The sequence below is a fragment of the Serratia sp. Ag1 genome (assembly GCF_000743355.1).
Lineage (GTDB): Bacteria > Pseudomonadota > Gammaproteobacteria > Enterobacterales > Enterobacteriaceae > Chania.
Map to the genome: position 1 here is coordinate 1 of NZ_JQEI01000033.1, position 57671 is coordinate 57671.

Consider the following 57671-nt stretch of genomic DNA (forward strand, 5'->3'; position numbering starts at 1 on the left):
TGCTTCGCCAAGCTTAAAGAATATCGCCGAATCGCTACCCGCTCGGAAAAGACAGCTAGAAATTACCTGAGCATGCTTAAATTAGGTGCCATTCGGTTGTTTTTAAAGCGATTGTCAAATTAAGGGACACAGCCTAATCAGAGGATTTTTATTCTGGGGTACTTGGGATTGGGGTCAGATTAGAACGAAGGAGGTTAACGCTCCAAATTGAAAACTGTCTGTGCCACCGCCAGAATTGCTGATATCACCCGAAAGTTATTATACGCCACTGGCCAAGTCTGTTTTGGCCAGTGGCGGCAAGTCATTTACGTTCTATAGAGGCAACAGTAACAGGGGACCCTTCCAAGGGATATGTCCAATTTACGTTGGTGTCACCATTGACAACATACGGAGCCGCCTCCCATTTAAGCAACACCGCCTTGGTATCCGTTGACCCTTCCGTAAAAGCAAGTTGTGTCCAAATAAAGTTTCCAGAAACAAACGCTGATCTCTCAATCTCTGCAGGCATAGTGTTATTTACCGGTACGGGAATATCGGCAACGCGCTCACCCGTTATTGGATCCAAATAAAGCATATGTACTTTAAACTGACACATGTATTGAATACCAAGGTAATTCCCTATGGGTTTGGCACCTTCATGAGCATCAAGAAAACCGGAGTCAACAATATTTTTTGCAAGGTCATACCGGCCAGTCCACGCAGAGACTTGTTTCAATACCCAACCATTTCCTGTGGCTGAGTTACTGGGCCGGGCTGTGAATAATTGCGTGGTTTTTTCATTGTTTTGTACTGTATCTTTGAAAAACGAGACGACAACTTTACCCTTAGTATCGAAACCGAGAGCTATGCCATTGTTATTCAGTATCCCCCCACCCATTGGAACAGGATCGACAACGGTGCGGGTGTCTCCGTACATAAAAGCGATGTTTGATACAACATCGCCTTTAACGTTCCGCCAAACATGCATATCGTCACTCACAACATAGTGGACCTCAGAGTTTGAGTCAGCCCCTTCACCACCACGCCAAGTCCAAATCATATGATAGCGGCCATCCGGCCCTTTTTTCGGCACGCTGGGGTAGGCGCTTTTAGACGGATTGGTGTACCAGCCACCAAAAACCTTTGCCAACCCCTGATATTCAGTCTTCGGATCCCGTAACTCCCAAGCACGTGTCATTGCGTTAAACTGATAAATATTGGTATAGGCACCTCCAGGCAGACCATGTTGATAACGGAAGAATAACTGTCCGTTCACCCCAGTGTAGAAGGCTGGGTAACTTACCCATGTTTCAAAAGGGGCCGTCATATTCTGATCCTTCCACAGCGGTAACATACCGGCTCGAGTGAGCGTCGATAGTTCACCGGGGGTGGTTGTCACCCAATAATTCAGCTTGTCGGAAAAACGCAAGCGGGCTACAACATGCAGGTTACCATTCGTATCTACCGCCATCGCAACGTTGGAATGTGAATCATGTTCAAGCTTTTCCCCCATCGGTATGATCGTCCAACTCACCTCGTGAGCGGCACGTTTAGCGACGGTAAATTCCTTATTTTCATCAAAATAACCGATATATTTAGTATCACCGTATTCAACAATCGAAGGATTGGTTGCATATCCAGCCCACATTTTAGCTTGCTGACCAGACTCATCGGCAACCGTTTCAATAGCTGTCACAACCCATGGCTTTTGGGGTTGAATACCGAAAGTCTCCTGATTTTCAAATGCGCATGAAATATTACTGCGTGTTTTCTCCATCTCTTCAGCTAAAACGGTACCACTCCAAATTATTGCTACCAAGGCTATTCCCAGCATCTTGGAACTGTATATGGTGTTTTGTTTTCTTTTGGATACTTCAAACGAACTCAGCGTCATTTTATTCATATTAATTCCTTTCCTTTTTTCCTGTTATATTATTCGTCTAAATATGCAGGGATATTGACAGACCAATATCTTAATTGAAGCCGCAGAGAGTAATGTGAAATTTTGACTATTTAAAATGATTGCCTAGCGGCGTTTACTGTTCCGTTGCACCTCAAACCTCTGGCTCTTGGCGTAAACTCTCTGCTGGCTGCCTGAAAAACAGGCAGCACAACTTTTGCTAATTTGTCATTGTTAATGCGGCGAAAAACCTTTTCCTGTTTTGGCATGTATCATTTATAAACAACGTTATACTCGACCGTTGCGTTAGCGTCTCCAGCACCAACATCGCCACCAAGTGCTTTATAAGCTGCATTATAAGTCACGCTGAAATCGCCAGCCTGTTGGACTACTCTGTAACCATTCCATTGATAGTTCGGTTTTACAACAGTATCCCAGTCAGTAGTGATTTGTAGCCCTACATTTTTTGCTGTAGAAAGCAGATCCGGGTTTTCTAATGCAAACACCGAGTCATCACTTGCGGCTGCAGTGCCCATGAACGAAATATCTACCCCGGTCGTTGTCGCGCAATCAGTAAACTTAAGAGTAAAGGGGACTTTTGTCGAGATTGTGCCGACAGTTTTAAGCTCTGCCCGCTGAACATTGCCCAACTGAACGGTCATGTTTTTTGAATCAGCATGCACATTACAGGTAGGTACAAAGAACTCAGCAGTCACTGTTATCGTACCGTCGGCAGCCTGAGCATTGACACTCACTCCAGCAAACGAAAGTAACAAAACTCCATATATATATTTTTTCATCATGACTTCCTCAACGTATTGATTGGTAACGTGGTTGTATAACGTGATTAAATAATTGCTTCATCGACACCAATGCAAACATAATCAAGGGTAAACTACGCTAAACTGTACGTTGCCCACTGCGTTTCCAGGTGTTCTCAGAGCAACGCGATCTGTATTCAGATATCCGACACTGAATGTTAACTGGTTCGCCGCCCCAGCACCTGTATTCAAGTCATAGGCTCTGCTTGCACCGTTAACTGAAATCAGATTAGTAAAATCGCCATCACTAATAATAAAACCAACGTTCCCCGCAGCACCAGGTTGCCCTGTATTACTAAAGGAAAATATTTTGTCAATACTATAACTTGTACCGACTGCCTGAGTTCCTTCAAATCGTATATATGCCTTGTTACTGCTCATGGGGCAATTGTTGAGTTTGATAATAAGATTACCATGCGGCATCGAACCACCGATTCCGGCATATGTAGACTGTCTACCTAGAGCAACAGTCTGATTCTTCGATCCCGCATCCAGCACACAGGTGTTTTCCGTCAGTTTTCCGCTGAACTTCATCGTGCCATCGGCGGCCCAGAGTGGTGGAGCTAATAATGTGGTGGTGAGTATTACCAGAGGTATCATATGTCTTTTCATTTTTCATCCTGAACCAATATAATTGGTAGTAGCGCAGTACAAATAAGAATTCATAGATTCAAATGCGCAACCATGACTCTATTTACATGACCGAAATGTGTAAATATTCTGCCAGTTAGTTTTTTACACATATGTGACAATATATTCTACGAGCACATTAGCCTCGCCAGGTGTAACATTGTCACTCAGTGCAATATAATTAGCCTTGTAGCTTAGGCTGAGATCGCTGTTGTAATTGGCTACAGCCCATGAGCCAACCTTATTTGGATATTTAGCATTGCCCCATTGGTCGTGAATTTGTAACCCTACATTTTTAGCTGTAGAAGTTCCGTCGGGATTATCCAGAACGAATACCGTTTCGTTGCTAGCTGCGGCTGTCCCCATAAACTTAACCTGTACCCCTGTTTTTAGAGCACAGTCAGTAAAATTGAGTGAGAATGGAACCTCAGTGGAGGTTGCTCCTGCTGTTTTAAGTGTTGAACGCTGAACATCACCTAGTGAAACAGTCATACTTTTTGAACTGGCTTGTATATTACAAGTAGGAATAAAGAACTCACCAGTAATGGCCACGTTACCATCGGCCGCAAACGCACTAAAACTCATACCAGTAGCAGTGAGTAGCAGTGCGCTGCATAAATTCTTTTTCATAATAATATCCTTAAAGTATTGGTGGGGCATCATCATCTGATGAGATTGGGTTAAGGGTAATCCACGCTAAATTGCACATTTCCTACCACGTTTCCTGCTGTGATAGGGCCGGCGCCAATTGTCGACGTTCCAACGTAGAAGCTAAAATCATTGGCACCAGCTTGCAAGTCATAAGATATACTCTCTCCATTAGCCAATTCCTGCGGAGTAAAATAAGGAGGGTTCGTTAAATAATTGATTGTAAAACCGACGTTTCCGGCCGCTCCCAACTGCCCTGTATTACTGAAGGCAAATAAGGTTCCGTTACCAAAAGTATTTTTTCCAGTGTCTATTCCCTCAAACCGGATACGCACCTGATTGCTACTGGCTGGGCAATTATTAATTTTAATCGTTAATTCATCGGCACTAGAAACAACGCTGCCAGAGGAATAACTAGATTTCCTCCCTAGAGCCACCATCTGATTCTTCGACCCCGCATCCAGCACACAGGTGTTTTCCGTCAGTTTTCCGCTGAACTTCATCGTGCCATCGGCGGCCCAGAGCGGCGGGGCCAGCAGCGTGGCGGCGATAATGGCCAAGGGAGTCATACGTTTAATCATGTTGAATATCCTTATTGGTAGGTCAGATTAAATGTTGCCACGGCGTTCACTTCGCCAGAGGCTACCTGGGGTTGCGTTTGGTAGTAACGCACGGTAAACGGGTAGCTACGCAGGCCCGCCGGGGCGGTTTCCAGCAACAACCGTTCACCCAGTTTCAACGGCGTCTGGTTGTACAGCAGTTGCACACCAATGCCACGTGCCACGCCGGGCTGGCCTTGATCCACCAGCGCCAGCACCCCCGGTGTACCGCTGGCGTCTGCTTCGCCGTCAAACTGAATGTTCACCTGCGCCCCGGCGTCACAGGTCAACGCCAGTTGAAAGGTTTGTTCGCCCTGTGAGCTGCCTGGGCCGCTAAAACCGCTGCGCAGCACCGCAGGCAGCGGCACCACTCGGTCGCGGCTGTCGTTCATTTCACATGCCTGGCGGGTGATAACTATCGGGGAAGAGAGCATCAACTGTTCTACCACCTGCCTGTTCACGGTTTTGCGGGCATATTCACCACTGTTGATGATCCCGGAGGAGATTGGCCCAGTGGCCACCAGACGCAGGCTGAAATAAGCCATTGGGCTGGGAGGAAGGCCCTCATGATAATTGTCTGGCCAACCGTCGTTAAACATTGGGGTACTGGAGACCGCATATCCAACACCCGCGATGCCGGTGCTGTAAATCTGGCTTTGCCCGCTGAGCATGCCGCTGTCCTGCCCCACCAGGTTACTGCGCAATGTGTTAGCCGTTTCACATTCCCCGGTCAGTATTGGCTGATTGGCCTCTGCGGTTTGCTGCCAGATCACACTGCCCACCGGCAGATCGCGCTGCACCATTAAAGGGGGAATGGTTACTGTCATTTTTGCTGCAGGGCCATCCAGCGCACAGGGATCGGCATAGGCATATCCACTGAACCCGGCCAACAGACACACTCCTGTTATCAGCTGTTTCATCTGTGCTCCTTAAAGACACTGTCCGTTGATCATGGGGATACCGGGTTCTGCCGTTGGCGGTGGCAGGCGGTAATTCACCGTACATTGCTGATCTGGCTGTGCCCCCCACTGCACATGCAGTGCGCCGCTTTCTGGCATCCCCGTCAGATAAACCTGACCACCGTCACCGACAATATCGCTGTTCATTTCCGTCGTGCCCTGCAAGGCGGCCTGAGCCCCAAAGGGCACCGGCTTACCGTTTGCTCGCAGCAGCGTCATCATCAACCTGCTGCCCACTTTGGTCTGGTAATCAGCCAGCACCACCGCCCCTTGTGTTGGCACCACCGTTTTACTGGTCAGCATCAGCTCGACATCATCGGCCAGCGTGGTGGGATCAAGCACAATGGTGTTTTCACGGTATGGCGTGGCATAGGGCACCACGGCATAACCGCGCCGATCGGTTTTCACTCCCGCGTTATTGAGCACGTTGACCCCTCGGGCCCCTGGCGCTTTCACCAGCACGACCGTGTCGTTCAGCGCTTGAGACAGCGTGACGCCGTCGGTATGAATCAGCACCCCGCCTTGCGCGCCATAGCTCAGGCGCTGCTGGTTGGTGTCATGGCTGAAGCTGCCGCTGAACTGCGCCTGCGGGGCGCGATAGGCCAGGCTGAGGTTGCCGCTTTCCCCCTGGCCCTGATTGGTGTACCCCTGGATCATCCCCCAATCGAGGGTATTGTTGGCGGCAGTGCCGTTCAGCCCGAGGGTATTGGTGGTCTGGCCACCATTGCTATGATTCATGCCGTAGCTCGCCCAGGCGGGTTGCGACCAAAGATTGAGGGGCACGCTGAGGCTGAGGGCGATCATCCGATCGGTGCTGCCGGTGCTGTTGGCGGCACTGTTCTTGTTCTGGCTGTAGTTGAGGTTGTAGCTCACTCCTTTGACGCTGCCGTTGTACCCCAGGTTGATCGACTGCCGTTTGCCGATGTTCCCTCTGAACTGCTCTGATATCAGGTTCAGGGATAGCGAGCCGTTAAGCACGCCAAGCCCTTGCTGAATGGTTAACTCCTGTCGGCTGCGGGTCTGTGCACCAAGGTTGGAAAAATCAGTTGAACTGTCCGTGCCGCTGTTCAGCGTGCGCTGTAAGGTAGAAAAGCCTTGGCTGGCGTATTGATACCCGGCCAGCGTCAGCCGCGTACCCGTGGCGTCAAAGCTTTTGCCGTAGCGCAATCGCCACATCTGGCCCTGACTGTTCCGTTCTGGTTGGCCAGATTCATGGAGCTGACTCCAACCCTGTGTCACATCTAGCGACAATGCTCCAGCGTTACCCATATTTTTGCCGAAACCGGCGGCCAAAGCGCGGTAGCGGCTGGCTAATTGCGTTCCGCCATACACGGTTATGCCCCATGGCAGGCCATAAATCAGCGTTGCCTGGAAGAAATCTGCGTTGACGCCGCTACTCTGGTTCGGGCGGTACTGCCCCGCAGTGACGCTGTGGCTCAGGCGGCCTTCCCGTTGCAATACCGGTAGTGAAGCAAAGGGGACAATCAGCAATTGCTGGCTGCCATCGCTCTCTGCGATTGTCACATTAAAATCACCACTACCGGAAACGCCATACAAATCAGTGATCTCAAACTCACCCGGAGGAACGTAACGCTGATCGATCACCTGGCCGTTCTGGCGCACCGTCACCTGCGCATTGCTACGCGCGATCCCTCTGACCACTGGGGAGTATCCTTGCAAGCTGTCTGGATACATCATGTCGACCGAGGCCAATTGCACGCCGCGAAATGGCAGGCTGTCAAAAATATCACTGGGCGTTGTGGTGTCCCCCAACGTCAGTTGGCTCTTCAGCCGCACGATGTCGCGCTGTAGATAGGTATTCGCAGCATTAAAATGCGTGCCGTTCTGGTTGCCGCGGTTCCAGATGCTGTAGTTTCTGAGGCGCCATGCTCCCAGGTTGACACCATTACGCAGGCTAAGAAAATAGCTGCTGTCCTGTTGCCCTCCGTTACGGCTACGATTCTGCGCCCCGTTGAAACTGTAATTGCTGAACAACGCTGGCACGCCGTTATCCCAGCGCTCCGGCGGCACATAACCCCGTGCCTGATTTTTCAGGGCGATCTGCGGGATACTGAGTTTGAGTTGCTGATTATTGAACAGAAACTCGGCGCTGGCATGGGGGATATCGTGCGCCAGATCGACGCATTTAGCCTGTGCATTCAGCGCGGGAAACACGCTGGTATCGACGCCAAGTGCGACCAGATCGGCCACGCTCAGACAAGGTTGCAGAGAGGTTTTACCCTGAGCGTCTTTTTGCAATGAAAAAGCAAGCATGCGGGTATCGATACGCTTCTCATTGAGAAAGAGATCAACCCGGTATTCACCTGGTGGTGCCTGGGTGCTCTGGTTGGAAAATACCGACAGATCAACGTCTGTTTTCGGTGTATCACCTATCTGCAGCAGGTTAGGGCTGAACACATACTCGGCCTTGGCCACCGATCCCCACAATAGCAGCAGGCAGCCTATCTGCCATGCTAGCGGTGCTAATCTTGGAGCGCTGCCTGGGGGAAGCGTTATGGTCGTCATTCACTCACGATCCTTGTTCTGTCATTTTCCATGGGTAATGCGTGGTTGTATTACCGGCGTGAGCGAGAGGATTTACAGCGTGCGCTGATAAACCTCACTGATACCGCCAAAGTCGTTAATAATCTGCCAACTGACGAGATTACCTTGCGTACCAGCAGGCAGCGTGTAGCTGAGTGAATCGCCTGGGGCGACCATCTGGGGTTCTTTGATTTTTTCGTTCGCCAGCGAAACGGCGTAGAAACTCAGGTAATAGGGTGAATCGTTAATGGCTTGCAGGCTGTTGCCGCTACGCTGCCAACGCAACGCTTTGGCTGCATCGTCCAGCGTACCTTTCAGGCCTGTGGGACGGTAGATCAGCTTGATGCGGGTTCTGACGGCAATCTGCAGCTGGTTGCCTTTCCCTTCTGAAGGAGGAACGGATTTGACGCTCAACCAGAACAGGGATTCTTTATCTTCAGGTAATTGCCCGGCGACACGCACCACGCGCAACGTATTTTCCTGTTTACCATCCAGACGAAACAAGGGCGGCGTAATCAGGAACGGCGCTTTCTCTGCTCCCTCAATGGTGGTATTGGCCCAGGACTGCACCAGATAGGGAATATCGTCTGGGTTTTTTACCGTGATGGTGGCTTCTTTCTGGGCACCGTTATAAACCAGACGAGTACCACCGATAATGACCCCTGCCTGAGCACTGAAGTGGCTTAATGCCGCCACCAGTAGAATAAATACTGCTTTCATTGTTAATTACCTGGTAATTGGAAAGAAGGTTTTATTGCTATAACCTCCATACTTCCAGTTGCTTGGGTGTTGGCTGCGTTACTCGGCCCTTACTGGGCCTCGCCCCTTCGGGGCCGCTGCAAAGCAGCGTTCAAATCTGCTTTCGCAGATTTGTCACTCACCCCAGTCACTTACTTGAGTAAGCTCCTGGGGCTTCGTTCAGTTGCCGCCTACAAGCAACTCGAATTATTTTGGGTCTAGTGAATATGAATGCTTTGCAGAAATACTCAGGTGTTAATTATAAAGAACGCTGAACTGTACCGAGACATTGGCATCACCGGCAGCAACTGCATCGCTCGTTCTTTTATAGGCGGCTTTAAAAGGCAGTGTATTAATGCCAGTGACGGTATTCAATGGCACAGATGGCGTTGTTCCACCAGGCACAACAACCGTCCCCGTTTCACTTAGGATTTCCAGCCCGACACCGCTGGCAACCCCTGTTTGACCGACGTTGTCCAGTTGAAAGAGTTCAAGATCGCTGGGGTTAGCGGTACCATCAAGTTGTACTTTTGCCGTAAGGAGGCTGGCAGGGCAGTCGGTTAATACCAGTGAGAAATCTTTTTGGCTAGCTCTATTGCCTATAGTACCAAGAGTATCAATAGAAACATTATCCATGGTGATATTGAGAGTTGGGCTGACATTACAAACGTTATCCGTTACCTTGCCGGTAAAACGAATAACCCCATCAGCCGCAAAAGCGGTGCTGGAGAGTACCATACCCGTTATTAAGGCGGTGGTAATTAGAGACTTCTTCATCACAAAATCCTTATCAGTGAACACCAAAGGGATAACGCTTTGTCTGAGCGTTATCGTTTCCTGCTGACAATATCCTTAGAGGCAAATAACCCCATAAGACAACGTGCAAGGGGAAATAAACCAGAGGATGAGTTTCATCCCTTAAACACTTGGTGTTACATATTGATGTGGTCCTATATAACACTAAAGGTGTATTGGCTTTGAATGTTTAGATTGATCAATTTTTATCCTAACCATGCCTTTTTGTAAAGTTATGAAATATATCGACATACAATTCAGAGTTAACATTTTTTTATAATTTATATTCAACCGTTTTTACCTAAAAAAACATTTTGGCGACATATTGTTTTTATGATTCTGGGGTGAGTCAGTTCTGCTGTGTTAATGCGTCGTCGGATAACATGCTGTTTTTTTGATGTTACCTTCCTACACCCTTGATCCGAAATGTCCCCTCCTGACAACTCTCTGATAAAGTGAGAAAGCCGTGCAGTTTGTCAGTTCCATGACGGAGTTCAAAGCGACATACTGGGCCAGACTCAACCTGGGAGGCGGCTGCCCGAGCTGTATTTCTACCAGCATCAGTGACACCATTTCAGCTAAGGGCGAAACAGCTTGTGTTCTGTATGAGGTGGAGCCATTTAAAGGGGAAGGTTGTTATTCTCTGGGGAGGGCCGTTAGCCCCAGCGACAAGAGCTCAAGGTTCGCCTGCTCATGTAACCGGAATTGACAGCTACAGGTATTGTTATGCGCGATGCAACCAGTAATTTTATACAAAAAGCATGTTCTTTGAATAAAGTCGTCAGAATGTGAACTTTAACCCTAACCAGAATATATCTGAGCATCTCATTGACGCTATTAGCACCGAGCAAGCCACCAACTCTGCTTACCATCAAGACGAGCACTTAATAAGGCTTATTTCTTAGAATCCTGCATCGTTCTTCAAGATCTTTCTCCCCATTATTCAACCCCGCATACACCTCACAGGGCATAGTCAGGTCTTTATCCTCAAGATACCAATACGGGGGTTCTGGTGAGCAAATATCCATCACCTTCACATGCCACTGGCTGCTGGATTTATTGAGTACTACCCAAAGCATTTTATCTAAATCAGCCTCGCAGTCCTTAGCCAACCTCCAGTTAAGATCACCACCGTCGGTTGCCAACAGTTGCCCCACCAGCACGGCCCATTCGTTACTCACATTCAACCTGTCCACCTTAATACGCACCTCTTGCCCTGCTTTACTGGCAGCCACCGGCCGAATGGCATCAAGAATCGGCTTCCGTTCAGTTTTGACGGGCTCCGGCGTATTGTCGTTAATATAAGGTGTGGGAACACCTGACAGTTCTAATAACAAAGCCGTATTATGATGCCCAGTATGCGCATGGCTGAGATTGCCACTGGCGGTAACGTGTTGGCCTGCGAAACTCGATAGATTGATGGAACCAGTAGGAATTAAAGTGACTTCGATCTGATCTTTTTCAGCCTCATTGAAATCCCCACCTAGAGTGCAAATTGGCTTATCCAGAAAAAGAACGCCTTGAATATCTCGTTTATCAGTTTCTGGGTTTTCACCAAAATTAGGTGAACCAAAAAACACACGTATTTCAACAATGCCGCTAAGGTTGAGAGGTTTATCATAATTCAAACACCCCTTTACTGCCGACACTGCACTGGCATGTAGCGCGAACAGAGTCAAAGGCACAGCAACCCATTGATGAAGACAGGCAAATCGTTTATTTTTAGGTATCATTTCAGGGCTCTTTTACACTCTCATCGTTACAAACTTTCACGCTATTTGCCAAAGTTACTGCAAACTCCAGCATCGAACCTGCTAAATCTCCACCGGCATCTGGACCTATTGAGCTGGCAACGTATTCAGCAATAACACCTCGGTCTTATTGATAAACTCAGCGGTATCAGGGGCTGAAGTGGTTTCAATAATCCTTACATATCCTGGTTTCGCTGGATCAGGTGTCACCAATGCCCCAACAACCTGTTCTATTTCACTGATGTTGGTGCTCACGGTACGAATAGCCGGTGTCCATTGTAAACGCTGGATATCGTAAAGATGGACTGCCGCCCACCCCCCTTGCCAGCGTTGATCGATGAGTTGCAGACGGTCACGCCCGCTGCCGTCGAGCCCCGAGACCACATCGAGTGAGGCATTAATACACTGAGGGATGATGACCGGTTTAACTTCTGCCTGTGACGTCCAGAGATAGCAATTACAATCATCACCATTATGACAATCGCCACCGGTTTGGGCATTGCGGCTATTGACCCAAGCATATTGCCGCTGAAGACCGTCGAATTTTCCTTTCACCACCTGACGGCTATCATCATCAAAACCCAGATTAGCATCCGTAATACCATCGGACTCAGCGATAATCTGCCATTGCCCGGCAGCATTCGGTTTAATATACAAACTGGCAGGGTAATTTTGCGTTTTCCCGCCCACATTTACCTGTTTTATAAACTCGGCGCGCATGCTGTCGTCTAATCCGCCATCATCGGTATTATTTCCGTCTGCATGCACAGTTATTGTGCTGACAATTGATTGTGACAAGAACTTCTTTTTCTCTGAATTGAAAAATGCGGCCTTATCTGCCATGACTTTTTCACGCGTCATCGTTTTATGAAAATAATCAATTTTATCCGCATAAAGTGCTGTCAATTCGTTTAGATCTTTATTCTGGTAGGCAAGCTGCCAGCGCTCAACCATCAGCAGAGCCTGCCGTTCATAAGCCACGTTATCTAACATATCCTCTTCTGCCACACAGACAGCGCTGGCGAAGAATACCCCCAGAAACAACAGAACTCTCACTATCACCCTCATTTTCCAAGCATCCAAAAGATAATACATACCGACGACGTAATTATCGCTCTAACCACTGCTGCTGTTTCAGGTGGCGGACCAGGATTTTACCTTCCGGCGTGAAAGTGGTGCCAAAGGCGATCCGCCCTATTCCTTTCAGTTCAGCCTCCAGTTCATATTCCAGTTCCCCAGGCATCTTTTGTGGCAGTAGCGTAATGTTGACGCCTGCAATGCGTGGTTCATATTTCATCAGTACATGCTGCAGAGTGGCCATCAGGCTATGAGCCGAACCGGGCATCCCTTGCAGGATTTCACTCATGTCCGGCAAACCATAATCCGGCAGATGCGCCAACTGACCAGCACGGCTGTTAAGGATGCGCTGTAAATTATCCAACACCGACAAAATAAGCTGGTCGTCTTCGTTAACCTGCTGCAACGGCAACCCACCGCTGAAGTTTTGCGTCAATATCTCGTACAGCGAAGGAGTTTTGGGGTGAATCATTCGTCAGTCCTTGTTAGACGGCTGCGGCATCAGCCGATTATTATTGAGTCCACGTTTGTCCAGCATTACGCCAAATTCAGGCCAAGCATAGCACTATTGAGATTGATGATGGGCGTGCTCATCTTGGTGTTCCTTATCCGTGAAAGTCAGGCTGATGCCATCAACGTCGTTGTAACCCAACGTGAGACTGTGGGCCGGTTGTGCTGCCGCCTGACGTTGCAGCAGTTGGCTGCTGAGTGCGGGCAAAATCTGTTGATTGAGCAGGCTGTCGATATTACGTGCCCCGCTGTCTGGCAATTGGCAAACCTCTACCAGGGCGTCGGTCAAACACTCGTCAATGGTGCAACGCAGGCCGTAATGCTGCTGCAACCGTTGAGTCAGTTGTGCCAGCTTGATGCTCACAATGCGTTTAAGCTCCACCGCACCGAGTGGGCGGTAAATCAGCGTCTGAAAGCGCGCCAGCAGCGCCGGTTGGAAATGGTCGCGCAGCAACGGGTACAGTTGCTCGTGTAATTCGCTGTCGGGAGCCTCGGGGTGCTGGTTCAGATAGGCCATCAGCGCATCGCTGCCGAGGTTGGAGGTCATCACTATTACCGTGTTACGGAAATCAATCTCGCGCCCTTCGCCGTCGCGCATAACGCCCCGGTCAAACACCTGATAGAACAGGTTGAGCACGTCGCGGTGAGCCTTTTCCACCTCATCCAGCAATACCACGCTGTACGGGCGTTGGCGCACCGCTTCGGTCAGCATACCGCCCTGACCATAGCCCACATAACCCGGCGGTGAGCCTTTGAGCTGGCTGACCGTGTGTGCTTCCTGATATTCGGAGAGATTGACGGTAATCAGTGAAGCTTCGCCGCCAAACAGGCTGTCTGCCAGCGCCAGCGCAGTTTCGGTTTTGCCCACCCCGCTCGGGCCGACCAGCAGGAACACACCCTGCGGGCCGTTGTCCGGCGTCAATCCGGCACGGGTGGCGCGTAGCCGCTGCGCCAGGTCACTCAAGGCTGCCTCCTGCCCGACCACCCGTTTCGCCAACCGGCGCTCAAGCTGCAGCAGTTCACTCTGTTCGTCTTTCAACAGGCTGCCTAGCGGCACGCCGGTCCAGTCAGCAATCACCGTCGCCACCGCGCGTGCATCCACATCCAGCCACAGCAGTGGGTTGCAGCGCTGAATATCGTGCAACTGCGCCCGCAGGGCATCACATTCTTCACGACGACTGTGGCCGTCCTGACGAGCAGTAAGCAATTGTTCAGTCAGCGCCCGCTCGGCCTCGTATTGTGCCGCCAGCCGCACGTCATGCTTCTGTAATGCCTGCAGCCGGTCGCTGATATCCGCCAGCCGGGCCGGGTCAACCTCTGGGTCAACAGACTCATCCTGCTCAAGCATCTGTTGCTCAAGGGTCAGTGCCGCCAGTTCAGTGCGCAGGTGCACCATTTGCTGCGGTTCACTGTCCAGCCCCATGCGCACCCGCGCGCTGGCAGTATCCAGCAGGTCGACGGCTTTGTCTGGTAGCTGCCTGCCAGTCAGGTAACGGCGCGATAAAGTAATCGCCGCTTTCACCGCCGAATCGCGGATATGCACCCCGTGATAGGCGGCATAGCGCGCCTTCAGGCCACGCAACATCAGGCAAGCACTGGCATCATCCGGCTCTTCGACCAAGACCCGTTGGAAGCGCCGCTCCAGCGCCGCGTCACGCTCAAAATACTGTTTGTACTCTGCCCAGGTGGTGGCTGCGATGGTGCGCAATTCCCCGCGTGCCAGCGCCGGTTTCAGCAGGTTGGCCGCATCGGCCCCACCCGCCTGATTACCCGCCCCGATCAGGGTGTGCGCTTCATCGATAAACAACAGGATGGGGGTGGGTGATTGCTGAACAGCGGCGATAACGTTCTTCAGGCGTTGTTCAAACTCGCCCTTAACCCCGGCACCAGCCTGCAACAACCCCAAATCCAGCGTGCGCACGCTGACGTCTTTCAGGCTGGCCGGGACATCGCCCTCGGCCAGACGCAGCGCCAGGCCCTCCACCAAAGCAGTCTTTCCCACACCGGGCTCCCCCACCAAAATCGGGTTGTTCTTGCGGCGGCGGGAGAGAATGTCCACCATCTGGCGGATTTCATTGTCGCGCCCCAACACCGGGTCAATCTGATCGGCGCGCGCTTTGGCGGTTAAATCCTGGGTATAGTTATCCAGCTCGGCCTGCAAAGCCTGATCCGGTTCAACGGTGGGGGGTAATGTGGTCTGAACAGGCACATCAATCGGCCATTCAAGGCGTGGGGGCTTGCCCGGGCGTTCTGCCGATTGTGCGTCCAACAGCGGCAGTAGATGGGCTAATTGTGTGGCATTGAGGCTGAGCAATGGCCAAGTGGCGTTCTGAGTGATGAGAGAGGGAGATGCAACCAGAGCCATCAGCACATGCAGCGAACGCACCGCCTCCGTATTGACCTGGGCAGAGGCCTCCAGCCAGGCGTTTTGTATCAGTTGTTGTAATGGAGCCGACAGTTGCGGTTTGCCCTGACTCTGATGGGGTAAAGGCTCCAAATGGGCCAGCAATCCGTGCCATAGCGCATCCAGATCCCAGCCATAACGCTGGGCGATCATCGAGATATCCCCGTCGCCCTGTTCCAACAGTTTGAGCAACCAGTGCTCCACGGTGATCTCTCCGTGGCCACGGCTCTGGCAGAGGGTCGCTGCTGCGGCCAACGCCTGCGCACAGTAAGGATTTAGCCGATGTAATAGACGTGCTGCGTGATTGCTCATGCCTCTTCCCTGTTCTCTTTCCAGCCCATCATGATCTTGTGCAAATACGCCACCGCCTATAGCCATTAACGGCGGCTGGTAAAGTCATTGATGTCATGTGAATGTTTTTGGCTCAATACCGGCGCGGCGAAACTCAACCAAAAACACAGCAACTGGCTAATACTGAACGATAAAGATTAAACCCGCACACTCTCTTTAGGGTAAGAAACAGCCGCGACCACAGCGTTCGGCAGTGGCAGAGCCCATATTACACGGTAACACGCATCATCTGCAGGCCAAATGTAGGAGTAACGCAGCCACGGCAGCATGGCGCTATATATTTTAGAGCAAAGCCTGAAATATTGTTCCCCAGACAGATAAACATAATAGCAGCGCTGGAGGATTAGCAAAGTAATTGAAAGGAAAATATTTCTTAAACCCAGTGGCGACGATAACCACTAGATTAGAAAACCTATCCCATTGATCATAATGACAATATTTAAAAATCTTCCGTTAAAACACAAGAAAAAAAGGCATCTGGACACGATCTGGCGGCTATCGCCAATCTGACTACAAACGTATTGATTGGCGGCAGGTAGCGCCCAAACCCTGCCTACCGTTCACATCATTTAGAATGTACTTTACTTTTGGCTAACCACTCTATGCCACGTAACATGCCCGACCAATAGAAATGCGGCAAGAACCATGCCTTCAGCCACCAGGCAATGCGACTGGGCCGCGTTAAATCAAGTGGAAAGGTCGGTAAAAGTTTATTGTCATAGCCAAATTCTGCCAGAACAACTTTTCCTCGTTCTACCGTCAGTGGGCAAGAACCATAGCCGTCATAGTGGCTGTTGAGCTCTTTCTGATACAAGATATTCACCAGATTCTCAGCCACCACCACCACTTGTTTTCGCGCTGCGGCGATGGTTTTGGAATTAGGAGTAGAACAACAATCACCGAGTGAAAAAATAGTCGGCCAACGTTTATGCTGCAGAGTAAATTTATCCACATCGCACCAACCATTTTCATCCCCTAATTCACTGTTAGCGATAAAAATAGGCGGAGCCTGTGGCGGTACAACATGGAGCATATCGAAAGGAATAACGATCTCATCCATCTCATTATCTTTATTGATAACAGCAAAGGTTGCCAGCTTTTGCTCACCATCGACACGAATCAGGTTATAGCCATAATTTATCTTCGCCCTATACTTGGCTAAATAGGCTTTAAGATGAGGAACAAATTCTGGCACGCCAAATACCGCCTGCCCCGCCAGACAGAAATCTACGTTAATATTATTCAAACGTTCCTGCTGCTGCCAGTAATCACAGGAAAGATATAATGCCTTTTGCGGTGCACCGGCACATTTAATCGGCATCGGTGGCTGGCAAAAAATAACTTTACCCTGTTTTAAATTCTTTACCAGTTCCCAAGTATAACTTGCCAAATCAAAATGGTAATTCGAGGTAACGCCATTACGGCCAAGCGTTTCTTCAAGCCCTGCGATTTTATCCCAACGCAACATCAAGCCGCAGGCGACAATCAAATAGTCATAGGAAATTCTCTCACCGGAGGCCGTTTCAACAAATTGTTCGGAAGGAGACACTTGAATAACGCTATCTTTCACCCAGGTAACATCTTTAGGAATCACCTGTTGCATAGGGCGGTGGGTTTTTTCAATATCAAAAAGACCACCGCCCACTAATGTCCAAGCGGGTTGATAGAAATGCTGTTGGCGCGGCTCAATCAAGGTGATTGACAGATTTTTAATTCTTTTCCGGATGCTGGCAATCACTCCGATCCCAGCAGAGCCACCACCGATGACGAGTAAACGTTGCGATGGAATATTATTTCTGCTTGTCATTACTTTCTCCTTTTATTAAAAAGTAGCCTAGGAAATATGACAAGAACAGCAAAAACTTAGATTTAAATGTTATAACAATATTTCATTATAACTTTTTGCTATATAAGAGTAACAAAACGTTATATAGCATTGACAAATATTTTTAATTTTCAGTAAAATATCGCAAATTACCGCCCTATTATTTATTCCCCTTTCTACCCTTTTAACAGAGAAAGATAATAGGCATCTAACAAATATGGGAGTAAAAAATGAAGATTAGACACGCGAACGAACAGCTTTCTTTTGCCGATGCCCTTAATGAAAATGAATTCTTGCAGCTCCATGAACAGGGCTATGAAATAGTGGTCAACAACCGGCCAGATGAAGAAATCGGCGATTATCTGCTCCACACTCAGGAAAAGGTCTTGGCACAGCAGCAGGGGATAGAATACATCTATATGCCTTTTACCTACGCATCGTTAACGTGGGAAATGGTCTATGCATTCAACACGCTGCTAAAAGAAGGTAAAAAAATATTAGCCCATTGCCGCACCGGTTCACGCTCTGCCACACTCTATTTGCTGCACGATCTCCGCGCTGGTCTGATTGATGAACACCAGTTTCGGGAATACTGTCGCCAATATGAGGCTGATGCCGATCGCGCATTAGCCTGGTATGCCGACAATATCAACAATCATTCATAGTTCACCACCAAACGGGGCACGGTTTGCGCCCCGCTGGATTTTACCCATGCTGATTACAGACGATTTAACGGAATTTTCAAATAGTGGGTTCCATTGTCTTCTGCGGGTGGAAATTCGCCAGCTCGCACATTGACCTGAATAGCAGGTAACAGGAGCACGGGTGCTGCCAACGTTTTATCACGTGCTTGCCGTAGCGCCACAAATGCCGCCAGCTCATTGCCGTCGTGAACATGAATATTGTGTAGCCGTTGTTCAGCCACGGTTGTTTGCCATTGTGCCTCGCGGCTGGCAGGCGGGTAATCATGGCACACGTATAGGCGGGTTTCGCCAGGGAAACTGAGCAATTTACGGATAGAATGATAAAGCTGTTGCGCATCGCCACCGGGGAAGTCACAACGTGCAGTGCCCACATCCGGCATAAACAGTGTGTCACCAAGGAAGATCGCGTCAGCAACCTTAAATGCCATATCTGCTGGCGTATGGCCTGGCACGTGTAACGTCTGTATGGTCAAGTCTCCCAATGCGAGCTTTTCACCATCGGCCAGCAGGCGATCAAACTGTGAACCGTCCAATGCAAATGAAGGCTCAAAGTTAAAAACATTCCTGAATACCCGTTGAACCTCTACAATTTTTTCACTGATGGCGATTTTGCCACCGAGCTTCTCACGCAAGTAGTGAGCGGCGGAGAGATGATCCGCATGAGCGTGCGTTTCCAATAGCCAAGTAACGTTCAACCGCTGTTGTTTCACATAGTCAATCAATCGATCGGCAGACGCCGTTTCGGTGCGGCCAGACTTTGGATCATAGTCCATGACCGGGTCAATAATGGCCGCCAGCCCACCAACCCGATCGGCTAGCACATAACTGACGGTACCGGTAACCGGATCATAAAAACCCTCGATAAGTGGCATCATGGCGTACTCCTCATCTGTAAACTTGGCTGGTTCGCTTTCGGTGACTCTTGCATTTATTATACAATATTATATTATATAAAAATGTAAAATGTTTTATGTATTTTATCAAGATGTCAGGAGCCGCCAATGGGTAATGAACTCATTGATCAGAAAAAAATGCGTGATGCAGCAAGTTCGGCTGTCACGGTATTACGCGCATTAGCCAACGATGACCGGCTTCTGCTTCTGTGCCATCTCAGCCAGGGAGAAGCCTCCGTGGGGCAAATGGAAAGCATTCTGGGGATCGGCCAACCCACGCTCTCACAGCAACTCGGGGTAATGCGGCGTATGCAGTTGGTTGCCACGCGCCGTGAAGGGAAGCAGATTTTCTACCGTATTGATGATCCCAATGTATTGATATTGCTCAATACGTTATACCAACTTTATTGCCCGAAAGATGACGCAGAAGGTGTTAATCATGACCATTAATCTGACACAATTCACCCCTTTCCTGAGTTTTTCCGGGGGGCTGTTAATCGGCTGTGCGGCTTGGGTATTAATCCTTTTTTGTGGGCGTATTGCCGGGATCAGCGGCATTCTCGGCGGGCTACTTTCTTCAGGCATCCCCGATCGCGGCTGGCGCCTGGCCTTTCTCATCGGCCTGATCATTTCGCCTGCTTTGTACAGCCTCATTCACCCACTCCCTACCAGTGAGATTTCTGCTTCCTGGCCTATCGTGATCGTCGCCGGGTTACTGGTTGGCATCGGCACCCGTTACGGTTCAGGTTGCACCAGTGGCCACGGTGTCTGCGGTTTATCCCGCCTATCCCCCCGCTCTTTGGTCGCTACGGTGGTCTTTATGGCGGTTGCCTTTGTCACCGTCTGGCTGATGGGTTCTCTGGCCTAAACACCTGTTCACACAGTAACTCGCTCAAGGAGCACGTATGAATCTGTTTTTTTCGCTATTAGCTGGTGTGATATTTGGCCTCGGATTACTGATCAGCGGTATGGCGAACCCCGCCAAAGTCATTGGGTTTCTGGATATCACCCGTCTCTGGGATCCGTCCTTAGCGTTTGTCATGGGCGGCGCTATCAGCGTCGGTTTTTTCGCTTTTCGCTCGATGAAAAAACGCACGCAATCAGTTTGCGGTGGCGCAATACACCTGCCCAGCAACACAAAGATTGATAAACGTTTGATTGGTGGTGCCATTCTGTTTGGCCTCGGCTGGGGGTTGGCAGGAATCTGCCCTGGGCCTGCGCTAGTGTTACTCGGTGCCGGAGTAGGCAAAGGTATTGCCTTTGTAGCCGCGATGCTCGCGGGCATGCTGATTTTCGAACAGCTTGAAAAGGCCAGAAAAGAGCGTCAGGCCAAATAACGCTCATCTGTCACGCAAGGAAAGATCATGGTCATCTCGCTATTATTGGGCTTGTGCGTGGGTGCAGTACTGGGTATTACCGGAGCAGGCGGTGGCATTTTTGCCATTCCGGCCTTGGTGATGGGGATGGGATGGTCCCTGCAACAATCCGTGCCTGTTGCCTTGGTTGCCGTTGCTGGCAGCGCAGCCTTGGGGGCTTTTGAAGCCTGGCGCAAGAATCTGGTGCGCTACCGTGCGGCCTTCGTCATGACGCTGGCAGGGATGCCAATGGTGGCGGTCGGATCCTTTGTCGCCCATCGCACTTCTCCGGCGTTGCTGACCATACTGTTTGCCGGTGTGATGCTGGTTGTTGCCTGGCGGCTCCTACGTTCCCCTGCGATCACGATGACTCAAACATATCCGATAGCCTTGGATGAGCAGACTGGCCGCTTTATCTGGGTGTTAAATACCTGGTTATTATTCCTCGGGTTTGGCGCGATAACCGGCTTTATGACCGGGTTACTTGCCGTGGGCGGTGGTTTTATTCTCGTGCCTTTACTCAGGCAATTCTCCCCTTTGTCTATGCACAGTTGCATCGCCACATCGTTGCTGGTAGTCGCTCTGGTCAGCTCCAGCGGTATTGTCACGGCAATTATGCATGGGGCCACCCTACCTTTTCCCTTTACCCTATGGTTTGTTTTCAGCATGGTAACCGGGATGTTGATTGGCAGACGATTGAGCCACCATTTACCCGCAAGTTGGGTACAAAAAGGGTTCGCCGGGTTGTTGATCACTGTCGCCCTGGGGATGGCAATTCATTCAGCCAACACCATCATGACCTCTGCGCTATGATGGCGATTCTGAATACGCTTAATTGGCTACATTCGCTGTTACCCTTGATGAGGAATACGCGAGCAATGAGGCACTCAATCGCTTCTCTTTCCCAGCAAAACATGAAATTACCTTAAATGCGTTTCAGGCTTTGGCTGGGTGTTTCACCAAAGCGCGCTTTGTATTCCGCACTAAAACGCCCCATATGAGCAAATCCCCAGCGTAGCGCCACCCCGGTAACGCTGCTGGCTTCCCCCGAAAGCAGCTCTAAACGTACCCGTTCCATACGCACGTCCCGCAAATATTTCATTGGGCTGACATCCAGAAAGTCTTTAAAACCTGCATACAGGCTACGCATACTGACACCTGCGATCTGTGCCAGTTGTTCCATCACGATAGGTTCATGGGCATGGGCCTGCAAATATTCCTGTGCTTTGCGCACATGCTTGGGCCGGATCATGGAGCGGTTCTTGCTAAGGTGGTCTTTATAATTATGTTGATGTACGGAAAGCAATGTGACGGAAACCAATTGCTCAATTTGCGACACAATGAGCTTATGTTGCAGGATATCGGGATTCTTGCTGGCAGATTCCAGCAAGTAACTCATTAATGCGCGCCAGACTTGGCACTCTTGCCAGGCAAAACCCAGTTCAAAAACCAAAGGAGACTCGAACGCATGACCCAGTTGCCCTACCAAGGTTCGTTCTAACAAAGAGCGCGAAATCCGTACCAGAAACTGATCGTTGTCGGCAGCCCAGCGCATCTGGGTTGACTCTTCTGGACTGATCAAGGAGGCAAGCGCTGGTGTGGAATGCAGCGATCTCCCCCCACTGTCAATGATGGCGGTTCCTGTCAGTGGCATCTGCACCAGAAAAAAAGCCTCTAACTTGTCTGGCACGAGCGCAACCTCGGTTCCATAGCGTAAACGGCCAAGAGCGATATCCCCCATGGGGATATAATGCATTCTGGCATCAAATTTCGGCCCATTATCGAGTAACGTCATCTGACAAGGTTTCAGCACCCGCCCAACGATGGATTTCACTTCTTCAGGATCGCTTGAAGTAAACAATAAATGCTCTGGCGCACCCAGTTGATTTTCAATTTGCTGTCTTGGAGATTGGGACCACGATTTATTCCACATCACAGGTGCCTCCTATCAAATATGATGGATACGACGAGTCGTTCTTGAGGCACTGCCTGACTCTCGACGTATTCCCTCTTAGTCTCCATATTGACTTAGTCTCTTTCTTTTTTAAGAAAAATTAACTTTAAATTAACATTTCGAGCTAACCATCACTATCCGATTAATGATTTTTACTATCCAAATAATGCACAAAAGCGAAATACCTGATTGGGTAGACACTTCAGGGGGATATCTTCGTGTTTAACGGGTAGAACATGCAGACAGATGAGACGATAGGAGTGACGTTCGATGAGTTCTTGCAAAATTCGTTTTAGCATCTCGCTGTTTTGGCACCCAGTGGAGCCAGAATGCCTGCCCCAACAGGGCAGGCAAGTGGTTATCAACAAACTGTTTTGAGTTTGGGATAACCCGATCTCTTTCCAAATGGATTAGGCTCTCAGATGATTGCCTGTTAAGGCGTGGTATAACTCATCGGGGATCGGGATGGCCCGGTGGGTATCCAACGAGGTGGTGACATAGGTTTGCGTCACCTGCATCCGCAATTCGCCCTCGTTGCTGATGCAGCGCTGTTTCAGTACGAGAGATTTTTGCCCAATGCGTTCAACCTGTAATTCCAGGTGTACATCGTCCCCCATGCGGCTGACGGCTTTAAACTCCGCATCAATGTGAACAGTAGGTATACCGTAACGTTGTTCGATAATGAAACCCGCGAAGCCCTGCGGAATGAGCTGATCAAACCAGGCCTCCAGTAAATTGTTAAACATGACAAAATATTGAGGGTAGAAAACGATACCCGCCGGATCGCACTCGGAAAAGTGGATTCGATGGGGTTGAGTAAATTTAAGCGGTTCCATCCTTCACTCCTTAAACCAGGGCCAGGCGCTGTTGACAGGCCCGTAATTGATCACCCTGTTCGTCAGCCAAAGCGGCTTCACGCAGGGCATGTAAACTCGCTGGTGCAAGCCGTGAGCCATAACGGTCGACGACATCCATCAAGGTCTGAAAATTACGCCATCCTCGAGCATGGGTATCGCTGTATCCTTTGACCAGGCGTTGGCATTGAACCACTTCCTGAGCCAACGCCGGGTTCATCGCCGCAGCTTTCGTCACCCGTTGCAACCAGGCTTCAATACGGGCCGTTTCACGCTGATGGCGCAAGGTACAGCGCCGCCCACGCCGCCAACTGGCCAAGAGATACAGCAACATGAACCCGTGAAAAGAGCTGGTTTTAATAACTCGCCCTTGGCGGGTTATTTTGCCAAGCAGGCGATTAAAACCATGTGGCCGCAGTAGCCAATGGCCCAGTTTCGCAGGCAGAGTTTCACAGATTTCCTCTACGCGGGGATGCATGAACTCATGAATCTCCAGCAACTGATTTTCTGCCACCCGCACTTCTTGGCGCACGCGCGCAAAGCGGCTGGCCCGAATCTTGAGAGAGGCAACGCGCATGATGTCCTCATAGGACATCCATAACGCTAAATGACGGGCGGTTTCCTGCAATAAGCGCGGATCCTCGAATCCTGCCTGCTGCTGCAATTGCTGCAAATGATCCAGATACGAGGCAGCATAGGCCAGATCCTGATAATCAATCAGGCGACGTACTCCCTCGGTGGCAAAATAGTGCACCGCAGGAGGGAGTTCGTGGGTTATACGCTCAAGCAACGCCGCTACTTGCTGATGTTTCGGAGCTGGATGCGGCAATGCAGGGCTGACGTCTGGCTCTTCCCCTTGCGCTCTTTCAGCCCCCAGCGTAAAAGCACGCAGACTGGGTTCGACACCAACACCGCCGCGCACGATGGTGGCTTCGAATTGCGCACGGTTAAAAGGCAAAGCTCCCGAGCCTGAGAGCGCCCCAAACAGCACGGCACTGATCACACTGCCGCTTTGCTGTGCGGCAGCAGCCATATCGAAGCGAATCACCCGCTGCGCCGCCTGATCTATCTGGCGAATCAAGGCATCGCTGCTGACTCGCCCATCCCCCAGCGCTGATTTTTCTGTGATGGAATAAACGCGGTGAGTTGACGTAATCAAGGTGGTGTTCTCTCTCGTCACGAGCCCCCGTTGTACGGCCCGGCCTGCTTCCATCAATTCGGAGGCGAGAACGATATCCACATCGCCAGGCATTGGCATCAGCGCCAGCACCGGGGCTGGTGTGGCTGGGTTATCTGCGCCGGGGAACAGCTCAACGTAATAGATAGTGGCCCCCGTCCGCTGCGCCACTCCAGGTACCGAAGTGGTTTGGGCAAAATAACCATTCTCTTCGCCAAGATTAACCAGCCAGTCGGCTAAGACCCCACCGCCCTCTCCCCCCATTGCCAGAATGGCAATTTTGATAGGTTGTAATGCAATCATCCGTCTTCCCCTTAAAAACTCAGCCGTGCGCGCTGCTGGCTATCACGACGCTGTAACCAACCAATCACCTTGTGGCGTAGCCAATGAGAACCGCGTTCCCAACGTGTTGGATGGGTAATAATCTGTGCCTTGAAGAAGGACGGGCAGAGTACGGCAGCATGAGAAACCTCTCCGCATAACCCGCACCCCACACAGCTCTCCAAGACCGTAGCCACCGGATCGGTGCGTAGTGGGTCAGGATTGGGGGCGATCGATAACGATGGGCAGCCGGATAAACGGATACAGGAATGATCGCCAGTACAGGTATCAGGATCAACACCGAAACGTTCGCGCAGGACACGCTTACCCGCTGCAATGGCGCTGCGGGTGTGCTTTTTCTCACGGCGCTGCTTATTCAGCATGCATTCACTTTGGGCAATCAAAACCTTTGGGCCAGCTTCCTGGGTGGTTAATGCCTCACGCAACGTCCTGACCATCGTTTTCAAATCGTAAGTATGTGTGATGGTTTTCACCCAATTCACACCCACCCCGCGCACGGCACGTTCAATTTCATGCCCGGTACTACGGGTGGGATTCAGCGCAGTAGAAGAGAGAATGTCTTGCCCACCGGTAGCGGCGGTATAGCGGTTATCGACGATGACCGTCAGATTATTGCTGCGGTTAAAAACGCTGTTGGCAATGCCGCTGGTTAAACCGTTGTGCCAGAAGCCGCCATCGCCCATCACCGAGATCGCCCGTTTATTGGCTTCGACATTGAGAGCTGCGGCTCCCGCTCCCCCTAAGCCATAACCCATGGTGGTGTTCCCCAGATTGAACGGCGGTAAAATAGAGAACAGATGGCAGCCGATATCCACACTGATATGGTGCGATCCCAGTTCACGCTCCACCAGTTTCATGGCAGTAAAGATCGGGCGCTCAGGGCAGCCGGTACAGAAACCTGGTGGGCGAGCCTGCACGGTTTCGGCTAAAGCCGGTGCTGCCGCCGCATTAATAAAATTATCAGGTTGTTGGGGATAGGAAGGGAGAGCCACGGTCGGGATCCGCACCATCCCAACAGCGGCATTGACCGGTGAGGTAATTTTACCGTAACGCTCCAGAAAGGAACGCAAGCCAGCAAGCACCGTAGCGGTGTTGTATTCACCAGCCATGGGTAACAGATCTTTACCGTGTAAGACGAGATCAAGCTGCTGTTGACGCAGAATATTCGCCACATTCTGCTCGACGAAATTTGGCTGGCCCTCTTCCAGCAGCAGGATAGCTTGCTTGTTGTGGCAGAACCGCTTGAATTCGTCCTCCACCAACGGGTAGGCCACGTTCATGACATACAGGGGAATTTTCGACTCACCGAACACATCCGCCAAACCAAGTTGGTTAAGGGCGCGGATCAACGTGTTGTAGCAACCGCCTTGCAGAACAATTCCGACATCATCCGCCTGTTCCGAGAAAAACTCGTTCAGGCCCCGTTGCTGAATAAATTGCACCGCCGCAGGCCAGCGATCTTCGATTTTTTCTTTTTCATGGCAAAAATTCGCGGGGGGCAAGACGATACGGCTGAGAGAGCGGGTTGGGTTCTCGAGCGCTTGTTTAACGGTAAATTCCGGTGCCCGATTATCCGCACAGACAAATTGCCCGTGCACATGACAAGAACGGATACGCATCTGGAGCATCACCGGGGTATTACTGGCCTCGGATAGTTCAAACCCATCTTTAACCGCTTGCACGATCGAAGGCAGATTCGGGCGCGGATCAAGCAACCAGATTTGTGATTTCATGGCAAAAGCGTGGCTCCGCTCTTGCATAATAGAGGAGCCTTCACCGTAGTCTTCACCAACGATGATCAAAGCCCCCCCTAGCACGCCCCCCGAGGCCAGGTTCGCTAAAGCATCGGAAGCCACGTTAGTGCCCACCGTAGCTTTAAACGTTACCGCGCCACGCAGAGGATAGTTTACCGAGGCCGCCAGAGTCGCAGCAGCTGTGGCCTCACTGGCACTATTTTCAAAACGGATACCATATTCAGAGAGAATATCCTGCGCATCGGCCAATACGTCCATCAAATGGGAAATAGGCGCTCCTTGATAGCCCGCAACATAAGAGACACCGGATTCCAACAGCGCCTTGGTCACTGCCAAGATCCCTTCACCACGAAAAAGTTGCCCTTCGCTCAGGCGTAATTTCTTTACTTCTTGAACAAACGAACGTTCAGCCATTTTAACCTCGTTATTAACAGCAGAAGGCTTTTACTTTTGTTAACCACTAGTATCTTTTTTGTTTATACGAGATCAATTCATGATTTATCATGTAATGCTATTTTATGCACTCGGTGGATAAGCACTGCAATGAATGGATAGAAACGGATAAAAGACAGGAATAACCTTTCATCATAATGAGGGGAATATCTCAAGCCAAAATAAACCCCTCATAAAAAATAACCCTTACGGGTGAAATAAAACATCAGCAGGCACTTTTTAAAATTCAGCAATTAGTGACTTCACGCCAGAGTCAACTATCAGCAGCATGCGGATAAATTCTGCGGATTTCGGCTGCCACATATTATCAAAACCAGGTAATGATACTTTGGGCGTAAGTAACTCAAGATATTATGAATGCGATTTATTAAGAGTAATCAACCTACTCTGACAAGGCTGATGAGTTAATTAAAAAGTTCATGAGTTTTATCACACGCCACCTTGGATACACCCCAAAAGTGAATAACGAAGAGGAAATCACACCATGAGTGAAATATTACGGGCAATGGCTGCAGCACTAACGCAAGAAAAAATAACAGTGATCGATTTAACTCAGACTTTAACCTCTTCATTTCCGGCTTTACAACTCCCCCCTGAGTTTGGGCAAGTGTGGTCATTTAAAATGGAGAGAATCTCTCACTATGACAAAAATGGCCCGGGATGGTACTGGAATAACTTCAGTTGCGGCGAACATACGGGAACTCACTTTGATGCCCCAATTCATTGGTTGAGCGGCAAAGATCAACCTGATAACAGCGTTGATACGATCCCGGTATCTCACTTTATTGCCCCTGCAGTCGTGCTCAACGCCAGCCAAGAAGTGGCAGAAAATCCTGACTGGCTCCTGACCGTCGATTTTTTACAGCAATGGGAGGCAGTACATGGCCACATCCCTGCCGGAGCCTGGGTATTGTTACGCACCGATTGGTCAAAGCGGGCACATGACCCGGTCAATTTTCTCAATATCAGAGAAGATGGGGCTCATACCCCTGGGCCTTCTCAGGCAGCCGTAGAGTGGCTGATTAATCAACGCGATATTAAAGGATTCGGGGTAGAAAGTATCAATACCGATGCCGGGCAATCCTATTCCTGGCCATTAGCTTACCCCTGCCATACCCTGATGCATGGGGCGAATAAATATGGCCTTCAGTGCTTGAAAAACCTGGATCAACTCCCTGCCACAGGTGCCATGCTCTTGGCTGCACCACTCAAAATAGAGGGGGGTTCTGGTAGCCCATTAAGAGTCTTAGCGCTGGTGGAATAACACATTTTTCACACGATAACGGCGTTCTTTGGGGTATTTCATTAGATGACTCAGAGGCATTTGTAGGCATCGCTGGCACCCACAAATGCCTCTGAGTTAACCCTTTCTTAACTCAAGCAGGCTGTTGCTTCTATCTCAATAAGAAACTCAGGCAGAGCGAGCGTCTGCACACCAATGAATGAGTTAGCTGCCGGTTCTGCGCCTTCATAAAACTCACTGATTTGTGCGCAAACAGCAGCCAGGTTCTGTGGAGAATGGTTAACGACATAGGTGCGTAGGCGTACCACATCGGCAGGCGTAGCGCCTGCCGCCCGGAGAACCTCTTTTAAGTTGGCCAGAGCTTGCCGGGTTTGCGCGATGAGATCTTGCCCTCCTACCAGTTCACCGTTGGCATTCCACGCCACTTGCCCTGACAGATGCAAGGTACGCCCTGGCTGTTGCTCGACTGCGTGAGAAAAACCAAACGGAACACTGGGGTACATCGTCTCGGGGTTGATAACACGTCTGTTCATCACTGTTCTCCATCAGTTATGTCGGCATCTATTCCTACCGGGGATGCTCAACAAGTTCAAAGATATTCTTCCAAGGATCCTGGAAGTAACAAAAGCGGCTACCGACCGTCGGACCAGAATCCATAGCTATACAATCCAGCATGGTACAGCCACGGGCCGCCAGAAAAGCGGTGGCTATTTCAAGATTATCCACTTCTAAACCCAGATGATGACTCCCTACCTGACCGCTACTCAACGGCTCCTGGTTGGCCCCAGGCTGAGGGGCATAATGAAACAGCTCAACCTTAAAACCACCGGGGAACTCAAGCATGGCCAAGCTGAAACGTGCCATCGCAATCCCTAAGTGCGCACTTGTCCAATCTCTGCCTGCCGCATCACGTGGCATATGTGTCGAGTCCAACGGGCCTATCTGATATAAAATTCTGGCACCGAAGATCTCAACATAGAAATCGATTACGGGCTCCAGTTTGGCGACAGTCCAGGAAACGTGTTCTACCTTACGAATATTAAGGAGTGGTGCATTCATCGGCTCAGCTCCTATTAAGGTACGGCGAGGCTGGCTTCAGGGGCGATAGCAAACCAAGTGCCACATGTTTTTCCGGCGGCGCTTTAGTCAACAGACTGACGGCAATAACGACAAGCGCATTGGCAGCCATCGCAATCAAGCCAGGTTCCCAACTTGGTAAGGTGCTGGCTAGATAATCGCTCGACGCGGGCAGTAACAAGATCATAAACCCGACCATTACCCCGCACCCAACGCCTACCGCTGATGCCCGTTTCCACAGGAAACCAAGGAAAACACCGGGTGCCAACATCCCGATAGCTGAGTAAGCGCTCAGGAGAATAGAAACCAGTGAACCTTTCTGTGTCAGGGTGATAGTAACGGCAATTGCCGCAAAGACCACCAGGCTGATACGCGAGAGATGTAATGACAGTTTTTCACTCATCTGCGGTTTAAACGGCGCGACGATATTGCGGCTAAAGATCGAACCGGCGGTCAGCAATAATACGGCCCCCGGTACCAGAGCCAACAAGAACCCCGTCCCAGCCAACAGGCCAATCACCCATTGTGGATATTTATCTGTCACAAATTGCAGCAGGACGGCGTTCATATTACCGCCCGGTGGCTGAGTGCCTGCAACGAGTGCGGCAAATCCAAGCAGGATAATGACCCCGAATGCCAGAGAGTAAATGGGTTGCCAAATGGCATTACGACGAATGGAAGTGGCGCTGTTGGCGGAATAGGAAACCTGGAATAGATGAGGAAATACCCAGTTACCCAAGGCAATATTCATTGCCGATGTCATCAGCCAGATATGGGTCGTTGGCGAAGCCAGATCCCGCCCAGGAAGTTGCCCGATCCCCGGATGAGTTGCTTCCGCTTTCGTGAAAATGTCGAGCAAAGAACTGGCACCGGCAGCTTCTGCTGCCGACCAGGCCAAGATGACCACCAACACGACCATCAGAATATCTTTGACGGCTGCGGCGAAAGCCGCAGAACGCAGCCCGGCAAACAACACAAAGGCCACCATCAAACCACCGGCCACCATCGTTGAGACGGTATTGGAAAGCGCGCCATCGAAGGTTAAAGAAACAATTAAACCCAGGCTGATTAACTGAATCTGGACGTAAACAATCAAAGCACCGATGCCAACCACCCCCGTTGTCACACCCAACCAGCGTGAGTTATAGCGCTGGGTAAAGAAATCAGCCTGGGTAATGAGGTTGCGCAAGCGCCCTGCTTGCCAAATTTTGGGCATTAGCCAGTAACCAATCGCATAGGACAACGAGACTGAACAAAAAGCGAGATAAGCGGGAGCCCCCAGTGCCCAGGCGTAACCGGCAATACCAAAAACAGCAAAGGTTGTGTAGATTTCGCCCGCATTCACAAACCAGAACAGCAAGCTGCCGAGACTCCGGCCCCCAACCGCCCAATCAGCCAAGTTACGTTTGCGCGCCTGTCGGACACGCCCAAAAATAATCGAGCCAACGACAGCCACGATTAAAATAATGCTTATAATCAATAGCTTCATAATGGTTTCTCGAGTTTTGCATGGATCTGTGCCTGCAGGAATGCCAGTTCTTCACGTTCAACGCCGACATGGCGATCTAAATGAAAAATGACGGCGAAGATGATGCTGGAAAAGATCACCCCCAGCATTTGCCAGACCAGCGGGAATGGCAGACCAAGCGGGGTATAATGAATGGCGTTGGCCCACGGCACGGCCGCGACTTGCCATAAAAACGGCAGGCAGAGCATCCAAAGATGCGGGCGTTTGATTTTACGATAGTGTATAGAGTGCAGGGTAGGTTTGGTCATAATCCAATATCCTTATAGTTTTTATTTGTGCACTTATAGCGCACAAAATAAAAGCTATGACCAAGCGTTCAAACTGTCAAACATTTCCTTAACAAATCAAACAAACAGGTAAATAAGCTGTTTTTATTGTAAATTTAAGGCTTAAATTTCGACATGCCCATTTTTTATCGAATACCAAAGATTTGACCCATTTGATTTACGTGCAGTCATAGTGTACAAAATATCTATCGTTTGGAGAAACTGAACGTGCTAGGAAAACGTCTGAAAGAGTTACGCATGTCGCGTGGGCTATCGCTGCGGGCTTTAGCCGCCACGACCGGGTTGTCGGCAACCTTGTTGAGCCAGATTGAAAGGGAAGTCACTGAACCCAGCCTGACTACCCTGCGCAGGCTCAGTAATGTGTTCGGCGAATCAATGTCAGCGCTTTTCGCCGATCCCAGCGCGCCAAGCGTTTGGATCAGCCGCCCAGGTGAACGCACTACGCTGATGGGGCCTAAGGGGGGTGTGAGCTATGAACGCCTGACCCAAGGGAACGGGCAAATGGAAGTGCTGCGGGCGGTTTTTCAGCCAGGGCAGTTTTCATCTGAGCAACCATTGCGGCACCCGGCGCTTGAAAGCGTCTATGTGCTGCGTGGCACGCTCAGCGTAATGATTGGTGATCTCCATTACGTGGTCAACGCGGGTGAAAATATAGCATTCGACGCTAACGCAGCACATCGCTACATAAACGAAGGGCAAGAGGCTGTAGAGATCCTGATGTCGATCACGCCACCTGTTCCTTGATGATTTTAGGCCATTAAAGGTGTCAGATGAACAGAAACGATATCGACTGGTACGGCTATATTCCGGCCATCACTACCCCTTTCACCCGTGCAGGCGACCTGGATTTAACGGGTCTGGCGGGCCAACTCGAATGGTATGTTCAGCAACGCATGCACGGTGTGGTCTTGGCGGGAACCTCGGGAGAATGGTTTAGCCTGAGCGAATCGGAACGGGCCCAGTTGTTCAGTGAGTCTGCACGGGTTATCGACAGACGCATGACGGTGATCGGCGGTTGCAACGCGTTTACCGCCGCAGAGGCTATCCGCCATGCCCATGCCGCCGAACGTGCAGGGCTGGACGGAATTCTGTTGACACCTCCGCCCTACATGGTTCCTAACGCCAACGAATTGATCCAGTTTTATCAGGATGTCTCTGATGCTACCGACATCCCATTGTGCATCTACAACTGGCCACGTGGGTGTGTGGTTGATATGAATATCGACCTGTTGGATCGTTTGGCCGATATCAATAATGTCGTCGCCATCAAAAACTCAACGCCAGATTTTGCGGCCTTTCTTGACGGGCTTTATCGGCTCTCTGACAAGGTACGTTACTTTAATGTGCCCACCACCAAACTGGGTGCCGACCTGGTCGAAATGGGCCATGGTGACGGCTTGATGGGGGCTGGCGGTGTACTGGGAAGCGATCACCCTGATTTCTGGAATCTGCTACGCAGCGGTGATAAAGCACGAGCGATTGAGTTAGGTGAACGTGATCGTGTGATCATGCGTGCCTGGTTCAACAAGGATTTTGCCGGTAATTTTGGCAGCGCTCAGGCGATCCTGAAAACGGCTTTGCGTTTACGTGGGGTGCCAGCAGGCTTTGTGCGCCGACCCTTGTTAGAACTGAATGCGGCTGAAGTGGCGTCAGTTGCCGCCACGCTGACAAGTTTGGGTATTGAAATCGTTAACCCAACCGCTCAATGAATACCCCACGGTTCGAAGCACAAGCCCCACTGGATTGCCTGGTGATCGGCGGTGGGTTGCTGGGAAGTGCCGTTGCCTATTACCTGGCAAAAGCAGGGGCCACCGTGCGTTTGGTCGAACGTAGCCAACTGAACAGTGCTGCATCAAGCCAGAACGCAGGCAGCCTGCATTTTCAGCTTGAATACCGCATGATCGAAAATGGTATCGCAGCCGCCAATAAAGCCGCGGAAGCCATGCCGCTGCACCTGGATGCGCAAAACGCCTGGGCTGGGCTTGAAACTGAGCTTGGGATGCCGGTCGGCGTTGTACAGCACGGCGGGTTGATGGTGGCTGAGACGCCCCAGCAACTTGCCGTTCTGGAACGGAAAATCGCCCTCGAACAGGCCAATGGTCTGGATGTTGAAATGCTGGATGCCGCGCAAGTGCAGCGTCGTGCGCCTTATCTCAGTGAGCAGATCCTGGGAGCCGCATTTTGTGCGCAAGAAGGCAAGGCAGATCCACGCCGTTGTGTGCTGGCTTATGCTGCGTCAGCGGCTCGCCTTGGTGCCCGTATCGACAGCGGTCTTGGCGTTGTGGCATTAAACTATGAGTCAGGTGCCTGGCGGGTGCAATTCAGCGATGGCAGTGAATGCCAGGCCAGCACACTGGCAATTACCGCAGGTGCCTGGTCAGGAAGAGTGGCTGCCATGGCCGGTATCAGCCTGCCTGTAAGCCCCGTTGCGCTGACCATGACCACCACCATGCGTACCCAACCATTAATAACGCATCTGATTCAACATGCTGGCCGACGCCTTTCACTCAAGCAAACGGGTGATGGCCAGATTCTGATTGGCGGTGGCTGGCCTGCGCGCTTGCATCACCATCAGGGAGTGCATGACCTTGAACGTCGGCCTGAACTTTTAATGCCTTCGTTAACGGGCAATATGAGTGCCGCACTGGCCGTCGTTCCAGAGCTGAAAAGGGTTTCTATCCTACGTGTCTGGACCGGCACCACTGCGCTGGTTGCCGACCAACTGCCGCTCTTGGGTGAAGTGCCTAAGAGCCGTGGCCTGTTCATTGCCACAGGCGGCTCGGCGTTTACCCTGGGCCCCACCTATGCCCGACTGCTGGCTGAACGCATCCTTGGCCAGCCTGCAACACTAGACATTACGCCTTTTGATCCTCGTCGTTTTGGGAGCCTTACCCTTGCCTGATTCCAAACGTCTTGAACCGGTGGCCAATTTGCGCCCCAATCCAATAAAAATACTCGTGAATGGTCATGAGACCTGGTGTTATCCCGGTGAGACCGTCGCTACCGCCTTGCTGAGTACCGGGATTCGCGGCTTTCGACGGAGCGTGCTCGGAACGCTGCGGGCACCGGTATGCAATATGGGTGTATGTTATGAATGCCTGGTGACTATCAACGGGCTGGAAACCCAGCGCAGTTGCATGACGCTGGTCAGCCCAGGGATGGTGGTAGAGGTGGCTGATGCAACCTGAAACGCGGAACTATGACCTCGTCATCGTCGGTGCCGGGCCTGCCGGATTAACGGCTGCCCTGCAGGCTGATAAAGCGGGATTGCATGTGGCAGTGGTCGATGAACAAGCCGCATCCGGAGGGCAAATTTTCCGCCAACCTCCCGCAACGTTCAAGGCTCCTTTGAGCAGTGCCTTTACCAGCTACCCGTTTGGCAAGGAATTGCTTGAGCAAGCGCGTAGCAACACCCGTATTCAGTGGTATTACTCGAGTATCGCCTGGGGCGTTTTTCACCCGGTTAAAGGGGGCGTGCAACTGGCTATTTTCCAGCAAGAACAAACATACCTGCTTGAAGGCCGCAAGTTACTCATCGCCACGGGTGCCTACGATTTGCCAGTCGCCCTCCCCGGCTGGACTCTACCCGGTGTGATGAGCGCGGGTGGAGTTCAGACACTGTTGAAAAGCCAGTTTTTGTGTTCTGCTCAACGCTATGTACTCGCAGGTTCCCATCCCTTGCTGCTGTTACTGGCTGAGCAACTCCTTGATGCCGGTGTACAAATCCAAGAGATCGCCATTGCCCGGCCACGGCCACAACTGCGCGAAATCCTGGCGGGCTGGCGCGCACTCCCTGATCATTGGCGACTGTTCTTTCAACTTACAGGCATTTTCTTCAAGCTGTGGCACAAACGTGTACCGTTGCGTTTTTCGACTCTTCTCACCCGGGTTGAAGGTAAGGACCGCGTTGAACGCGTGACCTTAACTGATGTTGACTCTTGCTGGGCACCTATTCCTGATACCGAACGCAGCCTTAAGGTTGATGGCGTGGCCATCGGTTACGGTCTTTTGGCCAGCACCGAACTTGCTCGTCAGGCAGGATGTCAGGTCAACTGGCAGCCCGAGCGAGGAGGTTGGGTGGTTAAGCATGATGAAGAAATGCGCACGTCGATGGAGCATATTTATGTGGCAGGAGAGCCTGCGGGTGTCTCGGGGGCTGAAGTGGCTCACTGCCAAGGCCAGTTGGCGGCTCTGTCTATTATTGCCTTGCTCAAATCTGATGCAGCCACTGAGGTAGTTGCTGCTCGTCGAGCGCTGAGACGGGCACAGCCTTTTGCCGATACCGTTGCGGCTTTTTTTGCACCGCGTCTGGACGCGCTTGCCAGGCTGGCCACCAACGAGACCTTAATTTGCCGATGTGAAGATGTAACCGCTGGGCAAGTCAGCGAGTTTCTCCAGGCTCATCCCCACGTAACTTCCATCAACAGCGTAAAGCTGGCCTGTCGTAGTGGTATGGGGCCGTGCCAAGGTCGTTATTGCCAACACACGGTGGCACACCTTGTAGCTGCAGAGCGCGACATCGCTGTTAATCAAACGGGGATCTATACTGCCCAAGCACCGATAAAACCTATTCCACTAACGAGCCTGGTGAGCAACCAACCAGAGAGTCCACTGCCAACGGATAAGAACCAGAACATGATAATGAGACAAAAACCTTAATTAAATCTGGGAACGTCACCAAGATGCGTTGCTCGTATCAACAAATGGCACCAAGCCCCCATCTGCAGATGGGGAACAAGGTTGCCACTCATTCAATATAGAAGCCACTTTACTTCCCCAACGTTAAATATGACAAGATACTTAATAAACATTCCAATAAAAAATCAAGTTTTACCCACTCGTATTTAACCTGCGCTCTTAACGATTTTCCGTTCCCGAGTTAAGCCCGCCCTCTAATAACCATTTATACAGTTCATTAGTATTTCTGAGCCCCAGTTTTCGCATCGCCACACGTTTATGGGCGCTGACAGTCTTGACGCTAATATTCAGCCAGCCAGCTATTTGTAAAGGCGTCAACTCCTTGGCAATGCCTTGCAATACTTCCTGTTCTCTTGGGCTGATTTTTATATCACCTTGTGCAAAAAGTAAATTATCCGCAGTTACCGTATTAAACAGTTCATTCAACAAGTACACCACCGTTTCGGGCTTTTCATTGCGGCTGATTTCCCTATATTGATACAGGTTGCGCCGCCCAAAAATGTGCCTGACAATAGAGATATTCTGCCGATCAGGCCTATTCTGTTTACCGACAAACTCACCGCCGATTACCAGGTCAATAACGCTCAAATCAACAACATTTGAACCTGCAACGGGAATAAAGGCAACTGTCATATCTTTAGCTTGAAAATAGCCAGTTAAAAGATACTTTACCCCCTGCAAAAGGAACAAGTCACTATCCCATAGGGCAATAAAAATACGTGAATTCATTCTATTTCCAGGCCCTTTATTCCTGACGATTCAGAAACATCACAGTTCTGAGTGTCAGAGGTAACAGGAATTGCACCGTCGCTTTAAAATAAGCGTTATTACTTAATCGATCAGTCATTACTTAATATCCTTTTCAATTTATCTATCCATACATATTGATTAATTGCCTATACCCCCCTTTGAGGTACATCAGCGACCAGCATACTCGCCGCTCTAATATTGGCCCCTACACAAGCGTGGCGTCTTCCAGAGAGAAACAGCAGCGGCTTACTCTATTAGGACGAAAAATATTAACAACAAACCACAAAAAATTAGGGCTTCAGAGGTTGTTCACCTTTAACGCCATTACCATCATCATTAATCAGGCTATAGCTCACCCTATTGGGTTGCCAGTTAGCTGCATCGGCGATATCCAGCATTTTGGTGGCAAAGGGCGCCAACATACCAATATCAAGCTGGCGTGAGCGATCACCGCCGGTAACGTTGGCCGCACTGAACGTGGCGTAATAAGGCGACGTATTTTCGACTTTGAGTTTCAGTACGCCAGGCTGGCGGTATACACTGAATCGTTGCTGTTCTGTCAGTTTATCAACATCTGGCTTCAGATTTTTTGGCCGATAAAACATCTTCAATTGCAAACGCACCGCCACTTTCACCGCTGAAACGCCAGGCGGCAAGTTGGCGTCGGTGGGGGGTATCTCATAAATATTCAGCCAATACAAAGATTCACGATCCTGTGGCTGCTTTATCTGGGTAGCCAACAGCCGCAGGTTTTTCTTTTCCCCTGCCTCCAGCCGGAAAAGCCCCGGCAGAGGCAACACCGGCACATCTCCCGCCGTTTCAGGGGTTCCGTCCGGTGAGCCATCGTCAATCCAGGTCTGCACAATCACCGGATAAGGGTTATCGTTCGACAGCAGCAGTGAAAGTTCGCGATCGGCAGCAGAAAACACCACGCGTGATGATTCAATCATCACGCCTGCCTGTGCCCAACTGCTGAAAAATAACCCGCCAGCCAGATATAGCCCAATTAACTTTCGCATCATTGCACCTGGATAATGACCTGCGCGGTAGCGATCACTTTCCCTGCGGTGACCGTTTTGCCCGGCAGGGCTTTCAGCGTCGCATTCAGGGTCTTGGTATAGGTCGAAACACCGCCAACAGCTCCCCCTGCAGTGGCATCGTCCAATACCGGGTACCAGCCTGCAGTATTCCCCCCCAATACCGAGCCATTCAAGGTGCTGAGCAGATTCAAAATGGTGCCGTTCGGGCGTGAAATCTGAATACCCACACCGGTGGCAACGTTAGGATCCGTACCATAACCGTCTGACAACAGATAGCTGACCCCTGAACCGGCAGTACCAAACCCGGCAGAGACTGCCGCTGCCGCATTGGCTGGATTGACCAGGATCCCCATTGCCGTTTGGTTTGCCCCGATACCACTGACGAGCTTATCCGTGAGGTTGCTATTGGCCGGAGCCCCCGTCTGGCAGCCAAACCGAATGGTAATCGGCCGTTGGCGTGTTACGCCAGCTTTCAACTCTGCTACCGTGATCGTCGGGAAAAGCACCGTCGGTGTAACGTTAGTGACCGAACAGGTAGCCGCACGGCGAATGTAGATACGGTTATACAAATTCACAGCACCGGGCCAGTAGTCATAAAAACCGTTCCAATTGCTATTGTGGTCTGCTCCAATATACAAACCTTTTGAAAAGCTTCCCCCTTGGAAAGCGATATAGGCAGAGGGTTGGCTCTTTGAATAAATACCTGTTTTGGCATCTCCCCCTTTGGAATTACTGAGGCGGAATAATTCCACTTTGGTATTGCTGAAGTCCTTGGCTTTGACCAGGAACCACCCCTGAGAGTCGGTATCCAGGTTGGTCAAGGGGCGGGCTTTCCAGTAACGGGAGTAATATTCACCGGTAGTCAGGTTGGTAGCACGCAACGCCATACCTGTAGTCCAAGTCTGGTAAGACTCCGGCAGCCCATAGGCAGAACCAACCTCTTGCTTGCCGCCATAGTCGTAATCACCATTGGTGGAATAAAATTCCATCATCTTTCCGGCTTCACTGGGGGTACAACGAAACAGGATCTGGTCAGGATTATACGTCTCCAGGCCAGACTCCAGAAAGTTGACAATCCCACTGGCAATCAAGGTGCCATCCGGCTGAAAGGTACTGTTGTTGACATTGACCACCGTTGGCAACGTCCCCGTGGATCCGGAGGGATCGGTCGAACCAGTCCATTTCGCAGCGGTCCCTTTCCCCGCTTCGGTATAGGTATTACTTGTAGGGCTGTTATCATACTTTACAATTTTGTAACACTCGGCCCACGCTGGCACAGCCAGTGTCATCCCCGTCCACGCCAGTAGCGTGGCAATAAAATGCTTGCTCATACTTGTCTCCTGTTTAACACAGCGCATCAGTTGCGGGTGCAGGGTAACTCGAGGCGGTACAGGGATTGCCCCACGTCCTGGCCGCGTAAATCGTAATTCAGCGTGCACTGCTCGCTGGCGCCTTCTCCCCACTTTACTCGCAATGTGCCTTGTTTGCCGGATGCTCGGGCATAAATCTGATTACCCTGGCCGACCAGGCCAACCACGGCGTTATTGCTGTCATACACGTTGCTGCCCAGTGGCAAACCGCTACTTTCTGCACCCAACAGTTTGATCAGCAAGGCATAGCCTTCCAGCGTTTTGAAGCGGACTTTAACGACCGAACCGGCATAGGGCGCTACGCGCTGCTGGTTTTCGGTCAGCTCGACGCTGGCGTTCTCAATACCTTTGGCATCCAGGCTGATGTCGTTGTAACGATAAGGCACCAGTGAAGGTACGATGGCATAGCCGAAGTGGTTGATCCTGGCCCCCATCCCGTTAATCACTTCTGCCCCTTTCACCCCATCCGCTTCAACCAGGGCAAAGGTATCCCCCAGATACGGGCCAAGCGTCACCCCATCACTGTGCAAGACGGCGGCTCCGCGCACGTTGGCCCCACCCTGGGTATAATTCTTGCCCTGAGAGAAACTGCCACCGACGGTGGTCATCGACATCTGTTGGGTCAGGTTGGTACCAAAACTGGCCCCCGAACCGCCGGAGTCGAAAGCGCCATTGACGGCATAGCTCAGACGCTGATCTTCCCCAAGCGTCCCCGCCAATGAGGTCTGATAGCTGGTATTGCCATTGTCCCCCGTCGAATGGCTCACGTTGGAAGAGAGGATCGGCGAACGTGAACCGGCCCCCAGCGGAATGGACACCGAGAACATGGCAATATTTTGCGTGTTGCCGCTGGAAACCTCATCAGCCGACTGGACGCCGTACCGGGTACTGCCCGTTTGCTGGCGGGCAAGCGACAGGTTATAGCTGATGCTGTTATAGCTGTGCGAATAGGCCATCTGATACTGGGTATCTCGCCCGCGTCCACCACGGTAACTGCTGGTTGAACCGGAGAAATAAAGCTGGCCGTATTCCCCCAGGCTTTGGCTGACCGTCGCCACAAACTGGTTGCTCTGCTGATACGTGCTGGATGACCAGACTTTATTGTTGTCATAGGCATTGCGTAACCCCAGGACATCGCTCAGATCACGATAGCCCTGTGTGGAATAACGGTACCCGGCCAGCGACAGCGTGGTGGACGTTGGGGTAAAGGTACGGCTGTAAGTAGCCCCCAGACGCCAACCATCCAGCGTGTCCCCCCAAAGATTAGCCCGTGAATACACCGCATTGATGCCTACCGCCCCCCACTGATTGGCGAGCACGGCACCGCCGAGCAACGACTGATAACCGTCAGATACCCGGATCCCCGAGTTGGTGGTGATAGCATTGGTCAAACCGGCCTGATAAACCATATCGGCAAAGGTCGCATTGCTGTTACCAATGTTACGGACCTGCCCGGCAGCCAGGCTCAGGTTCGAATGCCCCGGCCGCACCGAGTCTGGAACGGCAGAGAACGGCACGGTAAAGGACGATACGCGGCCATCGGCCTCTTGCACTTCCACCACCAGGTCACCCTGGAAACTGGTGGGATACAGGTCATCAATAACGAACGGGCCGGGGGCAACGGTGGTCTGATAAATCTGCACACCCGACTGGCGCACGCTGACTTTAGCCGTGGTCGAGGCCACGCCACGAATGGTCGGCGCATAGCCGCGTTGTGATTCGGGCAGCATACGATCGTCGGTTTCAAACAAAACGCCACGGAACCCCATACTGCTGAACAGGCTACCGGGGGTAAAACTTTCCCCCAGCGTCACCTGGCTCCTGAGCGATGGCAGCGGACGCTGTACATAGGTGCGTATCGAGTTCCATTTGCTGTTGCTCGGGTTCCCGTCACTGGTATAACGGGTATAACTCGACTGTTGACGAAATTGCCACAGACCGAGGTTGATACCCGAGTTCAGGCCCAGATAGGTCGAATCTGCGGTATTGCCCGACGCTCGGGTCCGATAGTAGTTAGTGTCGTAGTTGGTAAACGCCACGGTTTCCCCTGCGGAGAGATCGCTGACCGGTACGGCCCCGCGCGCTTCGCGCTTCATCAGCAACTGTGGCACAGAAAGATCGAGGCGCAGGCGTGCAAAATCAAAACGGCTGGAGGCTCCATCCACCTGCTGTTCCAGACTGGAACAATGGACTGACGAGTCGCTTTTCGTTTTTATTGCGCTAGGTAAAATGCCTGCCTCCAGCAGCATCTCTGGTGACAGACAGGCGGAGACACGGCCCTGCTCCCCCGCAGCGAACTGCAGGGACTTTCGGGTAAAGAAATCACCGTTGACGAAGACGTCAACCTGATAAGTGCCGGGCTCAATGGCGTTCGCCTGATTAAAGCGTGCAATGCTTTTTTGTTCTTTACCACTACCCACCAGCATGCTGTCATCAAATTCAAATTGAGAATTGTCCGTTGCAGCGAAAGCCTGTGGCATCAACATCCCCAGCAAGAGTGCCAGCGGCTTAAGCCGGGCCCCATTAACAGGCGAACGGTTCAACCTCATCTTTCCGTGGCGAATATCGGCATAGCCTGTGGAAATGGTTATTTTTGCGTGCATGACTTCAGTCCCTTAAACACGATATCCTGGGTATTCAAAAATGGAATAGGGTTCGCTCAGTTCAGACCGGCTTCCAAGCTGGTATGACCACCATAATCATTGATCAAGGTAAATTTAATTTTCTGAGCACCAGCCGGAGAATGAATATTATTTTCTAATGCCCAATTAGCCTGGGATTTGGGTGCCACCATATCAGCCTTGAACGGCACGCTTTTATTCCCTATAATTACTGTGGCTTTAATAAAAGAAGCATAATAGCCAGAATCATTACGTGCGGTTAATACCCATTTCCCTGCCTGCTGCTTCAGTGAAAAATGAAGTTGTTCGGCGATTTTTTCTGGACTACCGACGATAGTTTTAGGGCGATAAAAAATCTTGAGCCGGTTACGCAGTACCACCAGCATCTGGTTATCGCTATCGCTGGCCATATTCTTCGGTGGGATCTGCACACTGTTTAAATAAAATACCGATTCGCGATCCTGTGGCAGATTTTTACCGGTAAACACCAGACGTACCGCTTGACCCGTTTTGGGTTCAATACGGAACAAAGCAGGTATCACCACAAAGGGTCCATCAGCACTCTCAGGAGTAGAAGAGGGATTATTTATGTCTGACCACATCTGCATCACATAAGGGATACTGTCGTTATTAGTGAGCTGTACCGTCTGTGATTGTGCCTCCGCAGGGTAAATGATCCGGGTATTGAGCATCACAACGCTGGCAGCCAGAGGGGGAGATAACAAAAAAAGGAATGCAGAGAACGCAACAAATGCGGCCCCAGAATATTTGAACATCACCGGAATTATCCTCTCGGAGTGCCCCTTCCACCGCAGTGGAAGGGGCCAATGATTACTGGTAAGACACGGCGTACTGTACGCTACCCAGCACAGAACCTGGGGTCGCAGCGCCTTCAGAATAATATTCCACAGCGAAGTCATGTGCTGCTGAGGTGGCGTTCGCGGCCAGAGACAGACCTGCGTTCCCAATCTGACCCGTCAGATCCAGAGGGTTAGCAGATGTGGCAGGGTCAACCAACTGCAGAGACACGTTACCGGCAGTACCGGTGTTACCCATGCGACCGCCAGCGGTGAGGTTATTACCAACAAAAACAGTGTTAATTGCCGTGGTAGTGGCAGAGGCCGTACAACCATTCAAGCTGATGGTGAACGGTGTTTGCCCAGCAGTTGCACCAGCAGTTGCCAAAGTTGCGGTTGACACGGTTGGCAGCAGAATCAGCGGTGTTGAGGCGTTACCGTTAATGCTGACATTACATGTCTGATCGGCCACTTCGCCCTGGAATTTAATGGTGTTATCGGCCAGAGCCGCTGTAGACAAAACCAAACCAGCAGCAACAAATGCAATTTTATTCATTTTCATGTTAAACATCTTCCTTATATTAGCTATTGACGAAATATTGACTTCGTCTTTTCCTGTATTGACAACGAGTTACTACACTACTTTCTATTAACCTGATCTCATGGCGAATTCATGTCTTCCCAAAGAGGACAGGATTAATTTTTTCACTTACAAAAGAATGTGGTGAATTTACTTTTCTTGACTGAAATTGAAATAAGAATACTAACCTTTCAATCTGCAAGCGGATTTTATGAAGGTACTGCTAAATAGGTTACTTTCCATGTTAAACCGCTTCCTTGGGTTAGCTTTAGACGAAAAATTTCCGTCACATCCTTTAATGACAACAGGTCAATATGACAATCATTACTTTCAACACCGTAATGCATGGCCTAATTATAGCCCTAAAAAAAATCTAAGATCAATCTTGATTTTTTATTTCAACACCACCAAGAATCCACCTAAAAAATTAAAAAAAACAAATCAAAAACACAATAAAAAACGAAAGTAGATTCAATTTAAATTGAAAAAAAACCTTGATACTGCGATCGGTAAAATTACACAACCAAGATAAAATTAATTTAAATACAACAAGATATAAATAAAAAAACCATAAAAAATAATTACAGGACATGAAAAAAAAACGAAAGTAGAAATGTTGATATTTTGTTAAAAAACAATATTATTCCTACTTTTTTTATAGGCGGGATAAAACAAAAACCACTATTGGGCTTAAGTTTTAATAGATTCTGTTGAGGTTATGTTGAGAAACCAGCCAAGTAATCGATATGGTTGGCCTACGGTGGGGTTCCTTCGTATCAATTAACACCTTAAACGAGGGCATGATGTAGAAGATATTAACCGCTATCTGTATGCACTTTCTATTAGTCACTTAATGTTATAGTACCTTGGGTTATCAATGACTGACTTTCGAACCACATATCTGAACAGCAAAAATCATCTACGGTGAACTGGGGCTCATTGACTGGCCTTTCTGATAAAGAGGAACCTCTTCCCCCAGGATGTATTTGTTGCGCAGGATCGAAGATATCTTGTCCATCATCATCACCACCACGACCAGAATCAGGGTGATAAACATCACCACATCCCAGTTCCACAAGCGCATGTTTTCGGCATAGACCAGGCCGATCCCTCCCGCACCGACAAAACCCAGTACCGCCGCAGAGCGGGTATTGGATTCAAGCTGATACAGGCTCAGCGCCAGAAAGGTAGGGAAAGATTGGGTGAAAATACCATAGCGATGCTTCTGTAAACTGTTGGCGCCAACCGCTGTCAGCCCACGGCTGGGGGATTTCTCTACCGCTTCGTGCCCTTCGGCGTACAGTTTGCCCAGTAAGCCGATGTCCTGCATCAGGATCGCCAACACCCCCGCCAACGGCCCCATTCCCACCGCACGCACAAAAATCAGCCCCCAAATCGCCATGTCGATCCCCCGTAGGATATCGAGCAAACGGCGTACTAGCATGGCGATCGGGCGCAACCAGGGGGATGACATCACGTTACGGGCGGCAAAAAACGAAAGAGGTAAAGCGATCAATGAGGCAGTCAGCGTACCGGCGAACACGATGGCAAGCGTAATAAAGATCTGCTGGAAGTAATACATGAACGGCCAGTTGGCAAAATCGTGCCAGACAAACATCCGGACAAAGTAACGGCCAATCTGTTGGCAACCATGGGTAAACTGTGGCCAGGCAATGCCAAAGCACAGGAAAAAGAACACGTAATACAGCGCGATTGCGGCGGCAATCACACCGACTGTGCGCAAATAGCGGCCCTGACGAGCAAAAATTTCCGCATGCTGCTGTTTGATCCGTTGCAGCTCGGCTGCGGATGATGATTGAACAGGCATCAGTGTTTCCCCTCTACGACGCGTTTACGCAGTTCACCAGACAGATAATCCAACAGGGCTACCACCAGGATAATTAATAGCAGCGTCATACTGACCTGATCGTAACGATCGAGTTTGATATTGGTCATCAGTTCCTGGCCGATGCCGCCCGCCCCAACCAACCCCAGGATGGTGGATTGACGGAAGTTGATCTCCAGACGCATGAAGCTGTAGGACAAAAATACCGGTTTCACCTGTGGCCACAGGCCAAAACGCATACGCTGCAGCGGTGTAGCACCGCAGGCAGACAGGCCGCGCACCGGTTTGCTAGACGCGGTCTCGAGCGACTCATAGAACAGCTTGGTCAGGCTGCCAATGGTGTGCAACGCCAGCGCCATAAAACCGGGGATCGCTCCGATGCCAAACGCCATCACGAACATCACTGCCCAGGCCAGCTCTGGCATGGTGCGTAAAAACGCCACCAGCGTGCGGATAACCAAACGCAGGCTCGTCAGGCTGTGGGTATTTTTTGCCGCCAGAAAGGCCAGCACGCCAGCCACCAAGGCAGAAAACAGGGTAGCAGCGAGCGCCAGTTGCACGGTTTCCCAAATCAGCGGCAACTGGATAGGCAGACGATAGCCCCAGTAAGCCAAGGAGCCTTCGGTCCGGCCATCAGCAAATAATGCATGCCAGTGCAACACCGGAAGGGTTTCTGCCAGATAATCAAAGAAATGAGGAAAGGAAACCCACAGGGTATACAGATTGAATTCGGCAACGCGACCCGCGCCGAGATAGAGTACCGCCAGCCCGAGTGACCAGATCAAGGCTTCACGCTTTTGCCTGCTGCGGATGCGTTGATAATACTGTGCGAAGTCGGTGTTCAAAATTACTTCCCATCATGTTGTGACCGAGTGAATATTCCCCTCCCCAGCAAAAGCGTCGGGGAGGGGAAGTTCTTAACGCTCGCCTTTAGTCAGTTCGCGTTTCATATCAATAATGGTTTGATATTCCGCCAGTTTGACGTCTTCAAGGTGCTGTTTACCGCCCATGGCCTTGATAAAACAGGCATGGTCTTCTTTATCCAGTTTTTTGATAGCTGAAACCAGTTGGCTTTTGAAATCAGCCGGCAGCGCCTGACGCACCAGAACCGGGCCGTTCGGGATTAACGGCGACTGCCAGATGATACGAACCTTCTTCATCAGGTCTGGGTGATCCATACGGATCAAGCGGCCAAAAGCCCCGCTGCTATAGCCGCTGTCGTAATCCCCCACCATTGATGTCCAGGTCACGGCCCCCTCAAATTGGCCGTTCAACACGCCGAGGATGTCTTGCTCATGGCCACCGGAGAAAGTCACACTGGAGAAGAAGTTGTTATATTTGTCGTCCGCTGAACCACCGAACTGCTTTTTGAAGACCTGGTTGGGTACCAGGAAACCCGACGTGGAATCTGGTTCAGCAAAACCGAAGGATTTGCCTTTCAGATCTTCCAGCTTTTTGTAAGGGCTATCGGCTTTGACCAGCACCACCGAGTGATAACCTTTAGACTGATCGACATCATCCACACCGATCCCGACCAGTTCGACCGCCTGGGGATCCTTGATATACACCGAGGCAAATGAAGAGGGTGACATGCCGAATACCAGATCGATCTTGCCACCCAGTAACCCCTGGATCACACCGGCATAATCAGAAGAGTTGCGCAGTTTGGTATCCACGTTTAACTCTTTGTCGAGAAACTGCTTCACACATTGGTTGTCACCAATCTGCTGAGTGGCGTTTTGCCCCCCCATAATCCCCAAATTCAATTCCTTGGGTGCTCCCGCCGCCCCTGCATTAAATGCCATCATGGTGCCAGCCATAATGCTGGTCAGAATGAATAATTTTTTCATTGCGCTTGCCCTGTGTGAAAAGATAAAGGTGAAGAAAAAACTCGGGTGATTAATGGATCTGGTTGGCTTCTTCGCCATACAGTTGGTGCAAAATCCGCTCATTAAGCAGCGATGGGTGGCCGTCGAAAATAATTTTCCCCTGGGCAATACCAATGACCCGCGTGCAATATTCCTTCACCAGTTCGACCGAATGCAGGTTAACCATCACCGCGATATCGTCCTCACTGATTTTTTGCAGCGCATCCATAATGCGCCGGGTGTTTTTCGGATCGAGTGACGCCACCGGCTCGTCGGCCAGCAGGATTTTCGGGTTTTGCATCAGCGCCCGGCAAATCGCCACACGCTGCATCTGGCCGCCGGATAGATTCTCGGCACGCTGTAGGGCATGCGGCAGCATATTCAGCCATTGCAGCAGTTCGATCGCCCGCGCACGGTCTGCGTCGTCGAACACTTTAAAGAAGGATTTCAGGGTCGATGTGTGGCTGAGGCGGCCAAGCAGAACATTGGTGATCACATCCAGGCGCGGCACCAGGCAGAAATCCTGAAATATCATCCCGCAACGGGCACGCCACTGGTGCATCTGGCGAGGGGTGAACTGTGCGATATCCTGAGTCGCACCGCTGTCGTCAAAGTGCAGCATCTCGCCGCTACTGACCGGAATAGTGCCATTCAGCGTATGCAACAGGGTGGATTTACCCGCTCCTGAGCGGCCAATGACCGCCACCAACTCCCCGGCATGCAGATCAAAATTGATGTCATCCAACACGCGCTGCTGAGAGGAATAAGCCTTGGCTAATCCTTTGATGGATAACACTTTGCGTAAAGGAAACAGTTGTTGTTCTGGATAATCGCTTTGTGCCAGTTTTAACAGTGCCTGAACCATGTGATATCTCTAATTTTAACGGTGAATCAGAATGTGCTCCTATTAACGGCTACTTTCATGACATCGAGGTGATGGTTTTATGAACAGAAGATGATGTTAATCAGAGTTCGATACCCAGATTGTCAAACGCCAGTTCCATACCCTGCGGCAGTGCATTTCTCATCAACCACAGATCCAGCTTATGGCTGATATGCGTCAGCAGCATGCGGCACGGCTGCACACGTTGCTGGATCTCCTGCGCACGGGTCAGATCGTTATGGTTGCGCGGCGTTTGCGGCTGTGGCGGCAGGCTGCAATCCAACACCAGCAAATCGAGTTTAACCTGCTGTAAATAGCGTGCGGTTTCTGGCGGCAGGCCAACCGTGTCGGTCAGGTAGGCAAGCGTTTTTCCACGCGCTTGAATCAGATATCCCTGCGTGAGCTTGGAGTGAATCAACGGCAGTGGCGTGATGCGCAACCCACCTAATTCGATGGTCTCAAACAGCAGCAGCGACGGTTGAAACGCCAGAATCCCCGGATGCTTGAACAGATCGTCACAGCCCTGCTCGTCAGCCGGGCCGTAAACCGGAATAGTTTCGCCACAGCCCCAACGCAAAGGGAATAATCCCTGCACGTGATCCATATGGTAATGCGTCAGCAAAAAGCGTTGGATCTCCCCTGCCGCAAAGCGCCGCTCCAGTGAGCTTAGCCCCGCATCAATCAGGGTCGTTTCCCCCTGATAGCGCAACATGGCGCTGCAGGAGCGCCGCCGGAAAACCGGCGTGCTGCGTGCCCGTTGGCAAGCCAGGCAGTCGCAGCCAAACACCGGCACCTGCTGGGCACCGCCAGTACCAAGAAAGGTCAGTTGCATTAATATCCCCTCTAAAGCAAAGCTCACAGATATTCCGCCAGCAGCACCTCAAGGGTCTGCCCAAGATCGCCGTTGTTATCCAGCAGACGGCAACCCGCCGGTAAGCTCTGCTGATAGTCAGCCGCACGCGCCAAACGCTGTTCGATCTGGGCAGCATTCTCGCGCCCGCGCTGTTCCAACCGTTGGCGCAGCACGGTGGGTGAAACCTGCAAACAGATCGGCAATAGTCTGGTGCCATAGCGGCTGAGCGCCTGCGGCAGGTGTGCCCGCGAACCATTCACCACCACGTCGTTCCCTTGCAGCAACCACAGATCAATCTCAATGCCCAAGGCGTAATGATATTGATGCGCCTGCCAGTCGAGGGCAAACAGCTTTCTGGCTCGGCGACGCAGGAACTCCGCTTCGCTGAGCGCAATATGGTTCTCGCAACCCAACTCTGCCGGGCGGGTAATATAGCGGTGGGCCACCAGCAACCCAGCGCGGGTATCGGTTTTTAGCCGTTCGAGCAGGCTATCCTTGCCAGAACCCGAGGGGCCCATCAGATAAATAAGCTGGGCCATCAGAACACCTGCTTGCCCTGCCGCCAGACGTTTTGCACATAGATATGCTCCGCGTGTGGCCGCGCCAGTACCAGATCCGCCCGTAACCCTTCGGCGATCAGACCGCGATCCTGCAGGCCCAGCGCCCGTGCCGGGTTGCGGGTAATGCGTTGCACCGCCTGTGGCAGGTTGAGGCTATTGCGCTCGTCGGCGCTAAGGCGGAATGCCGCATCCAGCAGGCTGGCTGGATAATAATCGGAAGAGAGAATATCCAGCACGCCAAGCGCGGCCAGATGATGAGCCGCCACATTGCCGGAATGGGAACCCCCGCGCACGATATTCGGCGCGCCCATCAGCACCTGTAACCCCTGCTGGTGTGACGCTTGGGCGGCGGCTTCGGTCGTCGGGAATTCGGCAATAACGCTGCCCAGCGCCCGAGATTCAGCCACATGCTCGGCGGTGGCGTCGTCATGGCTGGCAAGCGCGATACGGCGCGCCCGGCAGTGTGCGGCGATCGCCTCCCGGTTGGGCGTAGACCAACGTTCAGAAAGCTGAATCTGCTCATGTTCAAACTCGCTCATCTGCTGGTCACTCAGATGATATTTGCCCTGATAATATTCACGGTATTTTTCGCGTGAGGCGAACTGACGCTGGCCCGGCGAGTGATCCATCAGCGAAACCAGAGACACGCCCGGCCGGTCCATCAACTGTTCGAACAGCGACAGAGTATTGGCATTGGGCAGTTCACAGCGCAGGTGCAACCGATGTTCGGCACGGTTCACTCCGGCCTGCTGGCTGCGGATCACCGCATCAATCATTTTCTGCAGGTTTTCCAGCCGGTGGCCGCCGTCGCGCACGTCGCCGATTGCCACCGCATCCAGCACCGTGGTAATGCCGCTGGCGACCATCAGTGCGTCATGGCTGCTCATCGCCGAATGTGCAGGCCAGTCGACATTCGGGCGCGGGGTGAAGAATTTGTCCAGGTTGTCGGTGTGCAGCTCAATCAGCCCCGGCAGCAACCAGCCGCCTTGACCATCCAGCGCCTGTGGTAGTTGGCTTGGAGTATCGGCAAAGCTGCGGATCAAACCGTCGCGTATTTCCAGTGAGCCTGCGACGATCTGCTCTTCCAGTACCAGTTTGACATTATTGATAATCATGGCGTCTCCAGCACTTGCGGTGCCTGCATATCGTGTAACCGGTCGGCCACCTGTTGGCGGACGCCCTCATCATGGAAAATACCGACAATGGCCGCACCGCGCTGTTTGGCCTGTTCGATCAGCCCCACCACCGCTGCACTGTTGCGGCTGTCGAGGGAGGCCGTTGGTTCGTCCAGCAGCAGGATCGGGTAATCCTTGATAAACCCACGGGCGATATTGACGCGCTGCTGTTCACCGCCGGAAAACGTTGAGGGAGCCAATGGCCACAGGCGCTGCGGCACGTTGAGCTGGCTGAGCAAGGCTTCGGCACGTTCACGGCATTCTGCACGGCTGACGCCAGACTCCAGCAGCGGTTGCATCACCACTTCCAACGCGCTGATGCGCGGGATCACCCGCAGAAACTGGCTGACCCAGCCAATGGTATGGCGGCGCACCGCCAGGATTTGCCGTGCTTCGGCCTGTACCAGTTCCAGCCATTGATTTTGATGCTCCACCCAGATCTGGCCGCTGTCCGGCTGATAGTTGGCATACAGCGAGCGCAGCAGCGTGGATTTTCCGCTGCCGGAATGACCATGCAGCACCACGCATTCGCCGCTGCGAGCGATCAGATTGGCATCATGCAGTACCGGCAGACGGGTGCCATGTTGCTGGTGCAGGATAAAAGTTTTACTGAGGTGTTCCACCCGGATTTTAATCGTCATTATGTCACCTGTGTTACGACAGCACCGAAGAGACCAGCAATTGAGTGTATGGATGGTGCGGATCGTCCAGCACCCGATCGGTCAGGCCGCTTTCCACCACTTCCCCCTGTTTCATCACCAGCAGCCGATGAGCCAGCAGGCGGGCTACGCCGAGATCGTGGGTGACGATTACCGCCGCCAACTGCATTTCCACCACCAGATTGCGCAGCAGATCCAACAGACGTGCCTGTACGGAAACATCCAGCCCGCCAGTGGGTTCATCCATAAACACCAGCTTAGGGTGCGTCACCAGATTGCGGGCGATCTGTAAACGCTGCTGCATACCGCCGGAAAAGGTGGTGGGCAGATCGTCGATACGCGCAACCGGGATTTCCACGTCCTCCAGCCATTGGCTGGCCCGCTGACGGATCTCGCCGTAATGCCGTTGGCCGATCGCCATCAGGCGTTCACCAATGTTGCCACCAGCAGATACCTGCGGGCGCAGGCCGTCGAGCGGATGCTGGTGCACCACGCCCCACTCGGTGCGCAGCAAACGGCGGCGATCGCTTTCTGCCATGGCATACAGATCCTGTTGCTGGCCGTTTTGCGGGCGGTAAAGGATCTGCCCCTGCTGCGGGGCCAGGCGGGCAGAAATCGACTTTAGTAGCGTGGTTTTACCCGAGCCGGACTCGCCGACGATACCCAATACTTCACCGGGGTAGATATCAAACGATACGTTGCTGAAACCTTTGCCCGGCGCATACAGATGGGTGAGATGGTTGACCGCCAGCAGCGGCGTGGAACTCAACGGAACGGGAATCATCAGTGCGGCACCTTTTGATCTAATTGTTGCTGGCAGAAGTCGGTGTCTGAGCAAACGAACATGCGGCTGCCACGATCGTCGAGTACCACTTCATCCAGATAGCTCTGGTGCGAACCGCACAGGGCACAAGGCTGATCCCACTGCTGCACGCTGAACGGGTGATCGTCAAAGTCCAGGCTTTCCACCTTGGTGAACGGCGGCAAAGCGTAGATGCGCTTTTCACGCCCGGCACCAAACAGTTGTAACGCAGGCATCATGTGCATCTTCGGGTTATCGAATTTCGGGATCGGCGAAGGGTCCATCACATAACGATCATTGACCTTCACCGGGTAGGCATAAGTGGTGGCGATATGGCCATAGCGGGCAATATCCTCATACAGCTTCACCTGCATCACGCCGTACTCCTCCAGCGCGTGCATTTTGCGCGTTTCGGTTTCACGCGGTTCGATAAAGCGTAACGGTTCCGGGATCGGCACCTGATAAATCAGGATCTGATCCGCCTGTAACGCGCTTTCCGGGATGCGATGGCGGGTCTGGATCAGCGTGGCCTCCGGCGTGCGTTCGGTAGTGGCTACCCCGGCAACCCGTTGGAAAAAGCGGCGGATCGACACGGCATTAGTGGTATCGTCAGCCCCCTGATCGATCACCTTCAGCACGTCGGCACGGCCAATTATGCTGGCGGTGATCTGAATACCGCCAGTGCCCCAGCCGTAAGGCATCGGCATCTCGCGACCACCGAACGGCACCTGATAACCTGGGATTGCCACCGCTTTCAAAATGGCGCGGCGGATCATGCGTTTGGTCTGCTCATCCAGATAACCGAGGTTGTAGCCGGTCAATACGTCATTCATCACGTGCCTCCTGTTGCAAGCGTTTGAGCAGTTCCAGCTCAGCCTGGAAATCAACGTAGTGCGGCAATTTGAGGTGGGATACAAAACCGGCGGCCTCCACGTTATCGGCATGAGACAGCACAAATTCCTCGTCCTGCGCTGGGCTGGTGACGCTTTCGCCGTATTCAGCGGTTTGCAGGGCACGATCCACCATCGCCATCGCCATGGCTTTACGCTCTGAACGGCCAAACACCAGCCCGTAACCCCGGGTGAAATGCGGTAACTGACCGGGGGGATCGACAAAGCCGTTCACCGTTTCGCATTCGGTCAGCAGGATTTCGCCAATGTCTATCGCGAAACCAAGCTCCTCTGGCACAATTTCAACCGTCACCGAACCGCTGCGGATCTCCCCGGCAAACGGGTGGTTGCGGCCATAACCGCGCTGGGTGGAGTAGCTTAATGCCAGCAGGAAGCCTTCATCACCGCGTACCAACTGCTGTAGCCGAGCCGACCGTGAACAGGGATAGACCGGCGGATTGCGGGTGATGTCGTCTGGCACGCGGCCATCGTCCTGCTCGGCCAGTGCCAACTGTTGCTGACAGAGCAAGTCAAACACGTGGGAGCAACTTTCCGGCAGCGGTTCGTCACCCTGCGGTGCCACTGGCGTTGCCCCTTCCGCCAGCAGCGCAAAATCCAGCAGCCGGTGGGTATAGTCGTATGTCGGGCCAAGCACCTGACCGCCGGGCAATTCTTTGTAAACCGCCGAAATGCGCCGCTCCAACCGCATATTGGCAGTCAGCAACGGTTCACTCACCGCCAGGCGCGGCAAAGTGGTGCGATAGGCTCGCAGCAGAAAGATGGCTTCTACCAGATCGCCACTGGCCTGTTTGATCGCCAACGCTGCCAACTCGCGATCGTAGATACCGCCCTCGGTCATCACCCGATCCACCGCCAACCCAAGCTGCTGGCCGAGCTGTTCTGCGCTGAGCTCGGGTACGCTTTCATCGCCACGCCGCAGGTGTTCTTGCAATTGATGGGCTGCCTCAATGGCTTTTTCGCCCCCTTTTACCGCAACGTACATCAGCACTCCTCCACGTGGGTGGTTCGCGGCAGTGCCATCAGGCATGCACCGCAGGTCAGGACGATATCCAGGCCCAGCGGGAACCGCTGTGGCCGTTCGAGCAGATAATCCCGCAGCGCGCTGGGCAACTGGGGTGAGATTTCCCGTTGTTTTTCAATGCCGGGGCCCGTCAGCCGCAGCGCCGGGCCGCCCTCCAGGGTGTTCAGTTGCACCAGCAGGGTGGCGCCAAGCTCTGGCGAAATTTCACTGCCATGCGGTAATGCCTGCAAATCAGCAGCCTGCAGATGCTCATCGAACAGCGCCAGACCAATCTCGCCGTGCTTGGCAGCAAGCGGCGCTCCGGTATGAAAGCGAATATTGGTCAGCACTTGTTGATTGTTTAACCCTGCGGAGAGATGAAGCGGGGTTTCCCGATCGGCCAGCGTCAGCAAGACGGCGGTGCTGGCGGCGTTCAACGTGCTCCATGCTGGGCCCCCCGGCAACGTCACCTGTTGCCCCGGTTCACTTAAGGCTTTTAAAATCAGGCGGAAAACCTGTTGAGATTGCTCAATCGGTTGGTCAAATCCAGCCAATAACGTCATGGTTTACTCCCCTCGTACCAGCGTGAAGAAATCCACTCGGCTGGCAGCAACAGAACGGGCACGCTGTTGGCGCTGCTCCTGCTGCAGTGCCGCCAAGGGTTCAATCAACCGCTGTTGCAACAGTTCATGGCTGCCGGGCTGTTGCAGCAGGGCATCAATCAGCGCACACAGTTCGGCATGGGCTTTGTCTCGCCCGCTGATATAGCTGTAACCCTGGCCACCGTTCTCCAACTGCACCACTGCGCGGGTGACGGTCATATCCCCCAGCACAAAACGGCGGCCCGTGGCCCCCATCCGCCCCTGCAACTGGGCCAGACCGATCTCCGGTGCGCGCAAGCTGTGGTAACTCGGGCTGAGGTTCAGCGCCTGCCAGTGGCTGCGCAACTGAGCTGGCTGGCTATGCGCCAACACCGACATCCAGCGTTGTCTCTGCTGTAAAGCTTGCATTCAGTGCTCCATTGTCAGTTCGATCATGTCGGCACGCGCCAGGCTGACGGAATATTCCGCCACCCGCTCGCTACCGGTACAGGTGTTCAGGGTGCGCACGCACAGCAAAGGGGCATGGGTGGCGATCTCCAGCAGGCGGCTCTCTTTAGCCTGAGCACGACGCGCGTTGATGCGAGTCTGATGGCGAGTCAGCGGCTGATGGATATGTTGCTGGATAAACTGATGCAGTGAACCACTGTGGAACTGTTGCAATGCGGGCCACCAGTCAAGATCGGGCAGATAGTGGTCGATCACACTGATCGGGATCCCGTTCACACGGCGCAAAGTGCGCAGGTGGATGATGGTCTCCCCTTCTTGGCGCGAAAGTGCGCTGGCAATATGCCCGTTGCACGGGCGCAGTACCGCAAGCAAACGTTCACTGGTGGGGTGGCTGCCCTGCTCCAGCAAATTCTGGCTGAAACGGGCATTGGCATGCAGCGGATAATTAAAGGGACGCATCAGCACCAGAATGCCGATACCGTGGCGGCGCTGTAGCCAGCCACGATCGACCAGTTGATCTACTGCACGGCGCAGCGTGTGGCGATTGACCTGATAACGTTCGGCAAGCTGTTGTTCAGAGGGCAGATAATCGCCACAACGGTATTGGTTACCCAGTTCCTGTTCCAACTGGGCGGCAATCTGCTGATAGCGTGTCGGGTAACTGGTCGGATGTCTAGATAAGTGTGTCATAGAAAAAACTCCGACACGTTACCTGGTTGGTGGGATATGCAGACAGCGATGGTATTCATAATCGGCGCTCCATAACAAAAGTTAGCGTTATGTTGCCGCTTGCTGATGACAATCGCGTTACGTCGGGATGGCGAATTGATGAACAATGTGGGGGGATGGCTGCAAGCTGTTCGATTAAAAAACCGTGCGCTATACCCCAGATAATTCGAGCTGCTGTTCAAAAACGCAATGCGCTTTTGAACAGCACTGACGCAGGTTCACCGGAATAAGATTCAGATGGGCAATGCCCTATAACATGCCCATGGCTGGATCGGTGATGGTATGCTTGCCGGTCTCAATGCGGCCAGCAAAACGCCGGTAGTAAACCGGTAACTCCTGGCACGTCACCTCAAAGTCATACCAGTTACCGCTCTCACTCAGATCCCAGGTCTGTTCTTGCTGTGCACCCGCGGCCACGCTAATCACCCAAGGCCCATCGCCAAGATATGCTTTTGCCGCAACATTAAAGACACAGGGCCGATCGCTGTTGTTCATCAAGGTGACCATCACCTTGCCATAAGTGATGTCATAACAGACTCGTATTTCCGGCTCCGCAGCACTGCTACCCTGAGTTAATTCCCCAGCAAAAGCACGATGATAGCCATTCGGGCCAAGTACCCACAAATCATAAAGCCCTGCATCGGCGGTATCGAGTACCCAAATATCATCTAATTGCTTACCCGCCTCAACGACGTAACGGCGTGGTATACGCTCCAGATGCAGCTTATCGTATACATGAAATACCGCCGCCTGGTTGCCCGTATTGGCAAAGATCAGGCTCACTATCTGAGCCTGCGCATCCGTACGGGCACTGGTATGCAGTTCATAAGGCAATGCGCGTGAAGGTTTTATCCCCACTTGCTGAGTCGGTAAGCCCTGCTCTGACGGGACCGGGATCTTTAGCAGGGTCTCCTGCATTTGCCGCAGTCTGTCCGCGTACTCTTTGGTACTACGCCCCGCCAGCGTAGGCAATGGTTCAACATTAGGATTGGCAAAGTTAAACGCACTGGTTAAGTCGCCAAATACGGCACGCCGGAAGGGGCTGATATTCTCTTCTGCCACACCAAATCGCGCTTCCAGAAAGCGTAGTACCGACGTGTGGTCAAACTGTTGTGAATTAACCCAACCGCCACGGCTCCAAGGGGAAATGACATACATCGGCACACGTGGGCCAGGGCCATAACAATCTTTGTCCTGAGGGGGCATTCTGGTGCCATCAACTACCGGGTGCGTGTAATACTCATACGATAACTGCTCATCGCTGAGTGTCGATTTGCCGACAGGTTGATCATTCTCGTCCAATGAAGGGGCGCACGGGGGCGGCATATGGTCAAAAAAGCCATCATTTTCGTCGAAGTTGACAAATAATACCGTCTTACTCCAGACCTCTGGATCCGCAGTTAATGCATCCAGAATTTCTTGCGTGTACCAAGCCCCCTGTACCGGGCTGGAAGGACCGGGGTGTTCAGAATAGGCAGCAGGCGCAATAATCCAACTCACCTGCGGTAAGTTACCTGCCAGGACGTCCGCTTTAAAACTGGCCAGAAAACCGCCGTCGGGCATGGTATTGGCCACACCTTTGTACAACCCATTACTATCAACCGCCGGGTCATAAGCCGGGTTATCATCAAAATCCAGGTCGTTATAGACAGGTTTGCCCGAAAGAAGATTTGCCTCGCGATATTGACGGAATCCCGCCAGTGGGTTGTCGGTATAATTATCAGGCAGGTTCTGATAAACCTTCCAGGTCACGCCGTGAGCTTCCAGGCGTTCAGGGTAAGTTGTCCAGTCGTAGGCATAATTCAGATCGGTATCCGTGTTGAATTCATCAAACACGTTGTTAACCACCACCTTACCTGTGGAAGTGGTGGCGCCGTTGGTCCCTGTCATATGGAATAAACGGTTGCTATTCGTTCCGCCATGCAGCGAACAATAATAGGCATCACAAATGGTAAACGCATTTGCCATGGCAAACTGGAACTGTAATTCCTGTTCAGCAAAATAGGACATGGATTGAGGCTGTTTGTATTGCGGCCAATTCGTCATGCGGCCTTTATCCCAGGCATTTCTGGCATCAACCCAAGAATGCGGCGTGCCTGCAACACGTTGTGCATTACCCTGACGTTGATCGAGTCGATAAGGCAAGATGACATTCCCATTGCCATCACCCTGTTGCCAAACGCTGAAATCATTCGGTAATGGAATGGTAAAGCGATCGCCGAAACCACGCACACCAGGAAAAGTACCAAAATAATTATCAAAAGAGCGGTTTTCCTGCATAAATATGACAACGTGTTCGACGTCATGAATAGTGCCGGTTTTATTGTT

General features: G+C 51.7%; 55 protein-coding genes and 1 pseudogene (1 of these 56 running past the window's edge). 12 read left to right on the plus strand and 44 right to left on the minus strand.

Annotated features, from left to right (window positions below; genetic code table 11):
- Positions 1 to 123, plus strand: a pseudogene (locus tag IV04_RS26205) (IS5 family transposase); the annotation flags it as partial.
- Between the two features lie 178 nt (positions 124 to 301).
- On the opposite strand, the gene IV04_RS19090 reads toward IV04_RS26205, so the two are convergent.
- From IV04_RS19090 to IV04_RS19155, 14 genes are all read right to left on the minus strand, one after another.
- The gene (locus tag IV04_RS19090; RefSeq protein WP_037404389.1) at positions 302 to 1882 is read right to left on the minus strand and encodes a BNR repeat-containing protein; all 1581 of its coding nucleotides are present in this window, start codon (positions 1880 to 1882) and stop codon (positions 302 to 304) included.
- Positions 1883 to 2151: 269 nt separating this feature from the next.
- Positions 2152 to 2682 carry a fimbrial protein gene (locus tag IV04_RS19095; protein ID WP_156106846.1) on the minus strand — a complete coding sequence of 177 codons (531 nt, stop codon included), beginning with the start codon at positions 2680 to 2682 and terminating at the stop codon, positions 2152 to 2154.
- An 81-nt stretch (positions 2683 to 2763) separates the two neighbouring features.
- The gene (locus tag IV04_RS24760) at positions 2764 to 3312 is read right to left on the minus strand and encodes a fimbrial protein (protein ID WP_051916862.1); all 549 of its coding nucleotides are present in this window, start codon (positions 3310 to 3312) and stop codon (positions 2764 to 2766) included.
- 123 nt (positions 3313 to 3435) lie between these two features.
- A complete protein-coding gene (locus tag IV04_RS19105) occupies positions 3436 to 3960 on the minus strand; it encodes a fimbrial protein (protein ID WP_037404387.1) in 525 nt (174 codons plus the stop codon).
- Positions 3961 to 4010: 50 nt separating this feature from the next.
- The gene (locus IV04_RS24765) at positions 4011 to 4559 is read right to left on the minus strand and encodes a fimbrial protein (protein WP_051916863.1); all 549 of its coding nucleotides are present in this window, start codon (positions 4557 to 4559) and stop codon (positions 4011 to 4013) included.
- 11 nt (positions 4560 to 4570) lie between these two features.
- Positions 4571 to 5497, minus strand: a complete 927-nt coding sequence (locus tag IV04_RS19115; protein ID WP_037404385.1) for a fimbrial protein — start codon at positions 5495 to 5497, stop codon at positions 4571 to 4573.
- A 9-nt stretch (positions 5498 to 5506) separates the two neighbouring features.
- A complete protein-coding gene (locus IV04_RS19120) occupies positions 5507 to 8062 on the minus strand; it encodes a fimbria/pilus outer membrane usher protein (protein ID WP_051916864.1) in 2556 nt (851 codons plus the stop codon).
- Positions 8063 to 8134: 72 nt separating this feature from the next.
- Positions 8135 to 8800, minus strand: a complete 666-nt coding sequence (locus tag IV04_RS19125; protein ID WP_037404384.1) for a molecular chaperone — start codon at positions 8798 to 8800, stop codon at positions 8135 to 8137.
- A 273-nt stretch (positions 8801 to 9073) separates the two neighbouring features.
- Positions 9074 to 9595 (minus strand): fimbrial protein, encoded by a 522-nt coding sequence (locus tag IV04_RS19130; protein ID WP_037396946.1) that lies wholly within the window; start codon positions 9593 to 9595, stop codon positions 9074 to 9076.
- Positions 9596 to 10497: 902 nt separating this feature from the next.
- Positions 10498 to 11346 carry a DUF4431 domain-containing protein gene (locus tag IV04_RS19135; protein ID WP_051916865.1) on the minus strand — a complete coding sequence of 283 codons (849 nt, stop codon included), beginning with the start codon at positions 11344 to 11346 and terminating at the stop codon, positions 10498 to 10500.
- A gap of 105 nt (positions 11347 to 11451) precedes the next feature.
- Positions 11452 to 12420: a hypothetical protein gene (locus IV04_RS19140; protein WP_037396945.1), complete on the minus strand. Its 969-nt coding sequence runs from the start codon at positions 12418 to 12420 to the stop codon at positions 11452 to 11454.
- A gap of 52 nt (positions 12421 to 12472) precedes the next feature.
- Positions 12473 to 12913, minus strand: coding sequence for a type VI secretion system baseplate subunit TssE (gene tssE, locus IV04_RS19145; RefSeq protein WP_037396943.1), 441 nt, complete (start codon positions 12911 to 12913; stop codon positions 12473 to 12475).
- Positions 12914 to 13006: 93 nt separating this feature from the next.
- Positions 13007 to 15667: a type VI secretion system ATPase TssH gene (gene tssH, locus IV04_RS19150; RefSeq protein WP_051916866.1), complete on the minus strand. Its 2661-nt coding sequence runs from the start codon at positions 15665 to 15667 to the stop codon at positions 13007 to 13009.
- Between the two features lie 604 nt (positions 15668 to 16271).
- The gene (locus IV04_RS19155) at positions 16272 to 17513 is read right to left on the minus strand and encodes an FAD/NAD(P)-binding oxidoreductase (RefSeq protein ID WP_037396941.1); all 1242 of its coding nucleotides are present in this window, start codon (positions 17511 to 17513) and stop codon (positions 16272 to 16274) included.
- A gap of 248 nt (positions 17514 to 17761) precedes the next feature.
- On the opposite strand from IV04_RS19155, the gene IV04_RS19160 reads away from it, so the two are divergent.
- Entirely contained in the window at positions 17762 to 18196 is a 435-nt protein-coding gene (locus tag IV04_RS19160; protein ID WP_037396940.1) for a beta-lactamase hydrolase domain-containing protein, read from the plus strand.
- Positions 18197 to 18249: 53 nt separating this feature from the next.
- Here the strand turns inward: IV04_RS19160 and IV04_RS19165 are convergent, their stop codons facing one another.
- The gene (locus IV04_RS19165; RefSeq protein WP_037396937.1) at positions 18250 to 19110 is read right to left on the minus strand and encodes an MBL fold metallo-hydrolase; all 861 of its coding nucleotides are present in this window, start codon (positions 19108 to 19110) and stop codon (positions 18250 to 18252) included.
- A 126-nt stretch (positions 19111 to 19236) separates the two neighbouring features.
- Between IV04_RS19165 and IV04_RS19170 the strand changes: the two genes are divergently transcribed.
- The 4 genes from IV04_RS19170 to IV04_RS19185 are packed head-to-tail and all read left to right on the plus strand — an operon-like array spanning position 19237 to position 21296.
- On the plus strand, positions 19237 to 19578 hold the full coding sequence (locus tag IV04_RS19170) for a metalloregulator ArsR/SmtB family transcription factor (RefSeq protein ID WP_037396935.1): 342 nt from the start codon (positions 19237 to 19239) through the stop codon (positions 19576 to 19578).
- A complete protein-coding gene (locus IV04_RS19175) occupies positions 19568 to 19996 on the plus strand; it encodes a YeeE/YedE family protein (protein WP_037396934.1) in 429 nt (142 codons plus the stop codon). Before IV04_RS19170 ends, IV04_RS19175 begins: the two co-directional genes overlap by 11 nt.
- Positions 19997 to 20033: 37 nt before the next feature.
- Positions 20034 to 20465, plus strand: a complete 432-nt coding sequence (locus IV04_RS19180; RefSeq protein ID WP_037396932.1) for a DUF6691 family protein — start codon at positions 20034 to 20036, stop codon at positions 20463 to 20465.
- Between the two features lie 27 nt (positions 20466 to 20492).
- Positions 20493 to 21296, plus strand: coding sequence for a sulfite exporter TauE/SafE family protein (locus IV04_RS19185; RefSeq protein WP_037396930.1), 804 nt, complete (start codon positions 20493 to 20495; stop codon positions 21294 to 21296).
- Positions 21297 to 21408: 112 nt separating this feature from the next.
- Here IV04_RS19185 and IV04_RS19190 read toward each other — a convergent pair whose 3' ends face one another.
- The 4 genes from IV04_RS19190 to IV04_RS19205 form a co-directional block, all read right to left on the minus strand.
- Positions 21409 to 22416, minus strand: a complete 1008-nt coding sequence (locus tag IV04_RS19190; RefSeq protein ID WP_037396928.1) for an AraC family transcriptional regulator — start codon at positions 22414 to 22416, stop codon at positions 21409 to 21411.
- Positions 22417 to 22847: 431 nt separating this feature from the next.
- Entirely contained in the window at positions 22848 to 23273 is a 426-nt protein-coding gene (locus IV04_RS19195) for a thioesterase family protein (RefSeq protein WP_037396926.1), read from the minus strand.
- Between the two features lie 10 nt (positions 23274 to 23283).
- On the minus strand, positions 23284 to 24771 hold the full coding sequence (locus IV04_RS19200; protein WP_037396923.1) for an indolepyruvate oxidoreductase subunit beta family protein: 1488 nt from the start codon (positions 24769 to 24771) through the stop codon (positions 23284 to 23286).
- A gap of 11 nt (positions 24772 to 24782) precedes the next feature.
- Positions 24783 to 26978: an indolepyruvate ferredoxin oxidoreductase subunit alpha gene (locus IV04_RS19205; protein ID WP_037396921.1), complete on the minus strand. Its 2196-nt coding sequence runs from the start codon at positions 26976 to 26978 to the stop codon at positions 24783 to 24785.
- Between the two features lie 523 nt (positions 26979 to 27501).
- Between IV04_RS19205 and IV04_RS19210 the strand changes: the two genes are divergently transcribed.
- Entirely contained in the window at positions 27502 to 28281 is a 780-nt protein-coding gene (locus IV04_RS19210) for a cyclase family protein (RefSeq protein WP_037396918.1), read from the plus strand.
- A gap of 107 nt (positions 28282 to 28388) precedes the next feature.
- Here IV04_RS19210 and IV04_RS19215 read toward each other — a convergent pair whose 3' ends face one another.
- Genes IV04_RS19215 through IV04_RS19230 form a run of 4 tightly spaced genes read right to left on the minus strand, consistent with a single transcriptional unit; the run spans position 28389 to position 31113 of the window.
- Positions 28389 to 28793 (minus strand): RidA family protein, encoded by a 405-nt coding sequence (locus tag IV04_RS19215; RefSeq protein WP_037396915.1) that lies wholly within the window; start codon positions 28791 to 28793, stop codon positions 28389 to 28391.
- A gap of 34 nt (positions 28794 to 28827) precedes the next feature.
- Positions 28828 to 29319 (minus strand): VOC family protein, encoded by a 492-nt coding sequence (locus tag IV04_RS19220; RefSeq protein ID WP_037396913.1) that lies wholly within the window; start codon positions 29317 to 29319, stop codon positions 28828 to 28830.
- Between the two features lie 4 nt (positions 29320 to 29323).
- Positions 29324 to 30826, minus strand: coding sequence for a sodium:solute symporter (locus IV04_RS19225; RefSeq protein WP_037396910.1), 1503 nt, complete (start codon positions 30824 to 30826; stop codon positions 29324 to 29326).
- The gene (locus tag IV04_RS19230) at positions 30823 to 31113 is read right to left on the minus strand and encodes a DUF3311 domain-containing protein (protein WP_037396907.1); all 291 of its coding nucleotides are present in this window, start codon (positions 31111 to 31113) and stop codon (positions 30823 to 30825) included. Before IV04_RS19230 ends, IV04_RS19225 begins: the two co-directional genes overlap by 4 nt.
- Before the next feature lie 246 nt (positions 31114 to 31359).
- On the opposite strand from IV04_RS19230, the gene IV04_RS19235 reads away from it, so the two are divergent.
- Genes IV04_RS19235 through IV04_RS19255 form a run of 5 tightly spaced genes read left to right on the plus strand, consistent with a single transcriptional unit; the run spans position 31360 to position 35811 of the window.
- Positions 31360 to 31896 (plus strand): helix-turn-helix domain-containing protein, encoded by a 537-nt coding sequence (locus IV04_RS19235; RefSeq protein WP_037396905.1) that lies wholly within the window; start codon positions 31360 to 31362, stop codon positions 31894 to 31896.
- 26 nt (positions 31897 to 31922) lie between these two features.
- The gene (locus IV04_RS19240) at positions 31923 to 32861 is read left to right on the plus strand and encodes a dihydrodipicolinate synthase family protein (RefSeq protein WP_037396902.1); all 939 of its coding nucleotides are present in this window, start codon (positions 31923 to 31925) and stop codon (positions 32859 to 32861) included.
- On the plus strand, positions 32858 to 34054 hold the full coding sequence (locus tag IV04_RS19245; protein ID WP_037396899.1) for an FAD-binding oxidoreductase: 1197 nt from the start codon (positions 32858 to 32860) through the stop codon (positions 34052 to 34054). The genes IV04_RS19240 and IV04_RS19245 overlap by 4 nt, the downstream gene beginning before the upstream one ends.
- Positions 34047 to 34340, plus strand: coding sequence for a (2Fe-2S)-binding protein (locus IV04_RS19250; RefSeq protein ID WP_072010926.1), 294 nt, complete (start codon positions 34047 to 34049; stop codon positions 34338 to 34340). The genes IV04_RS19245 and IV04_RS19250 overlap by 8 nt, the downstream gene beginning before the upstream one ends.
- Entirely contained in the window at positions 34330 to 35811 is a 1482-nt protein-coding gene (locus IV04_RS19255; protein WP_051916867.1) for an FAD-dependent oxidoreductase, read from the plus strand. The genes IV04_RS19250 and IV04_RS19255 overlap by 11 nt, the downstream gene beginning before the upstream one ends.
- A 198-nt stretch (positions 35812 to 36009) precedes the next feature.
- Here IV04_RS19255 and IV04_RS19260 read toward each other — a convergent pair whose 3' ends face one another.
- The 21 genes from IV04_RS19260 to IV04_RS19360 form a co-directional block, all read right to left on the minus strand.
- Positions 36010 to 36579 carry a response regulator transcription factor gene (locus IV04_RS19260; RefSeq protein WP_037441243.1) on the minus strand — a complete coding sequence of 190 codons (570 nt, stop codon included), beginning with the start codon at positions 36577 to 36579 and terminating at the stop codon, positions 36010 to 36012.
- 311 nt (positions 36580 to 36890) lie between these two features.
- Complete coding sequence (locus tag IV04_RS19265; protein WP_051916868.1) at positions 36891 to 37619, minus strand: molecular chaperone; 729 nt, start codon at positions 37617 to 37619, stop codon at positions 36891 to 36893.
- Positions 37619 to 38971 carry a fimbrial protein gene (locus IV04_RS19270; RefSeq protein ID WP_051916869.1) on the minus strand — a complete coding sequence of 451 codons (1353 nt, stop codon included), beginning with the start codon at positions 38969 to 38971 and terminating at the stop codon, positions 37619 to 37621. The genes IV04_RS19265 and IV04_RS19270 overlap by 1 nt, the downstream gene beginning before the upstream one ends.
- 26 nt (positions 38972 to 38997) lie before the next feature.
- Complete coding sequence (locus tag IV04_RS19275; RefSeq protein WP_037396892.1) at positions 38998 to 41613, minus strand: fimbria/pilus outer membrane usher protein; 2616 nt, start codon at positions 41611 to 41613, stop codon at positions 38998 to 39000.
- A gap of 56 nt (positions 41614 to 41669) precedes the next feature.
- The gene (locus IV04_RS19280) at positions 41670 to 42407 is read right to left on the minus strand and encodes a molecular chaperone (protein WP_037396890.1); all 738 of its coding nucleotides are present in this window, start codon (positions 42405 to 42407) and stop codon (positions 41670 to 41672) included.
- A gap of 55 nt (positions 42408 to 42462) precedes the next feature.
- The gene (locus IV04_RS19285; RefSeq protein ID WP_369794945.1) at positions 42463 to 42984 is read right to left on the minus strand and encodes a fimbrial protein; all 522 of its coding nucleotides are present in this window, start codon (positions 42982 to 42984) and stop codon (positions 42463 to 42465) included.
- A 943-nt stretch (positions 42985 to 43927) separates the two neighbouring features.
- On the minus strand, positions 43928 to 44836 hold the full coding sequence (gene phnE / locus IV04_RS19290) for a phosphonate ABC transporter, permease protein PhnE (RefSeq protein WP_037396886.1): 909 nt from the start codon (positions 44834 to 44836) through the stop codon (positions 43928 to 43930).
- Positions 44836 to 45699, minus strand: a complete 864-nt coding sequence (phnE, locus tag IV04_RS19295; protein WP_037396883.1) for a phosphonate ABC transporter, permease protein PhnE — start codon at positions 45697 to 45699, stop codon at positions 44836 to 44838. Before phnE (IV04_RS19295) ends, phnE (IV04_RS19290) begins: the two co-directional genes overlap by 1 nt.
- 72 nt (positions 45700 to 45771) lie before the next feature.
- Entirely contained in the window at positions 45772 to 46704 is a 933-nt protein-coding gene (gene phnD, locus IV04_RS19300; protein ID WP_037396881.1) for a phosphonate ABC transporter substrate-binding protein, read from the minus strand.
- Positions 46705 to 46753: 49 nt separating this feature from the next.
- The gene (gene phnC / locus IV04_RS19305; RefSeq protein WP_037396878.1) at positions 46754 to 47587 is read right to left on the minus strand and encodes a phosphonate ABC transporter ATP-binding protein; all 834 of its coding nucleotides are present in this window, start codon (positions 47585 to 47587) and stop codon (positions 46754 to 46756) included.
- Positions 47588 to 47687: 100 nt separating this feature from the next.
- Positions 47688 to 48437: a phosphonate metabolism protein PhnP gene (phnP, locus tag IV04_RS19310; RefSeq protein WP_037396875.1), complete on the minus strand. Its 750-nt coding sequence runs from the start codon at positions 48435 to 48437 to the stop codon at positions 47688 to 47690.
- A 23-nt stretch (positions 48438 to 48460) separates the two neighbouring features.
- Entirely contained in the window at positions 48461 to 48997 is a 537-nt protein-coding gene (gene phnN, locus IV04_RS19315) for a ribose 1,5-bisphosphokinase (protein ID WP_037396872.1), read from the minus strand.
- A complete protein-coding gene (phnM, locus tag IV04_RS19320) occupies positions 48997 to 50133 on the minus strand; it encodes an alpha-D-ribose 1-methylphosphonate 5-triphosphate diphosphatase (protein ID WP_037396870.1) in 1137 nt (378 codons plus the stop codon). Before phnM ends, phnN begins: the two co-directional genes overlap by 1 nt.
- Entirely contained in the window at positions 50130 to 50834 is a 705-nt protein-coding gene (phnL, locus tag IV04_RS19325) for a phosphonate C-P lyase system protein PhnL (RefSeq protein WP_037396867.1), read from the minus strand. Before phnL ends, phnM begins: the two co-directional genes overlap by 4 nt.
- A 13-nt stretch (positions 50835 to 50847) precedes the next feature.
- Positions 50848 to 51636: a phosphonate C-P lyase system protein PhnK gene (phnK, locus tag IV04_RS19330; RefSeq protein ID WP_037396865.1), complete on the minus strand. Its 789-nt coding sequence runs from the start codon at positions 51634 to 51636 to the stop codon at positions 50848 to 50850.
- Positions 51636 to 52487: an alpha-D-ribose 1-methylphosphonate 5-phosphate C-P-lyase PhnJ gene (locus tag IV04_RS19335; protein ID WP_037396863.1), complete on the minus strand. Its 852-nt coding sequence runs from the start codon at positions 52485 to 52487 to the stop codon at positions 51636 to 51638. Before IV04_RS19335 ends, phnK begins: the two co-directional genes overlap by 1 nt.
- Positions 52480 to 53547: a carbon-phosphorus lyase complex subunit PhnI gene (locus tag IV04_RS19340; RefSeq protein WP_037396859.1), complete on the minus strand. Its 1068-nt coding sequence runs from the start codon at positions 53545 to 53547 to the stop codon at positions 52480 to 52482. The genes IV04_RS19335 and IV04_RS19340 overlap by 8 nt, the downstream gene beginning before the upstream one ends.
- Positions 53547 to 54128: a phosphonate C-P lyase system protein PhnH gene (gene phnH, locus IV04_RS19345; protein WP_037396856.1), complete on the minus strand. Its 582-nt coding sequence runs from the start codon at positions 54126 to 54128 to the stop codon at positions 53547 to 53549. Before phnH ends, IV04_RS19340 begins: the two co-directional genes overlap by 1 nt.
- A 3-nt stretch (positions 54129 to 54131) precedes the next feature.
- The gene (gene phnG / locus IV04_RS19350; protein WP_037396853.1) at positions 54132 to 54575 is read right to left on the minus strand and encodes a phosphonate C-P lyase system protein PhnG; all 444 of its coding nucleotides are present in this window, start codon (positions 54573 to 54575) and stop codon (positions 54132 to 54134) included.
- Complete coding sequence (phnF, locus tag IV04_RS19355) at positions 54576 to 55304, minus strand: phosphonate metabolism transcriptional regulator PhnF (protein WP_037396850.1); 729 nt, start codon at positions 55302 to 55304, stop codon at positions 54576 to 54578.
- Positions 55305 to 55592: 288 nt separating this feature from the next.
- Positions 55593 to 57671: the 3' portion of a phosphocholine-specific phospholipase C gene (locus IV04_RS19360; protein ID WP_037396849.1), read on the minus strand. 117 nt of this gene lie beyond the right edge of the window; 2079 of the gene's 2196 nt are visible here — the last part of the coding sequence; its start codon lies beyond the right edge, outside the window; its stop codon occupies positions 55593 to 55595.

Coding starts and splice junctions, on each gene's coding strand:
- IV04_RS19090 (WP_037404389.1), bottom strand. CDS start 1,882: ATGAATAAAATGACGCTGAGTTCGTTTGAAGTATCCAAAAGAAAACAA.
- IV04_RS19095 (WP_156106846.1), bottom strand. CDS start 2,682: ATGATGAAAAAATATATATATGGAGTTTTGTTACTTTCGTTTGCTGGA.
- IV04_RS24760 (WP_051916862.1), bottom strand. CDS start 3,312: ATGAAAAGACATATGATACCTCTGGTAATACTCACCACCACATTATTA.
- IV04_RS19105 (WP_037404387.1), bottom strand. CDS start 3,960: ATGAAAAAGAATTTATGCAGCGCACTGCTACTCACTGCTACTGGTATG.
- IV04_RS24765 (WP_051916863.1), bottom strand. CDS start 4,559: ATGATTAAACGTATGACTCCCTTGGCCATTATCGCCGCCACGCTGCTG.
- IV04_RS19115 (WP_037404385.1), bottom strand. CDS start 5,497: ATGAAACAGCTGATAACAGGAGTGTGTCTGTTGGCCGGGTTCAGTGGA.
- IV04_RS19120 (WP_051916864.1), bottom strand. CDS start 8,062: ATGACGACCATAACGCTTCCCCCAGGCAGCGCTCCAAGATTAGCACCG.
- IV04_RS19125 (WP_037404384.1), bottom strand. CDS start 8,800: ATGAAAGCAGTATTTATTCTACTGGTGGCGGCATTAAGCCACTTCAGT.
- IV04_RS19130 (WP_037396946.1), bottom strand. CDS start 9,595: ATGAAGAAGTCTCTAATTACCACCGCCTTAATAACGGGTATGGTACTC.
- IV04_RS19135 (WP_051916865.1), bottom strand. CDS start 11,346: ATGATACCTAAAAATAAACGATTTGCCTGTCTTCATCAATGGGTTGCT.
- tssE (WP_037396943.1), bottom strand. CDS start 12,913: ATGATTCACCCCAAAACTCCTTCGCTGTACGAGATATTGACGCAAAAC.
- tssH (WP_051916866.1), bottom strand. CDS start 15,667: ATGAGCAATCACGCAGCACGTCTATTACATCGGCTAAATCCTTACTGT.
- IV04_RS19155 (WP_037396941.1), bottom strand. CDS start 17,513: ATGACAAGCAGAAATAATATTCCATCGCAACGTTTACTCGTCATCGGT.
- IV04_RS19160 (WP_037396940.1), top strand. CDS start 17,762: ATGAAGATTAGACACGCGAACGAACAGCTTTCTTTTGCCGATGCCCTT.
- IV04_RS19165 (WP_037396937.1), bottom strand. CDS start 19,110: ATGATGCCACTTATCGAGGGTTTTTATGATCCGGTTACCGGTACCGTC.
- IV04_RS19170 (WP_037396935.1), top strand. CDS start 19,237: ATGGGTAATGAACTCATTGATCAGAAAAAAATGCGTGATGCAGCAAGT.
- IV04_RS19175 (WP_037396934.1), top strand. CDS start 19,568: ATGACCATTAATCTGACACAATTCACCCCTTTCCTGAGTTTTTCCGGG.
- IV04_RS19180 (WP_037396932.1), top strand. CDS start 20,034: ATGAATCTGTTTTTTTCGCTATTAGCTGGTGTGATATTTGGCCTCGGA.
- IV04_RS19185 (WP_037396930.1), top strand. CDS start 20,493: ATGGTCATCTCGCTATTATTGGGCTTGTGCGTGGGTGCAGTACTGGGT.
- IV04_RS19190 (WP_037396928.1), bottom strand. CDS start 22,416: ATGTGGAATAAATCGTGGTCCCAATCTCCAAGACAGCAAATTGAAAAT.
- IV04_RS19195 (WP_037396926.1), bottom strand. CDS start 23,273: ATGGAACCGCTTAAATTTACTCAACCCCATCGAATCCACTTTTCCGAG.
- IV04_RS19200 (WP_037396923.1), bottom strand. CDS start 24,771: ATGATTGCATTACAACCTATCAAAATTGCCATTCTGGCAATGGGGGGA.
- IV04_RS19205 (WP_037396921.1), bottom strand. CDS start 26,978: ATGGCTGAACGTTCGTTTGTTCAAGAAGTAAAGAAATTACGCCTGAGC.
- IV04_RS19210 (WP_037396918.1), top strand. CDS start 27,502: ATGAGTGAAATATTACGGGCAATGGCTGCAGCACTAACGCAAGAAAAA.
- IV04_RS19215 (WP_037396915.1), bottom strand. CDS start 28,793: ATGAACAGACGTGTTATCAACCCCGAGACGATGTACCCCAGTGTTCCG.
- IV04_RS19220 (WP_037396913.1), bottom strand. CDS start 29,319: ATGAATGCACCACTCCTTAATATTCGTAAGGTAGAACACGTTTCCTGG.
- IV04_RS19225 (WP_037396910.1), bottom strand. CDS start 30,826: ATGAAGCTATTGATTATAAGCATTATTTTAATCGTGGCTGTCGTTGGC.
- IV04_RS19230 (WP_037396907.1), bottom strand. CDS start 31,113: ATGACCAAACCTACCCTGCACTCTATACACTATCGTAAAATCAAACGC.
- IV04_RS19240 (WP_037396902.1), top strand. CDS start 31,923: ATGAACAGAAACGATATCGACTGGTACGGCTATATTCCGGCCATCACT.
- IV04_RS19245 (WP_037396899.1), top strand. CDS start 32,858: ATGAATACCCCACGGTTCGAAGCACAAGCCCCACTGGATTGCCTGGTG.
- IV04_RS19255 (WP_051916867.1), top strand. CDS start 34,330: ATGCAACCTGAAACGCGGAACTATGACCTCGTCATCGTCGGTGCCGGG.
- IV04_RS19260 (WP_037441243.1), bottom strand. CDS start 36,579: ATGAATTCACGTATTTTTATTGCCCTATGGGATAGTGACTTGTTCCTT.
- IV04_RS19265 (WP_051916868.1), bottom strand. CDS start 37,619: ATGCGAAAGTTAATTGGGCTATATCTGGCTGGCGGGTTATTTTTCAGC.
- IV04_RS19270 (WP_051916869.1), bottom strand. CDS start 38,971: ATGAGCAAGCATTTTATTGCCACGCTACTGGCGTGGACGGGGATGACA.
- IV04_RS19275 (WP_037396892.1), bottom strand. CDS start 41,613: ATGCACGCAAAAATAACCATTTCCACAGGCTATGCCGATATTCGCCAC.
- IV04_RS19280 (WP_037396890.1), bottom strand. CDS start 42,407: ATGTTCAAATATTCTGGGGCCGCATTTGTTGCGTTCTCTGCATTCCTT.
- IV04_RS19285 (WP_369794945.1), bottom strand. CDS start 42,984: ATGAATAAAATTGCATTTGTTGCTGCTGGTTTGGTTTTGTCTACAGCG.
- phnE (WP_037396886.1), bottom strand. CDS start 44,836: ATGCCTGTTCAATCATCATCCGCAGCCGAGCTGCAACGGATCAAACAG.
- phnD (WP_037396881.1), bottom strand. CDS start 46,704: ATGAAAAAATTATTCATTCTGACCAGCATTATGGCTGGCACCATGATG.
- phnC (WP_037396878.1), bottom strand. CDS start 47,587: ATGGTTCAGGCACTGTTAAAACTGGCACAAAGCGATTATCCAGAACAA.
- phnP (WP_037396875.1), bottom strand. CDS start 48,437: ATGCAACTGACCTTTCTTGGTACTGGCGGTGCCCAGCAGGTGCCGGTG.
- phnN (WP_037396872.1), bottom strand. CDS start 48,997: ATGGCCCAGCTTATTTATCTGATGGGCCCCTCGGGTTCTGGCAAGGAT.
- phnM (WP_037396870.1), bottom strand. CDS start 50,133: ATGATTATCAATAATGTCAAACTGGTACTGGAAGAGCAGATCGTCGCA.
- phnL (WP_037396867.1), bottom strand. CDS start 50,834: ATGACGATTAAAATCCGGGTGGAACACCTCAGTAAAACTTTTATCCTG.
- phnK (WP_037396865.1), bottom strand. CDS start 51,636: ATGATTCCCGTTCCGTTGAGTTCCACGCCGCTGCTGGCGGTCAACCAT.
- IV04_RS19335 (WP_037396863.1), bottom strand. CDS start 52,487: ATGAATGACGTATTGACCGGCTACAACCTCGGTTATCTGGATGAGCAG.
- IV04_RS19340 (WP_037396859.1), bottom strand. CDS start 53,547: ATGTACGTTGCGGTAAAAGGGGGCGAAAAAGCCATTGAGGCAGCCCAT.
- phnH (WP_037396856.1), bottom strand. CDS start 54,128: ATGACGTTATTGGCTGGATTTGACCAACCGATTGAGCAATCTCAACAG.
- phnG (WP_037396853.1), bottom strand. CDS start 54,575: ATGCAAGCTTTACAGCAGAGACAACGCTGGATGTCGGTGTTGGCGCAT.
- phnF (WP_037396850.1), bottom strand. CDS start 55,304: ATGACACACTTATCTAGACATCCGACCAGTTACCCGACACGCTATCAG.